This is a genomic window from Kribbella pratensis (genome assembly GCF_004366075.1).
Lineage (GTDB): Bacteria > Actinomycetota > Actinomycetes > Propionibacteriales > Kribbellaceae > Kribbella > Kribbella pratensis.
In genome coordinates, this window is the sequence record NZ_SODU01000001.1 from 1,695,134 (window position 1) to 1,751,932 (window position 56,799).

Below are 56,799 nucleotides of genomic sequence, written 5' to 3' on the forward strand. Positions count from 1 at the left end.
ACCCGCGCTCGCATCAGCGCCCGCGCCCGCACCAATATCCCGGCCAGCACCGGCACCCACGTCAACACCCGCGCTCGCATCAGCGCCCGCGCCCGCACCAATATCCCGGCCAGCACCGGCACCCACGTCAACACCCGCGCTCGCATCAGCGCCCGCGCCCGCGCCAATATCCCGGCCAGCACCGGCACCCGAATCAGCACGCGCATTCAAACCTGCACTGGCGGTGCCGGTGGTGCTGTCGTCGGGGGTGGCCGGATCGGGATCGGGTCTGGCGCCCGGGGGTCCTGGGCTCGCGGCCGCCGGCGTAGGCGGTCCGGGATCCACGAGCGCACCGGCGTCAGGGTCGGCGGTGGGGTTGGTGGTGGGGCCGGCTGCGGGCGCGGCTACGTCGGTGGTGGTGTCGGGGATGGGGCCGGCTGCGGGCGCGGCTTCGTCGGTGGTGGGGTTGGTGGTGGGGGTGCTGCGTTTGGCGAGGGTGGTCATGGCTTGGAGGGTGACCCACATCTGCTGGATCTTGTCGGCGGTGTGCACGATCCACAACCCGGCCATGCCGTCGGCCAGCGGGACGATCTTGCAGGTCCGCTCGGCCACCGCGGCGCGGTGATCGTCGGCCGCTTGCGCGGTGGTGTGTTTGGCGACCTGGCGGCGCAGCGACTCCAGCAGGTTGCGATGGGTCTGCTTCGCGGCACGCTTCAGCACATGCGCCTGCACCGCCCGGGCCGCGTCATCGGGCAGGTCGCTGGTGGCCTCGCAGATCGCAAGCGCCTTGCCCCAGGTCAGGGCGCCGCAGCGCAGGCCCGAATAGGTGGCCGACAGGGTCGAGGTGAGCCGCAGCGCGGTGTCGACCCGTCGCCCCACGGTGTTGGGGGACAGGCCGAGTGCCAGCGCGATCTCGCCGTGCCAGGACCGCTCCGGGTCGACCGGGCGGCCCTTGGAATCGAGCTGGGTCGGGCGGGGCGCTTCGCGGTGTTCGGCGCGGCGCTGCCGGACGAACGATGCCGTCGCACTGGTCTTGATCGCCTCGCCCCAGCTGATCAGCCGGTCCGCGGCCTTCATCAACTCGATCAGCGCCATCGGCGACATCGCCTCCGGCCGGGTCACCTCCAACGCGACTGCCAGCGCACCGCCGGGCGGCAGGAATACCCAGGCCGGCGCCTCCCGGCGCAGCATCTCCCGCTCCGCGGCGTCCCGCTCGACCCCGTCCCACTCCTGCCACTCGAACTCATCGACACGGGAGTACCGGTTCCGGCCCAGCAGCTCGTCGAGTTCGGCGTCCAACTGGTCCTGCTCAGCGATGACCGCCGGGCCGCCGGGGAGCTCGGGATCGGTTGGGTAGACAAGGTCGTCCGGCACGTAGTCATCGGCGAGCGGCTCGTCATCCCAACCGCTCCATGGAGACCGGCTGACGGACCCACCGGGCGTGGAGGCGATCGTGGCCGCCTGGCCAGGAGCCGGCCCGGACGGACTCGGCGTGGAGAGGATCCCTGCCGCAGAGGGCGCGGCCGGTTCGGCGGGGACCTGGTGGTCGCCGCCGAGTTGGGTCATCGGCATCCCTCTCATGCGCCTATATTAGAACACCTGTTCGATCAGACCAAATCGAATCTGGCTCCGCGGACGCCCTGGAACATTGCAGGTCAGGGCCGCCGATCGAATCGTTGCTGGTAGCAACGAATCTCGGGGCACTGGCTGCTTGGGCTGCGGCTTTGCGCGCCTACCCGGCGGTGGAGTTGCGGGCCCACAGGCCTCGGACGTGGCCGATGTGGCGGCGCATCAGTTGCTCGGCGCCCTCGCCGTCGCCGGCCTCTACGAGGTCCAGCAGTTCGTGGTGTTCGGCAGCCGACGGGACCAGGCGGCCGCTCTCGACCAGCGGGGTCAGGCCCAGCAGGCGCGTCTGCGAGCGCAGGTCCGACACGACGTCGACGAGCTTCTGATTGCCGGAGTACGCGAGCAGCGTCACGTGGAAGACCCGGTCGGCCTCGATGTACGCGATCAGGTCGCCCGCCTGAGCCGCCACCACGATGTCCTCGGCCAGCCGCCGCAGCCGCGGGTAGTCCTTCGCGGGGATCGTCGGTACGACGTCCCGGATCGTCGGCGGCTCGATCAGCTGGCGTAGCGCCGCCAGGTTGTCGAGGTCCTCGTCGGACACGTCGGTGACCCGGAAGCCCTTGTTGCGCAGCGAGATCACCAGACCCTCGCGGACCAGGTCCAGCATCGCCTCACGGACCGGTGTCGCGGAGACACCGAACCGCGCGCCGAGCGTCGGCGCCGAGTACACCTCCCCCGGCTTCAGCTCGCCGGAGATCACCGCCGCCCGCAGTGCGTTGGCGACGCTGTCGCGCAGGTTCTCGCGTTGCGCCAGCCGCCGTACGCTCGGCAGCGGCCCGATCGAATCGGCAGCCATGGTTCACCTCCTGGGTCGCCGCCTATTGTGAAGCACCGGTCAGGCGGGATTCGGGATGCCACCCCCGATGGAGGCGACCAGCTCGGTGAGCCGCTCGAAGACCCGCTTCGTGCTCAACCCGTCGTGCTCGTACTCGTTCGTCACCCACGCCTGCACGTTGCCGACCCGGCGCGCGGTGTCCAACTGCAGCCCCGAGTCGACGTACATGTCGTCGAAATAAACCGCGGCCGCCACCGGTACGTCGTTCGCGGCGAGCCGCTCCAGGTCATACAGCTCCGGCCACCGCGGCCGCTGTGCCAGCACCTCGACCGCGCCCTGGAACGGCCGCAACCCGCGGATCTCCTCGAACATCCAGGGGTACATCATCTCGCCGGTGAACAGCAGCGGCCGCGCCTCCTCGGCGAACTCCGGATGCCGCGCCCGCTCCGCCTCGGCCGCCCACCCGGTCGCCCCGTCACCGGATCCGTAGATGCTTTCCTGCAGCGCGGCGAACAGCGGTTCCGCGAGGTACGACGACAATCCCAGCACCTGGCCGAGGAAGCCGTCGGACAGCTCGTCGCCGTCGAAGGCCTCGTCGATCAGCCAGTGGATGCGCTCGTACCCGGGTTTCATCCCGAAGTCGATCCCGAGCGACTGCAACCGGCGTACCGTCAGCCGATCGCCGTCCGGGAGGCGTACGTCGGACTCCGCCAGCCGGTCCGCGATCCGGCCGACCCGCTCCACGTTGTGCGGGTACCGCCGGTAGAACTCCCGGTTCTTGGCCGCCACCCGCGGATAGGTCCGCCGGTACACCTCGGCCGCCGACGGGTCGATCGACGCGAGCCCACCGGTCACGTAGCACGCGGTCAAGGCATCCGGCGCCTTGGACAAGTAGGTGAGGGTGAGGAAACCGCCGTAGCTCTGGCCGAGCGTCGACCAGCGGCGGCCGCCGAAGACCTTGTTCCGCAGTTCCTCGGCGTCCGAGATGATCGAATCCGCCCGGAAACACGCCAGGTAGTCGGCGCCTTCCTCGGCCGACATCGACGCCATCCGCTGCCCGCTGACCGGCGTACTCCGGCCCGTGCCCCGCTGGTCCATCAGCACGATCCGGTAGTTCTTCAGCGCGTGCTCGATCCACCCCGACACCCCGGTCGGCCGCGGCCCCCTCCCGCCGGGCCCGCCCTGGAGGTGCAGCAGGCACGGCAGGTCCTCGTCCTTCCGCGTCGGGTCGACCAACTCCCGCGCGAACACGGTGATCGACTCCCCCGGGTCCGACCAGTCGAGCGGCACGGAAAGCTCGTGCTCACGAACGTGCATGCCAGGAATCGTGTAGCTGATCATGAAGCTCTCTTCCCCCTGCGTCTGGCGTCCCATTCCGGGTTGATCCGCGGTACGGCGGCCAGCAGCGTCTTCGTGTACTCGTCCTGAGGATCCCCGAACACCTGGTCCCGTGTCCCTACCTCGACGATTCTGCCCCGGTTCATCACGGCGACCCGCTGCGAGATCTGCCGTACGACGGCCAGGTCGTGCGCGATGAAGACGTAGCTGAACCCGCTCTCCCGCTGCAGCCGCATGAGCAGCTCCAGCACCTGCGCCTGGATCGACACGTCGAGCGCCGACACCGCCTCGTCGCAGATCACCAGCTTCGGGTTCACCGCGAGCGCCCGGGCGATCCCGATCCGCTGCGCCTGGCCGCCGGAGAACTGCGCCGGGTACCGCCGGCAGTGGTCCGGGTTCAGACCGACCCGCTCCATCAGCTCCTGCGTGAACGCCCGCCGCCCGCCCTTCGGCGTGATCCCCTGGTACGTCAGCGGCGCGGTGATGATCCGCTCGACCGTGTACCGCGGGTTCAGCGACGAGAACGGATCCTGGAACACCACCTGCACGTTGTTCCGGAACGAGGCCAGCTCCTTGCCCCTGGCCCTCGTCACGTCCTGCCCGTCGAACACGACCGTACCGGCGGTCGGCTCGAGCAACCGGGCCGCGATCCGCGCGGTCGTGGACTTGCCGCTGCCCGACTCCCCCACGATCGCGAGCGTCTCGCCGAGCTCGACCTCGAAGCTCACGTCGTCGACCGCCGTGAACACCGACTTGCGAGCCATCGTCCCTTCGCCCCGGGTGACGAACTCCTTCGTCACCCCGCGCACCTGCAACAGTGTCATGAGAGCACCTCGTCATCGATCCGCGGTACGGCGTCCAGGAGCATCCGCGTGTACTCGTGCCGGGGATCCGAGAACACCTGCTCCGCGGTCCCGTACTCGACCGGATCACCCGCCTGCATCACCAGCACCCGCTGGGCGATCGAACTGATCACCGCGAGGTCGTGGGTGATGAACATCATCCCGGTCCCGGTCGTCGACTGCAGTTCGCCGAGCAGCTCCAGGATCTGCGCCTGGACGGTCACGTCGAGCGCGGTCGTCGGCTCGTCCGCGATCAGCAACGACGGCGAACAGCACAGCGCCATCGCGATCATCACCCGTTGCCGCATGCCGCCTGAGAACTGATGCGGGTAGTGGTCGACCCGCCGCGCCGCATCCGGGATGTGCACCCGCTCCAGCGCCTCGATCGCGACCCGCCGGGCGGCCCGCCGCGTTCCACCGCGATGGGTCCGGTACATCTCCTCGATCTGCAGACCAACGGTGTAGTAGGGATTCAGCGACGACAGCGGGTCCTGGAACACCATCGAGATCGCATTGCCACGCACGGATCTGAGGTCGCGGTCAGAGCGCCCGAGCAACTCGGCGCCGTCCAGCCGGACGCTGCCCGACGTACGGGCGCCACGCGGCAACAGCCCGAGTACGGCGAGGGCGGTCATCGACTTGCCCGACCCGGACTCGCCGACGATCCCGACCGTCTCGTCCCGGCCGACCGTGAACGACACGTTCTTCACCACGTCCACCGGCCCACGGCTGGTCGGCAAAGTGACAGTCAGATTGTCGACAACGAACAATTCGCCACTCACGATGACACCACCCGTACCCGTGGATCCAGTGCCGTGTACAGCAGGTCGACCACAACGTTGCCGATGACAACGAAGAAGGCGGCGAGCAGGGTGACCGCCATGATCACCGGCTGGTCGTTCTTCGCGATCGAGTCGGCGGCCATCTTCCCGATCCCGTTCAGCCCGAACACGGTCTCGGTGATCAGCGCGCCGCCGAGCAGTCCGGCGAAGTCCATCCCGAAGATCGTGGTGATCGGCGTCAGCGCGGGTCGCAACGCATGCCGGCGCATGATGAGCGCGCCGCTCAATCCCTTGGCGCGCGCGGTCCGGTAGTAGTTCTCAGCCAGCGTGTCGATGACATTGCTTCGGGTCAGCCGTGCGTACAGACAGGCGTAGCCGACAGCGAGCACGACCCACGGCATCAGGTACGACTCGAGCCACAGCAGCGGGTCGTCCGCGAACGGCACCGCCGACGGGAACGGCAGCAACTGCAGCTTCACAACGAGCACGTACTGCAGCACCAGCGCGAGCACGTAGTTCGGCACGCTTACCCCGCCGAGTGCGAGGCCCATCGCGGAGCGGTCCCACCACGTGCCCTGCTTGACCGCGCTGACCAGACCACCGATCACGCCGACGAGCAGCCAGAGTACGGCGGCACCGACCGCGACCGTGATGCTCACCGGAAGGCGCGCGGTGATCATGCTCCACACCGACTCGTTGGTTTGGAAGCTGTACCCGAGACACGGCGCCGAGCAGTGCACCGAGCCGTAGTCGCGACCCACGAAGATCCCGCTCAGGAAGTCCCAGAACTGCGTCAGGAGTGGCTGGTTGAGCCCGAGCACGTCGCGGATCGAGTCGATGCGCTCCGGCGTACACGTCTTCCCGCAGATCATCACCGCGGGATCCGGCGAGAGCTTGAAGAAGATCAGGTACGTGAACAGGCAGACGGCCAGCAGGATCAGTATGACGCCCCCGAGCCGGCCCAGGACGTAGCGCATCATGCTGCTTCTCCTTGGTCGATCAGGGTGCGGATCTTGTCGCCGAGGACGGTCAGCGACAGCACCGTGAGGAACAGGAACAGGCCGGGGATCGCGAAGAACATCGGGTCCACCGAGTACCAGCTCACCGAGCTCGAGATCATCTGGCCCCAGGACGCCGTCGGCGGCGAGACACCGACGCCGAGGAAGGACAGGCCCGCCTCGGTGCCGATGTAGCCGGGGATCGCGAGCGTCGTCATCACGACGATCGAGCCGCGCAGGTTGGGCAGGATCTCCCGGAACACCACCTGGGAGTCCTTCGCCCCGGACGCTCGCGCCGCCTCGACGAACTCACGGTTCGCCAGCGTCATCGTCTGGCCGCGGATCACCCGCGCCAGGTACGGCCAGCCGAACGCGCTGATCACTACAACCAGCAGCACCGGCCGGTTCCCGGACGGCAGCGACGACAGGATCGCGATCATGAAGATCAGCGCCGGGAACGCCATCAGGAAGTCCATCAGCCGGGAGATCACCTGGTCGACCCAGCCGCGGTAGAACCCGGCGAGCATGCCGAGCACGACGCCGAGGATCCCGGTCAGCAGGGTCGCCGACAGCGAGATCGTGATCGACACGCGCGCGCCGTACACGATCCGCGCGAACAGGTCGCGGCCGTTCTGCGGCTCGACGCCGAACCAGTGCGAGCCGCTGATCCCGCCGAGCGAACCGTGCGGTACGCCGCCGAGGTCGGAGTTGATCGCCGCCGAGTCGAACTGGTACGGCCCCCAGCCGCTGAGGTTGGTGATCAGCGGCGCGGCCACTGCCATCAGAACCACGATCGCGAGGAACACCAGGCACGCCAGCGCGCCCTTGTCCCGCGTGACCGCGGTGAGGATCCGCCGGCCCGAGGTGGGCGGTGCCGACGACGGCACCGCCTCCTCGACCTCGACGAGAGCCGGACTGGTTGTCACTTCCCGGCGTCCTTCAATCCGACCGACACCAGGTCGATACCGCCCGAGAACCCGTCGTGCAGGTAGGCGCCGCCGATGTTGCTGCCGACAAGCATCAGGACCTTCTCGTACAGCAGCGGGACGACCGGCGCCAGCGCCATGATCTGCTTGTCCAGTTCGCCGTACGCCTTGTTCGCCGCCTGGACATCGGTCAGCTTGGCGATCTCGTCGATCTTCGCGTTCACGCCCGGGTCGTTCAGCTGCGCCAGGTTGCTGTTGCCCTTCGGGGTGATGTTGCGGCCGTCGAACAGCGGCGGCAGGAAGGTCGCGCCGGACGGCCAGTCCGGGCACCAGCCGGTGATGGCCGCGTCGTGCTGCTGCGACGTCGTACCGATGACCTCGTAGTACGTCGCGGTGTCGATGGTGTTGATCTTCACGGTGATCTTCAGCGGCTCGAGCGCCTGCTGGATCGCGACCGCCATCGCCTGCATCTTGGGTTGCGCGCGGGTGTCGAGCGTCATCGTGAAGCCATTGGCGAAACCGGCCTCGGTGAGCAGCTTGCGGGCGCCGTCGACGTCACCCTTGTGGTCCGGGCTCGGGTACGGGTCGTAGTCCACCCGGCCGGCGATGGTAGGCGGCTGGATGCTGGTGGCGATCTCGGCGAGGGTCGATCCGCCGACCGCGTCCCGGACGGTCTGCTTGTTCACCGCGAGGTTGATCGCCTGCCGCACCTTCACGTTGTCCAGCGGCTTCTTCGTGGTGTTCAGCCCCATGTACGTCGTGCAGCCGCCGAGACCGCTCATCGTGCGCTCCTTGAGCTGCGGCGTCTGGATGCGCGCGACCGAAGCGGCCTGGATGGTGCCGGCGATCGCGTCGGCGTCCGTGCCCTGGCCGGCGATCATCCGCTCGTCGATCGTCGCCGGGTCGAGGCCGAACGTCCACTGGAACGCATCCGGGTTCGCCGACCGTACGTCGTCGGTCTTCTTGTCCCACTTGTCGTTGCGGACCACCTTGAGCGACGCGCCCGGCTTGTACTCGGACACCTTGTACGGACCCGACGCGATCGGCTTGCTGTCCAGCGCGTTGCCCGCGCCCTGGCCCTTCGGGACCGGCGTGAACGTGTTCTGCGCGACCACGCTGCCGAAGTCGGCGTACGGCTTCTTCAGGTGGAACACGATCGTCTTCGCGTCCGGCGTCGCGATCGTCGCCAGGTCACCCGACTTGTAGGGGCCTTGGTACGACGCGGGCGCCTCGATCAGCTGCTTCGCGTACGGCGAGCCGATGCCGATCTCCGGGTCCCACGCACGCGAGACACCCCACTTCACGTCGGCACTCGTGATCGGCGCACCGGTCTCGAAGAACAGGCCGTCCTTCAGCGTGAACGTCCAGGTCTTGCCGCCGTCGGACGGCTTGCCCGTGTCGGTGGCGAGGTCCGGCACGATCTTGGTGCCGTCGGCGCCCGGTGCGGCGCCCTGGGTGGTGAGCGTGCGGTAGATCAGCCGGTAGAAGTTGTTGACGCCGCCGTCGAAACCGCGGGCCGGGTCGAGGTGCGAGAAGGCCGCGTTCGCCAGCACCTGGAGTGTGCCGCCCTGCGCGGCCTTGGCGCCGGGCCCGGCGGATTCACCTTTGGCGCCGGAGGCACCGCCGCCGCACGCGGTCAGTGCGAGCGCGGCGGATGCCACGAGCCCCACCAGCATGGAAGTTCTCTTCATCGGTCGTCTCTTTCGGTTCGCAGCCACACACGCATGGCCAGGGCCTGACGGTTTCCCCAGAGGAAGTACGGCACGAACGTCACCGGTACCTCGTCGATGGCGGATCCTGGGGTCTGTTCTGTAAGCACGGGAGGGAGCACGGGAGGGAGCACGGGAGGGAGCACGGGAGGGAGCACGGGATAGAGCTCGGGAGGCGGCGCCGGCGCGACACCGGCGGTCAGTTCGAGGACGACATGGTCGTCCTGCTGCCGCGCGATCGCCTTGGTAACGGCGGCCGGCGTGAGCAGCAGGTCGTCGACCGGTACGGCGGCATCTTGTTGCTCGACGCAATAGACCAGCGGTCCGCGGGCGACGGCGATCGCGCCTCGGGTCGCGTCGAGGTACGGGTGCGATCCGTGCGCTCTCGGTGCCATCGGCAACGTCAGCCGCAGGACGTCGCCGGCAGCGAACGTCCGCCGGACAACGGCCCAGCCTTCCACCGCCGCGATCCGCTCCTCGCCGACCTCGCCTGCTTCAGCGACGCCGGCCGCAGCGGGCGCGGTCAGGTCGGCGCCTGCCGCCCACCGCGGGATGCGTAGGGCGATCGCCCGCTCCTCCGCCGGTGCGTGCTCGACGGTCAGCGTGATCTCGCCGTCCCACGGATAGTTGGTGGCGACCTTGACCGTGAGTTCACCCGCGGTGATGCGGGCGTCGGCGTAGATGCCGACGTACAACGTGTTGTCGCGGTGCAGCGCGACGTGGTCCTGGAGTTCGGACATCCAGCGGATGATGTTCGGCGGGCAGCAGGGACAGCCGAACCACGCGCGCCGGAGCAGTTCCCCGCCATCCTCCATCCCGGAGCGCTGCTCGTGGTCCGGACGGCGCTGCAACGGGTTGTCGTAGAAGAACGCCGTACCGTCGGCCGAAAGCCCTACGGCATAAGCGTTGTAGAGCACGGTCTCGTACACGTCGAGGTACGACGCCTTGCCGGTGGCGCGGAACATCCGCCACGCCCACTGCATCGTCGCGATCGCCGCACACGTCTCGGCGTACGCACGCTCGGACGGCAGCTCGTACCGGTCGCCGATCGCCTCGTCGGAGTGCCGGCTGCCGAGCCCGCCGGTGAGGTACAGCTTGGTCGCGACCATGTCGTCCCACAGCCGCTCCAGCGCTGCCAGCAGCGTCGGGTCGCCGGTCTCCAGGTGGACGTCGGCCGCGCCCGCCGCGAGATACGCCATCCGTACGGCGTGACCGGTGACGGACGGAAGCTCGCGGAACGGGACGTGGTCCTGGAAGTACTCGCCCGGGAAGATCGTGTGCTTGAGCTTCCCCCGACCACGCCGGTCGACGAACAGCCGCGCCTGGGTGAGGTAGTCCTCGTCGCCGGTTTCACGATAAAGCTCGACGAGCGCCATCTCGACCTCGGGATGCCCGTCGACAACCTCCTCGCCGTGTTCGCCGTACTTGTCGACGACGAGATCAGCGAAGCGCCGGGCGATTGTCAGCAATCTTCCATCGGACAATCGACGCTGCGCCGCGACGGCCGCCTGGATGAGGTGGCCGAGGTTGTAGAGCTCGTGGCCCCAGCCGAGGTCCGACCAGGGCTGTTTGGGCTGTTCCGGGTCCTGGAAGTACGAGTTCAGGTACCCGTCGTCGGCCTGCGCCTGCTCGAGCAGTTCGACGACCTCGTCGAAGAACTCCCGCGCTCCGGCCGGCGCCCCGTCTACCGCACCGTCGCGATCGACCTCGTAGGCGAGACCCTCCAGCGTCTTGTAGAGATCGGTGTCCAGGAACGGGTACCGCCCGCGGTACGGCCCGACCGACGGATCGGCCAGTCGCCGGAGATTCTCCAGGTTCCCGGCCTTGCGCAGCTCCGTGATCGCGTGCGGGATCGTCGCCTGCCGGTTCCGCCGCTGCCAGTCGTGCAGCAACCCTCCGGTCAGCTCCACGCTCAGCCCAAGGTTCTCTGTACCGTGTGACATTGCACAGACCCTAAGTGCAATGTCACACCTTGCCAACCCCCAACCCAAGACGTTTACACCCCGGAAACGATCCGCCCCGTCACGATCCGGTGGCCCTCTGCAGCGGCATCGTGTCTCCGTGACCGCCACACTCACCGATCTCCGCCGTCGACCCGCCAAGCCCGCCGGCAGCCTGTTCCGCGTCACCGCCGCTGTGAGCTTCCTGACCCTGCTCGTGCTCTGGGCGGTCTACGAGTGGTGGCCCTCGCCCGAGTTCGAGTCCTGCCACCGAACAGCGGGCGGCGAGCCCTGTCCCCCGAGCGTCGACTCTGTCGGGAGCGCGCTCGATCCGCCGTACCTCATCCTCGTGACGGCACTCGTGGAGCTCGTGGCGATCGGCGGCTACCTCGCACTCGCAGCGGCCCGCCGGACGCTCGACCTGCGCACCGGCCTCCGCTGGTCACCGGCCGCGGTCGCGGTCGTCGCCCTCGCCGTCGGAGGCTTCGGCTGGATGATGGACGGCGGCGATCTGAACGGTCTCGACTCCGTCGCGCCCGGGTTCCTGCTGCTGTTCGCCGGGTGGCTGCTCACTCCGCTGGTCTTGTACGGCGTTCATCGCGGCGACCGGGGTGCGGTGATCCTGGTCGTGATCGGTCTGGCACCGACAGCGGTCTGCAATGCGATGTTGGTCCAGGACTACCCAGCAGGCGCGCTGCCGGGCGTAATGCTCGTCGTGTCCACGGTGGTCGTCGTCATCGTCCGCCGCCGCGATTGAGCTCAAGTCCTCGGCCGGCGGAACGAGTGACCTTCTCGACCGCGCCCGATGGCCCTCCGCGGCGAGATCGTGTTCCTTGTGTCCGCCCAGCAACTCGATCTCCGCCGCCCGCCGCCGAGGCGCCCCGGCAACTTGTTCCACGTGACGGCGGCGGTGAGCTTTCTCAGCATTCCGCTGCTCTACGTTGCCTACCTCGTGGTTCCGCCGGAGAGGATTCCGTGTCAGGACCACGCCTGCCCGCCGTCGGCGGACGAGGTCGGGGTCGGACGCGCACCAGAGCCGTGGGAGGTCGTCCTCGCGGCCGCGAGCGCCGAGCTTGTCGTGATCGCTTGTTACCTCGCTCTGGCCGTCGCGCGAGGGACACTCGACCTACGTACCGGTCTGCGATGGTCACCTGCGGCGGTCGCCGTCGTGGCGCTCGCCGTCGGCAGTTTCGGCTGGCTGATGGACAACGGTGCCGGGCTCAGCTTCGACGCCGCCGAACTCACCTTCTTGCTCCTGCTCGGCTCATGGTTGCTCACGCCGCTGGTCCTGCACGTCGTGCATCGTGGCGACCGGCGCGCGGTGATCCCTGTCGTGATCGGCCTCGCCCCGACTGCCTTCGGCAACGCGCTCCTGATCAACAACGACCCGCTCGTCGTGCCCATGGCGCTGCCCGCGACGATGCTCGTGGTCGGTGTGATCACCGTCCTGGTCGTGCGTCGACGCCGATGAATCCAGCCTGGTGATTCAGAGGCGGGGGTCGATCGGTTCGGATTCGAGGGCCAGTACGGCGAAGACGCATTCATGGATGCGCCACAGGGGTTCTCCGCGGGCGGCGCGGTCCAGGGACTCCAGGCCGAGGGCGTACTCGCGGAGCGCCAGGGAGCGTTTGTGGCCGAGGTTGCGGTCGCGGAGGCGGGTGAAGTTCTCGGGCTCGGTGTAGTCGGGGCCGTAGATGAGCCGCAGGTACTCCTGCCCGCGCACCTTCAGCCCCGGCTGGGCCAGGCCCTTCGCCGTGCGGGTCAGGTTCGCGGCCGGCTTCACCACCATGCCCTCTCCGCCTGCCCCGGTCAGCTCCTCCCACCACGCGATCCCGGCGTCCCAGTTGTCCGCGTCCACGAACAGCCGCCGGGTCTGCGTGATCAACTCCGGGCCCGCGGCAACCATCCGGTCCGCAACGCCCAGGTGCCATGCGTGCGGCCGTTCCTGGTACGTCGCCCCTTCGGACGCAAGCACCTGGAACGGCGCGATACGCACCCCGTCGAGCCCATCGGTCGGCCAGCAGTACCGTCGGTACGCCGCGGTGAACCGCTCCGCATTCGCCGTACGGCGCTCGGCCGACGCCAGCAGATCGCCGACGTCGAGGCCGGTGGCCTGGGCGGCACGGAGCGCAGCGGTCGCTGCGGGCAACGACGTACGGGCGGCCGCTCCGACGGCGGCGTACTGATTCCGGAGGAGGTCCCCGGCCTTGGCGCTCCACGGCAGCAGCTCGGCGTCGAGCAGCAGCCAGGACGTGTCGAGTTCGTCGAAGACACCAGCAGCAGACGCGACAGCACGCAGCCGGAGCAGTAGCTCGTCGGTCAGCTCCGCGTCGAAGAACGACCGCCCGGTGCGAGTGTGGATCGCGCCGCGGCCGGCCAGACCGAACCGCTTCTCGGCCACGTCGTCGTCCCGCGTCAGCAGCACGACCGCCCGCGAACCCATGTGCTTCTCCTCGCACACCAGCTCGGTGACGCCCTGGCCCCGGAACGTCTCGAACGCCTGCCGCGGGTGCTCCAACAGCCCCGGCTCCGGCGAGGTCGCGACCGGGCTCATCGTCGGCGGCAGGTACAGCAGGAACCGCGGATCGATCGCGAACCGGCTCATCACCTCCAGCGCCGCGCCGGCCTGCTCGGCCCGGATGCTCAGCCGTCCGTGGGAAGCGGTCTCGATCACGCGGCGACCGGTCACGTCGGTCAGCTCGAGTACGTCGGGCTCGCGCGCCGGTGCCGTTGCCACATGCAACGGTTTCGCCGGCGCGTAGTACTCCTCGGCCGCTTTCACCGCCACCAGCTCCCGCTCGGGATAGCGCAGGGCGGTCAGCGATCCGCCGAAGACGCAGCCCGTGTCGAGGCAGATCGTGTTGTTGATCCACTCCGGCTCGGGCGTAGGCGTGTGGCCGTAGACGACCGTCGCGCGACCGCGGTAGTCCTTCGCCCACGGGTACCGCACCGGCAGCCCGAACTCGTCGGTCTCCCCCGTCGTCTCGCCGTACAGGCAGAACGAGCGGACGCGGCCCGACGTACGACCGTGCATCCGTTCGACGAGGCCGGCGTGCGACACGACGAGCTTGCCGCCGTCGAACACGTAGTGCGAGATCAGTCCGTCGATGAACGCCATGACCTCGTCGCGGAACTCCGGAGGCTCAGCGGCCAGCTGCTCCAGCGTGGTCTCGAGGCCGTGGCTGATCTTCACGTTCTTGCCCCGCAGCGCACGCAGCAACTTGTCCTCGTGATTGCCGGGGACGCAATAAGCGTTGCCGGCCGCAACCATTCCCATCACGAGCCGGAGTACACCGGGAGAGTCGGGACCGCGGTCGACGAGGTCACCGACGAAGATCGCCCGCCGGTCCGGGTGGACGGCGTCGACCGGCCGTCCGGCGTCGTCGCGGGTCAGCGTGTACCCGAGATCGGTGAGCAGCCGCTCCAGTTCGGGACGGCACCCGTGCACGTCGCCGATGATGTCGAACGGGCCGTTCTGGTCGGTGAGGTCGTTGTACAGCCGCGTCCGTTCGATGCTGACGGCATCGATCTCCTCGACGCTGTCCAGCACGTGAACCGTCCGGAAGCCTTCACGCTTGAGGCTGCGCAGGCCACGCTTCAGCTGCGAGCGCTGCCGGGCGATGACCTTCGACCCGAACTGCCGGTCGGACCGCTGCTCGTTCCGCTCGACACACACGCGCTCCGGCGGGTCGAGCACGATCGCGACCGGAAGTACGTCGTACTCGCGGGCCAGGTTCACGAGCTCCTTGCGGGCCTCCGGCTGCACGTTGGTGGCGTCGATGACCGTCAACCGCCCGGCGGCCAGTCGCTTCCCGGCGATGAAGTTGAGCACCTCGAAGGCGTCCTTCGTCGCGGCCTGGTCGTTCTCGTCGTCCGAGACGAGCCCGCGGCAGAAGTCGCTCGAGATCACCTCGGTGGCCAGGAAGTGCTTGCGCGCGAACGTCGACTTGCCGGAGCCGCTGGCACCGACCAGCACGATCAGACACAGAGCTGGTACGTCGATCGTCATCGAGCCTCCTCCCGGCGGAACAGTGCGAGCTGGGTCGGCGGTCCCACCTCAGGGTCCTCGGCGCCGACAGGCCGGAACTGCACGGTGTAGCCGAAGCGGTCCGCGACCTGCTGCGACCAGGTCCGGAACTCCGCGCGGGTCCACTCGAAGCGGTGGTCGGGATGGCGGAAATTGCCGGCCGGGAGGGACGGGAAGCGCACGTTGTACTCGCTGTTCGGGGTGGTGACGACCACCGCGGCAGGGCGTGCCGCGCGGAAGACCGAGTCCGCCAAGGCCGGCAGTCGTGGCGGGTCGACGTGCTCGACGACCTCCATCAGTACGACGGCATCGAGCCCGGCAAGCCGTTCGTCGGCGTACGTGACCGACGACTGCAGGAACGTCAGCCGGTCCCGCTGGCGATCCGGCAGGTCGTCGTAGTGCAACCGCCGCTTGGCCGCGATCAGCGCCCGCGCCGACACGTCGGTCGCGATCAGCTCGCCGATCATCGGGTCCTTCAGCAGCTCGCCGACGAGCGCACCCTCACCACAGCCGATGTCCGCGATCCGGCGAGCACCGAGCTCCCGCAGTACGCCGGCCACCGTCGTACGCCGCTCAACGGCCAACGACACCGAGCCCTCGCCTGGACCGTCCTCTGCGCCCTCCTCCGGCAGTTCGACCCCGTCCACCTCAGCCAGCCGTTCGAGGACAGCGTCCGCCAGGTAGCGCCGGTGCGCGAGGTAGCGGCGCGAGATCAGATCCTTCTCGGGATGCGCGGCCAGCCAGCCCTCGCCGGCGCGGACGAGTTTGTCCACCTCGTCCGACCCGACCCAGTAGTGCTTGGCGTCATCGAGGACCGGGAGCATCACGTACAAGTGCTTGAGTGCGTCGGCCAGCCGCAGTACGCCGGTCAGCCGCAGGTCGACGTACCGCGAATCACCCCACGCCGGGATCTGCGGATCGAGCGGCACCGGACGGGCGTCGACGGTCCAGCCGAGGGGCGCGAAGAACCGCTCGGCGAGGTCGGCGCCGCCGTTGCACGGGAGCGCCGGGACGTGGATCTCGAGCGGGATCGGGCGCGCGGCGAGATCCGGGCGGGCGTCGCAGCGGCCGTTCATCGCCGTACGGAAGAGTTTTCCGAGCGCGACGGCGAGCAGGCTGGAGGCGGCGTACGGGCGGTCGTTGACGTACTGCCCGAGGGTGAAGCCTTCGGCCGCCTTGCCGCGGCCGGCCTTCACCAGGCCGATCGGGTCGATGTCGAGCAGCACCGCCGCCGTACAGCGCTCGCCGGTCGCCTCCGGGTAGAAGACATGGGCCGATCCCCCGGTGACGTCGATCGCCTGCGGACGGGCCGGGTTCTTGTGCAACAGGAACCCGAAATCGCTTGCGGGCGCGTCCACTCCGGCCAGATCGGTGCCAATCGTCAGGAACACCGTGGTATTCGATCACGGGTCGAGGATTGAGACACGCGGATTCAGGTCTGGCGTGTTCGGGGGTTTGGTTCTAGCTTGTTTTGAGAAGATGAGTCGCTACAGACCGTCCTTCCCCGCTGACAGTCGGTAAATGTCCCCGGTTTGTGGCGAGAGCCCAACCACGCCGCTACGGGGAAAGGATCATGGCAGCTCTCTCACTCCACACGGGGTGTCACCGGTGAAACCCCAGACGTTCGAACTCGTTCGCTACACCGACATCAGTGGGGTTTCCGGAACCGGCGTCGTCGCCGAAGGCTGTGTGTTCACCGACGGCTCGGTCGCCCTGCGCTGGCACGGCGCGAACCCGTCGACGGCCGTCTGGCCGGACCTGGACTCCATCCTCGCCGTTCACGGCCACTGCGGCGCCACCGTCGTGCGCTGGCTGGACGTCTCCGAGATGGAACCGGTCCCGGGCACCGACCTCCTGCCCGGCGAGCTCACGCACATCCTGGCCACCGGTCGCCGCACCCACCACCACCCGTCGGCCGCCGCGTCGGCCTGACCAAGTCGACCTACTCAAAGCTTCGCCTGGCTGCCCTTACGGGGTGAGGCCGGTCAGCGCGAAGAACTCCTGCCGCGAACTGGGGCTGTCGCGAAGGACCCCGTGCAGCGAGGACGTGACCGTCCGCGAGCCTGCCGCGCGTACGCCGCGCAACGACATGCACTGGTGCTCGGCCTCGATCACCACGCCGACGCCCTTCGGGTCGAGGTGGTCCTTGAGCCAGTCGGCGACCTGCTTGGTGAGCCGCTCCTGCACCTGGAAGTCGCGCGCGAACAGCTCCACCACCCGGGCCAGCTTCGAGAGCCCGAGGATCCGGTCGCCAGGCAGGTACCCGACGTGGGCGACACCCTGGAACGGCAGCAGGTGGTGCTCGCACAGCGACTGCACCGGGATGTCCTTGGCCAGGACGAGCTCGTCGTACCCCTCGTCGTTCGGGAAGGTGGTCAGCTCGAACTCCCGCGGCGTCAGCATCTCGGCGTACGCGTTCGCGACCCGGCGCGGGGTGTCCGCCAGGTGCGCGCTCTGCGGGTCCCGCCCGAGCGCGGTCAGCAGGTCCGCGACCGCCCGCTGCGCGGCGGGCAGGTCGATCTCCTCCCGGCGCGCGACGATATGGAGGGGGACGGACTCGAGGTCGGCCGAGATCGCCATCTACACACTCCCTGAGGTATCAACGAACTGACATCATACTGTTTTACCAACCGATGTTGTCGATAGAATCATTCCGTGGACACGTCCTGGGACGCCGCCGTTCAGGCGGTCGCCGTACTCGAGGAGCCGACCCGGCGTCGGCTGTACGAGTACGTCGTCGGCCGGCCCGAGCCTGTGAGCCGGGACGACGCCGCCAGTGCGCTCGGGCTCCCGCGGACCACGGTCGCGTTCCATCTCGACAAGCTGACCGAAGAGGGTCTGCTCGCCACGTGCTACGAGCGCCGCACCGGCCGCACCGGCCCGGGCGCGGGACGGCCCGCGAAGCTGTACCACCGCTCCGACCGTGAGATCGAGATCAGCCTCCCCGAACGCCAGTACGCCGTCGCCGGCCACCTCCTCGCCACCGCCATCCAGGACGCCGAAATCACCGACCTCACCCCCCGCGAGGCAGTCAACCGAAGAGCGCACGAGTACGGCGAGGCCCTGGGCCAAGCTGCTCGGGAGCGCGGCGAGGGGGACGTGTTGGTGCAGGTGCTCGAGGCGCACGGGTTCGAGCCGCGGCCGGAGGACGACGGGATCGCGCTGGCCAACTGCCCGTTCCGGCGACTCGCCAAGGACCACCCGCAACTGGTCTGCAGCATGAACCTGCACCTGGTCGCCGGCCTCCTCACCAGCCTCGAATCAGCGTTCAACGCTGAGCTCGCCCCTGCCCCAGGCCACTGCTGCGTCCGGCTCGTCAACCGTTCTCACTAAGCTCGCCCTGTGGCGAAGAAGCAGAGTCAAGGGACGCCGGCTACCGTTGCGTTGACGAAGGCGAAGGTCGAGTTCACGACGCATGCCTACGAGCACGACCCGGCGGCGAAGTCGTTCGGGCTGGAGGCCGCCGAGGCGCTCGGACTGGCGCCGGAGCAGGTGTTCAAGACGCTGCTCGTCGAGGTCGACGGGAAGCTCACGGTCGGCGTCGTACCGGTCGACAAGCAGCTCGACCTGAAGGCGATCGCGGCCGCGGCCGGCGGGAAGAAGGCGGTGATGGCCGACCCGGCCGCCGCCGAGCGCACCACCGGGTACGTCGTGGGCGGCATCAGCCCGATCGGCCAGAAACGCGCCCTGCCCACAGTCGTCGACAGCACCGCCACCGACCACCCGACCGTTTATGTATCGGGCGGCCGGCGCGGCCTCGACATCGGCCTGTCCCCCGCCGACCTGATCACCGTGACCAAGGCGACTACAGCGGCCATCGCTCGCTGATCACCAGGCGATCGCCTCGTCCGGGATCTCCTCGGCGCCGGTGATGAACGACACCACGTCGCTCATCGAGACCTTCTTCGGATCGACCACCCCGGTCCGCCGACCGAGCCGGTGGACGTGGATCCGGTCGGACACCTCGAAGACCGCCGGCATGTCGTGCGAGATCAGCACGACCGGCAGGCCACGATTGCTGATCCGCTTGATCAGCTCGAGGACGTGAGCGGTCTCGCGGACACCGAGGGCGGCGGTCGGCTCGTCCATGATCACGACCTTGCTGCCGAACATCGCCGCCCGGGCCACCGCGACCGCCTGCCGCTGACCGCCGGACAGGCTCTCCACCGGCTGGGTGATGTCCTGGATCGTCGCGATGCCCAGGGCATCCAGCTGGTTGCGGGCCTCGGTGCGCATCGCCTTGCGGTCGAGTATCCGGAGCTTGCCGAGCAGGCCGTCCCTGCGGATCTCCCGGCCGAGGAACAGATTGGTCGTGATGTCCAGAGCGGGCGCCACCGCCAGCGTCTGGTACACCGTTTCGATACCGCTTCGGCGCGCGTCCAGGGGCGAGTGGAAGTGCACCGGCCGGCCGTCGAGTTCGATGGTTCCGGCGTCCGGCTGCAGCGCACCGGTGAGTGCCTTGATCAGGCTGGACTTGCCGGCGCCGTTGTCACCGACGATCGCCAGCACTTCCCCCGGGTACAGATCGAAGTCGGCGCCATTGATCGCGGTGACGTGTCCGTACCGCTTGACCAGTCCACGACCGGTCAGCATCGCCGCACGCTCAACTGTTGTGGCGCTCATGCGCTCCTCCTCCGGGTCGCCTGGTCGAACGCGACCGCCCCGATCACCAGGACGCCGGTCGCGAGGTTCTGGTAGTTCGAGTCGATGCCCATCTGGGTCAGACCGCTGCGCAGTACCGCGACGATCAGCGCGCCGACGATCGTGCCGAGAACACCGCCGCGGCCGCCGAACAGGCTGGTGCCGCCGATGACGACAGCGGTGATGCTGTCCAGGTTGCCGGTCTGGTAGGCGTTCGGGTCGGCGGTCGGGGTGCGGCCGAGCGCCATCCAGGCCGCGAAACCGTAGATGACACCGGCGACCAAGTACACACTCACCAGGGTGCGGTCGATGTGGATGCCGGTCAGCCGGGCGGCTTCCGGTTCGTTGCCGACGGCATAGACATGCCGGCCCCAGCCGGTCTTGGCCAGCACGAACCAGGTCACCGCGAACAGCACGGCGGCGAGCACCATGCCCATGGTGAACTGGACCCGGCCGAACAAGTAGAGCGACGTACCGAGCCAGGTCAGCAGACCGTCCGGCACCGGCCACGTGGTGCCTTTGCTGTAGAGGTTCGTCACCGCGGTCATCACCGCGAGCATGCCGAGGGTGACGATGAACGGCGGCAGCTTGATCCGGCTCACCAGGAGACCGGACAGCGTCGCCACCGCGGCGCAGGCGACGATCGCCACGATCATCGCCACCGGGCCGGGCAGGTGCCCGGTGGCGAGCCGGGTCATCAGCAGCGTGCCGAAAACGGCGATCGACGCATTCGCCAGGTCGATGCCGCTGGTCAGGATCACCAGAGTCTGGCCGAGTGCCAAGGTGCCGACGACGATCGACTGCTGGACGATGAAGGAGAAGTTGTCGACGTTCGCGAAGGTGCTCGTGGCGAACGAGAAGAAGACGATCGCGACGAGCAGCGCGGCGGTCGGACCGAGCACCGGGTTGCGGGCGAACAGCGCGCGCACCGAGTCGCTCCGGCGGCCGGTATCGACGGTGGCAGTTGTCCCGGACTTCGTGGTGGACATCGACATCAGCCCCAGCAGTTCTGCGCGCCCCAGGCGGTGTCCTTGGACTCCAGCCCCGGGACGGGCTTGTCGGTGATCAGGGTCGCGCCGGTGTCGATGAAGCCGGACGGCTTCTTGCCGGACTGGGCGTAGTCGAAGACCGCGTTCACGCCGTCTTCGGCCATCTTCTTCGGGAACTGCATCACGGTGCCGACGAACAGGCCGTCCTTCACGTTCTGGACACCCTGGCAACCGCCGTCGATGGCGCCGACGAGCACCTTGTCGGTCAGGCCCTTCTCCTTCAGCGCCTGGTACGCACCGCGGGCGGCCGGCTCGTTGATGTTGTAGACCGCGTTCACCTGGCCGCCGACCCGCTGGAGCAGGTTCTCCATCGCCTGCTGTGCCTTGGTCTGGTCGCCCTGGGTGAGCGCGCTGCCGATGATGTCGGGGGTGTTCAGCGGCAGCCCCATACCTTCGAGGAAGCCGTTGTGCCGCTGCTTGCCGACGCTGGCGCTCGGGTCGAGGTCCATCATCACCAGCTGCGGTTTGGTGTCGCCGAGCCGCGCCTTGACGTACTGCCCGATCAGCTTGCCGGCGTTCTCGTTGTTGGTCGCGTACGTCGCCGCGACGGCATCTGCGGGCTCGGTCTGAGTGTCCAGCGCGATCACCACGACGCCCTTGTCCTGCGCCTGCTTGATCGCGCCCAGTACCCCGGCCGAGTTGCTCGGGGTGATCAGGATGCCTTTGACACCTTGCTGGACGAGGTTCTCGATCGCGGTGACCTGGCCCTCGTTGTCACCGTCGAACTTGCCGGCCAGTGCGATCAGGCTGCCCCCCTTCGCCTCGGCGGCGGCCTTGGCGGACTCCCGCAGTTTGACGAAGTACGGGTTGGTCTCGGTCTTGGTGACGAGTCCGACCTTGACCGGCCCCGAACTGTCGCCCGCATCGGATCCGGGCCCTGACTTCTTCGTCGTCGTACAGGCGCTGAGCACCAGTGCGCCGACGCACGCGAGTGCGGACAAGGCGGCGGTCGACCGCCGGATTCCGGTGGACTTCATCGGAGCCTCCTGCTGTGCTGATCGTCCCGCTCCCGCGGCCGGGTGGCCTGCGGTGCTGCACAACCTAGGACTGCTCAGATGAGCACGGAACGATTTGCGCAAAAGATTGCGCGGAAGTTTCCGCCCGGAGACGATGCCCGCATGGCCGGCCCGCGTCGAGGTGCACGGCTGGTCGACGTGGCCAAGCTGGCCGAGGTGTCGATCAGCACCGTCTCCCATGTCCTGAACGGCACGCGGTACGTCGCTCCGGACACCCGCGAGCGGGTCCGGCACGCCCTCGACGCCCTCGACTACGCCCCACCGGCGCCGATCGTGTCGAAGCGCTCCGGACGTGCGCTCGGGCTGGCGATCACCGGCGCCTCGAACCCGTACTTCGGCGATCTCATCGCCGGTGTGGAGTCGGAGGCGAGCCGGGCCGGTTTCGCGCTGCTGCTCTGCGACACCCACGACGACGCCCAGCTGGAGGCGAGCGCGGTCGCCACGCTGCTCGCCCACAACGTCGAGGCGGTGATCATCGCGCCGACGCCGGGCTGGAAGGAAACGACCCTGCCGGTCTTGCGCAAGCACGAGACGCCGTTCGTGCTGGTCGACCGGATGAGTGACGTCCGTACCGACCAGGTCGGCACCGAGAACGAGTCGGTGGCGGCGGCTCTGGTCGAGCATCTGATCGAGATCGGCCATCGCCGCATCGGGATGCTGGCCGGCCTCGCGGGTCTGTCCACCACGGACGAGCGACGGCAGGGCTACCGGCGCGCGCACGACGTCGCCGGGATCCCGGTCGACGACGACCTGATCGTCGACGCACATTCGACGGTGGCCGGCGGGCGCGCCGGGGTCATCTCGCTGCTGCACCTGCCGGACCCGCCAACGGCGATGTTCTGCGGGAACAATGCGATGACGATCGGTGCGTTGCTGGCGCTGAAGGAGACCCGGCACCGGATCCCGGAGGACATGGCACTGGTGACGTTCGACGATTTCGAGTGGGCGAGTGCGATGTCCCCGGCACTCACCGCCGCGGCGCAGCCGTTCCACGCGATGGGAGCCCGAGCGGTGCAGCTCCTGCTGCGCCGGCTGGCCGACCCGTTTGCACCGCGGCGGATCGAACGGCTGCCGGCCGAGATCGAGCACCGCGAGAGCTGCGGCTGCCGGACAGCCGACAGCCGCCCGGATCGGAGCACACCCGCGTGAGAACACCGTGCATCCCACAGCTGGATGAGTCGGCCGCCCACTCCCGGGCCGTCGAGCTGGTCCGGCGCGAACGACGGACGTTGCTCGGTCTCGCGGGACCCCCCGGCGCCGGCAAGTCGACGTACGCCGAACAGCTGGTCGGCGGCCTCCGGGCCGAAGGTCATCCGGTGGCACTCGTACCGATGGACGGATTCCACCTGGCCCACGCCGCAGTGGACGCGCTGGGCCTGGTCCCGGTCAAGGGAGCACCGCAGACCTTTGACGTCGACGGGTACGTCGCACTTCTCGACCGGCTGCGGGCACCCTCCGGGCGGACCGTTTGGGCGCCGCGGTTCGACCGGGACCTCGAGGAGCCGATCGCCGCCGCGCTTCCGATCGCGGACGACGTCCGGCTGGTCGTGACCGAAGGAAACTACCTGCTGCTCGATCAGGGGCCATGGGCAATGATTCGCCCGCTGCTGGACGAATGCTGGTTCGTCGAGCTGGATCCGGCCGTCCGCCGGGAACGACTCGCCGCCCGGCATGTCCGGCACGGCCGCGATCCGAAGGAGGCGCTGGCGCGGACCACCGGCAGCGACGAGGCGAACGCACGCCTCGTCGGTACCACCCGGCACCACGCCGACGCCGTCCTCCGGCTGTCACCGACCGGATCGCCTTAGCCGGTGATGCTCGGTTTGCCGGTTTCCAGGTGGCCGGACAGGCGACGGCGGTACGTCGGGTCGTCGGGGGTCGTGACCTCGACGTCGTACCAGCCGCCGTCGGTCGGCCAGAACATCGGGCGGGACTGCTTGCCGCGGAGCTCGACCGTCGTGGTCTTGCTGCCGTAACCACGAGCCTTCAGCTTCACGGTCAGCGGTTTCCTCGAGGCGTTGACCAGGTGCAACTGCAGGGCACCGGCGCGGTTCTCGATGCGTACGTCGAGGCCCGCCGCAGGACCGGCAGACGAACCGGCGATCTCCGCCCAGAACCGGTTCGGGCCCTGGACCGCGAGTTCGAACGGACCGTCGACAGGGATCGCGACCACGGTCGGAGTGTCCCCCGGAGTCTTGTCCGCGTGCGTGTGGTGGACGTCGAAGTGCGCCGGCGCCGGGAGTTCACCGCCGTACGGATAGACCGCGAAATGCGCCGACTGCGGGCCGTGGTTGCTGAGGGCAAGCATTATCTTGCCGTCGGCCACTGACCCCGAAACCGCAGGCCCGTAAGGGAGTGCGCGCGCGGGACGTCGACCGGGCTCCTGCGGCGGGACAGCCTGGTCGGTGGGCGGGGCCGGGTGCCAGCGATTGATGGGCGCCGGGACCGGGCCGGGCTTGTCGACGGACGGCTGCCGGTAGCTGCGGTCGAAGTCGAACGTCGAGGTCAGGTCACCACAGACCGTCCGTCGCCAGGAGCTGATGTTCGGCTCGCGGACACCGGTCCAGAGTTCGAGGAACCGCAGTACCGAGGTGTGGTCGAAGACCTGCGAGTTCACGTGACCGCCGACCGTCCACGGTGACACCACGGTCATCGGGACGCGGGGGCCGAGACCGATCGGCTTCCCGGCATACCAGTCGTCGCCCTCGCCCGACGGAGGCTGCGGCGCGACCGGCGGCGGGACGTGGTCGAAGTACCCGTCGTTCTCGTCGAAGTTGATCAGCAGCACGGTCTTCGACCAGGTCTCCGGGTCGGAAGCGATCGCGTCGAGCACGTCGTAGATCAGGTTCGCGCTGCCGACCGGCGTCGACGAACCGGGGTGCTCGGAGTCGACCGCGGACGGGACGAGCCAGCTCACCTTCGGCAGCGTGCCGGCCTTGATGTCTGCGCGCAGCCGCGGCACCAGCGACTCCGGCTCGGACCGATACATCGCCTTGCGGAACAGGTCCTGCTCGGCGGCCGAGAGCTTTCCTACCGCCGCGTCCAACTGCTGCAGCGCGACGGTCCGCTCGGCCTCCGTCTTCGCGAACAGCTTGTCGTAGAACTCCTCGGTCGTCCGGTAGCCGCCCGGCACGTTCTCGAGGATCCGGTGCCCGATCTCCTTGAACGTCTTGAAGTACTCGACCGCGTTGTCCGTGAAGTTGTCCCACTCCTGGTAGATCTGCCAGGAGACACCGGCCTGCTCCAGCCGTTCCGGGTACGTCGTCCAGTCGTAGCCCTTGTGGTCGTAGTCGTACGCCGCGTTCGTCACCGCGCGCTGCGTCGTACCGGGCTCGTAGCCGACGGTGCCGGACCACAAGTAGTTGCGGTTCGGGTTGGTCGAACCGTTGACCGAGCAGTGGTACGCGTCGCAGATCGTGAACGTCTCGGCGAGCTCGTACTGCAGCGGGATGTCGCGGCGGTCGTAATGGGTCATGGTGGCGGCCGTCTTGGCCTGCACCCAGTCGTCGTTCCAGCCTCCCGCCCAGGCCTGCGTGGCGTCGCCGAACCCGTGGGCCAGGGCGCCGAGGTACTGGATGTCGTCAGGGTTGCGGCCCGCGTCGGCGGCGGCCTTCCGGAGCGAGAACGGGAGCACCTCGCCGCCACCCGTCTTCGGCTGGTGGAAGATGCTCTTACCGTTGCGCAGCCGCAGCGGCTGCCGGTCGCCGTACCCGCGGATTCCGCGCAGCGCTCCGTAGTAGTGGTCGAACGAGCGGTTCTCCTGCATCAGCACGATCACGTGCTCGATCGCGCGCAGACCGCCACGCCTCACAGGTTGCGCCATCGCGGTGTGCAGTGACGGTGGGAGCAGCGACACCGCTGCCCCACCCGCCACCGAACCGAGCACCAGACGCCGGGAGATCCCGGTCATGGGGCCTCCCGGTCTGGACTGAGGAGTGGAGGGAGCGAAGCGACCGGAGCGACGAGGGAAGACCGGGAGCAACAGCCCCAGGACCCGCCGCGCCGGAGGCGTGGCATGAACACAGTCATGGTCGGGACCCTAGGGGCGGTCCGTAGCCGAAGCGAGACCTCGAGGTGAACAGCTATCCGCGTCGGGCGATTGCTGCGTCGCGCAGCTTCTGGAGGGTCTGCTCCGTTGTGTCCCAGCTCATGCAGGCGTCGGTGATCGACTGGCCGTAGACCAGCTCCCGGGTCGGGTCGAGGTCCTGGCGACCCTCCTGCAGGAACGACTCCAGCATCACGCCCACGATCGCCTGGTTGCCGGCCGCGACCTGCGCACCGATCTCCTCGGCCACCACCGGCTGCCGGCGGTGGTCCTTGCGGCTGTTGCCGTGGCTGGCGTCGATGACGACCCGCTCGGCCAGACCCGCCTTGCGCAGCAGCTCCTGCGCGCCCGCGACGGACTCCGCGTCGTAGTTCGGGCCGCTGTCCGAGCCACGAAGTACCAGGTGGCAGTCCGGGTTTCCGCGGGTGTGCAGGATCGCTGGCGCACCGTCGTGGTCGATACCGGTGAAGACATGCGGTACGGCGGCTGCCTTGATCGCGTCGACCGCGGTGGCGATCGATCCGTCCGGACGGTTCTTCATCCCGATCGGCATCGACAGACCGGACGACAACTGCCGGTGGACCTGGCTCTCCACGGTCCGGGCACCGATCGCACCCCAGCCGACGGTGTCCGCGATGTACTGCGGGGTGATCGGGTCGAGGAACTCGCAGCCGACCGGGAGCCCGAGCTCGCTGACCTGCACGAGCAGTCGCCGGGCGATCCGCAAGCCGCGATTCACGTCACCGGAGCCGTCCAGGCCCGGGTCGTTGATCAGCCCCTTCCAGCCGAGGGTCGAGCGCGGCTTCTCGAAGTACACCCGCATCACGACGAGGAGACCGTCGGACAGCCGCTCGGCGACCGGGCGGAGGCGTTCGGCGTACTCGAGCGCAGCGTCGGCGTCGTGGACCGAGCACGGGCCGACGACGACCAGCAGGCGGTCGTCGACGCCGTTCAGTACGTCGGTCGCTGCCTGCCGTCCGTCGGCGACGGTCCGGGCGACGTCGTCGCTGAGCGGGAACTCGTCGTGCAGGGCTAGCGGGGTGAGCAGCGGGACGGTCTTCTCGATACGTCGGTCGACGACTCGAGACTGCTGTTCGCTCGGTTTCGGGAGGGTGTTCATTCTGGGGACCTTTCCGCCGGTCCGCATGCGTGCGACGCAGTCAGCCGGCTGGGAACGAGAAAAGGCAAGGACGGTTGTCCTTGCCTTCGTGCCGGCTCTGGTGTCTGCGGGTGGGCGTCAGCAATCGGCTGAGTCGCCCGGCACCAGGGCCGGCCACTCAAAAAATCGCCAATAGCTACGCTTCACGAGAACGACAATAGCACCCATGAACATCCGTACCGCTCATCGAGACGAGCTCCTTGCACTCCAGGAGCTCGAGGTTGCTGCCGGCGTGCTCTTTCGCAATATCGGCATGACAGACGTCGCGGAGCATCCGCCGCCCGCCTTGGAGATCTTCGAGCAGTCCTGGGAGGCCGGGCAGCTGTGGGTGTCGGTCGACGACGCGGACAAGCCGACGGGCTTCGTGTTCGTGAAGCTCGTCGACGGCGGCGTACACATCGAGCAGGTGAGCGTGCACCCGGATCAGCAGGGACACGGGATCGGCCGGCAGCTGATCGAGTACGTCGCTTTGTGGGCCGCCGAGCAAGGGTTTTCGGTGCTCACGCTGAGCACGTTCCGGAGCGTGCCGTGGAATGCGCCGTACTACGCGCGGCTCGGGTTCACGGAGCTGCCGGCCGCGGAACTCACACCCGGGCTGACGGAGATCCTGGCCGTCGAGACGGCGTTCGGACTCGACCCCTCGAAGCGCGTTTTCATGCGGCGGACGGTTGCTCGCCAGTAACCACCTGACCGGTGGCCTCGTTGATCGCTGCAAGACCGGATCGAGACATCGGGGAGTGCAGCAGGTGGTGAGGCCGCGAACCTTCGAGTTGGTTCGGTACCGAGATCCCAGTGGCGTGTCCGGGACCGGCGTGGTGGCGGAAGGGTGTGAGTTCACCGACGGCTCGGTGGCCCTGCGCTGGCGCGGTGACAACCCCGCGACCGCCGTCTGGCCGAACGTCGACGCGATCCTGGCCGTGCACGGCCACCAGGGCGCGACCGAGATCCGCTGGATCGAGGCGCAGACCTCGCCGATGGCGCCCCGGGCCGGCCTCGACAACCTGTTCGACGAGCTGCACCAGGTGCGGCCGCCGGCGTCCCTGACCGACTCGCCGCCGCCCGGCCACCCCCGTGGATGGGCCGGGGCCAGACATCTCAGGTAGAACATGCCCGTGACGCAGATCCACTTCAGGCAACGCCCATGCCCGTGACGCAGATCTACCTCGTCCGGCACGGTGAGCCGGACTACGAGCCGATCGATTCCCGCGGCTGGCCGGGAATGGCCGCCGACTCCGCCCCACTCACCGCGCTCGGGATGAAACAGGCCGAGGAGCTCGCCGATCTGCTCGGCGGCATCCGCGCGACGTACCTGGTCAGCTCCCCGTTCACCCGGGCCCTGCACAGCGCCGCGATCATCGGTCACCGGCTCGCGCTCGGCGTCAAGGTCGACTACGACCTCCGCGACTGGTTGCCGGACCACACCGGCCTGTGGCGCAGCGCCGCCGACGTCCGCGCGGCACAGGCCGAGTTCGAGGCGTACGACGGGGAATGGCCGGACGGCATCCAGCGACCCTGGGAGCCACTCTCCCGGGTCCGCGAACGCGCCCGCGCCGCCCTCGCCCGGCACACCGCCAGCACCGACGGACCGGTGCTGGCGATCACGCACGCGACGGTGATCCGGGCACTGACCGGCGAACGGCACACACCCCACGGAGCCCACGAGTACTACCGATTCGAGCCCGAGATCGGTGCCTGAGGCATCTGCACGTGCAGACGAACTTGCACCGTTGAAGTGACTCATGTCACATCAGGTGGTGACGTGAACACGCCCGCCGCCTGAAAAGCGCCGATCACGGGCCGCTACGGCACGCGGCGATAACGAATGGCTCGAACTTCGAGACAACAAGGGTTGAACTCGCTCTGAGATGAGCATAGTTTTCACCGAGCGCCCGTCCGCGCTCACGGTGAGTCATAGGAGGTTGCCATGTCGAGAGGGATGCCTCGTCTGCCCCGCCCGCTCATGGATCTGTGGGACTGGCAGTCGCAAGCCGCATGCCGGGACGTCAACCCGGAACTCTTCTTCTCACCCGAATCGGAGCGTGGCGTTCGCAAACGCGCCCGCGAGATGGTGGCCAAGTCGCTCTGCGGCACCTGCCCGGTCCAGCCCGAGTGCCGCCAGCACGCCCTCGCCGTCGGCGAGCCGTACGGCGTCTGGGGCGGCACCACGGAGTCCGAGCGCGACAACACCCTCCTGCCCGAACACCGGAAGTCCGCCTAGGACCTAGCTGCTCGCAGCCGGCGAAGCGCGTCGTAAGGCCTGTGTGAAAACTCAGGCCTTACCGTCGTCGGTCTCGGACGGCGTGTCCCCGGTCCCCTTCGTGTCCTTCGGTTCCTTCGGCGGCTTCGGCTCGTCGGCCGGACCTTCGGGCTCAGGCGGTTTCACGGTCGTGCGCGGGTCCCGGTAGCGGTCCAGTGACTTGAGGAAGTCCGGATCGTCGTCAGGCGCCATCGGCCGCGCAGGCGGCTTCGACGGTTCCCGCCGTACGACGCTCTCCTGGCGGTTGGCGTGCGCCCGCGACATCAGCAACCAGACGATCGGCCCCGCGAACGGGACGAAGACGATCAGGACGATCCACAGCAGCTTCGGCAGCTGCGGCACGTCTTCGTCGGGTGTCTGGATGCAGGAGAACAGCGCGTAGACAGTGAGCGCCAGGCTGATCAGGAACGGCAGAAATCGGACCACGCTCCAACAGTACGGCGCGAACCGTTTCAGCGGGCGGAGGTGGTGAGTCCACGGGCGCGGAGCACCGAGTTCTCGAGCGGCCGGAACACCAGCAGCTCGATGCCGACACCGACCGCGAAGATCAGCACGATGCCGGCGAACACCATCGAGATGTCCGACAACGACATGCCGTTGTGCAGGAACTGCCCGAGACCCTCGCCGAGCTCCGGTGAGGTCGCGATCAGCTCGGCCGCCATCAGAGACCGCCACGAGAACGCCCAGCCCTGCTTGAGCCCGCCGAGGAACCCGGGCAGCGCGGCCGGCAGCAGGATGTACCGGATCCCGCCGAAGCGGCCCGCTCCGAGCGCCTTGCCGACCCGCGGCAGGATCGGCGGCACCTGGTCGAGGCCGGACACCAGCCCGTTCGCGATCGACGGCACCGCGCCGAGCAGCACCACCCAGTAGATCGCGCGGTCGTTCAGCCCGAACCACAGGATCGCCGCCGGCACCCACGCCACCGAGGGCAGGCTCTGCAGCCCCGACACGAGCGGCCCGATCCCCCGCCGTACGACCCGGAGGTTCGCGATCGCGAGTCCCAGCGGTACGGCGATCAGCAGCGAGATCGCGAACCCGATGACGGCGCGGTGCACGGACACCCAGAACAGCTCGACGATGTCGCCGCTCGTCACCAGCTGCCAGATCTGACCCCAGACCGCCGCGGGCGCGGGCAGTTTGAACTCGGGCCAGAACGCCGCGGCCCACAACGCCTGCCAGATCGCCACCAGGACGACGATCGCCCCGACCGGCGGCAGAACGCGCGCGGCGATCCGCCGTACCCGCGAACCCTCGGGCGCGTTGACGGGTGTGTCGAGGGCGTCCAGGCCGGCCTCGACGGATCCTTCCTGGACGTCAAGCGGCATGACTGCTGATCACCTTGCGCAGCGCGGTGTTGATCTCGTCGGCCGTGCTGTTGACGTTGGGCGCGTCCTCCACATCCCACTCCTGTACGACGCGCCCGGGACGCGACGACAGCAGTACGACGCGTTGCCCGAGCCGCACCGCTTCGCGGACGTCGTGCGTGACGAACAGGATCGCCGTACCGGTCGCACGCCAGATCCGCAGCAACTCACCCTGCAGAACGTCGCGAGTGATCGCGTCGAGCGCGGAGAACGGCTCGTCCATCAGCAGCAACGACGGCTTCCCTGCATCAGCGCTGTCGGTCGTCGAGGCCAATGCGCGGGCGAGCGCGACCCGTTGCCGCATGCCACCGGACAACTCGTGCGGCCGCTTGTCGCCGAGCCCGGCGAGCCGCACCAGCTCCAGCAGCTCCGCAGCCCTGGCCCGCCGCTGCGCCTTCGGTACGCCGGCCATCCGCAGTGGAAGCTCGACGTTCCCGGCCGCCGTCAGCCACGGCATCAGCGCGGCCTCCTGGAAGACGACCGCCGGCCGGGACGAGTTCAGCTCGATCCGCCCGCTCGTCGGCCGGTCCAGACCGGCGACCAGGTTGAGCAGCGTGGTCTTGCCGCACCCGGAGGCGCCGAGCAGGCAGACGAACTCGCCGGCACCGACCTCGAGGTCCACGCCGTCCAACGCGACCACCGACCGCCGGCCGCTGCCGAACACCTTCCCTACTTGATGAAACCGCACCGGAGTGAGCTGATCGGGCGGCGCGTCGACTGTGGCGGTCATCGGGCTCTCCTTACTGCTACTTGGCGTCCAGGCCGGCGGCGTCTACTGCCGGCTTGCCTGCCTGGGTGAGGACCTCGTTCAGCGGGCCCAGGTCCGCGAAGCCGGCCACGTTCGGCGCCTGCTTGGCGATCCCCGCCGTGACCTGGTCCTTGGCCAGCTGCGGGAAGGTGGCGGCGACCGGGTCCGCTGTGATCTTGATGTGCTGCCACGCCCGGTCGATGACCGCCGGCTTCAGCGCCTTGCCGGTCGCTGCCTTGAGCTGGTCGTTCACCACGGTCTTCGCCTGCGCGGCGTCCGACGTGCTGAAGTCGATGGCCGCGTTCAGCCCCTTCAGCAGTGCCGTCACCGTCGCCGGGTGCTCCTTCAGGAACTGCGTCCGGACGATCAGCACAGTCGTCGGGAACTGCCCGTCGGGCCACAACGACGCCTCGTCGAGCAGTACCTTCGCGCCCGCGTCCAGGACCAGCCGGGACGACCAGGGCTCGGGCAGCCAGGCCGCGTCCACGTCGCCCTTCTTGAACGCGTCCAGCGTCTGGGCGTTCTCCAGGTTGGTCACCTTGACCTTGCCGGTCAGCTGGTTCTCGGCGAGCCACTTCTTCAGCGACACGTCCTGCGTGTTGCCGAGCTGCGGCGTGACGACGGTCTTGCCGACCAGGTCGGCTGCCTTGGTGATCGTCGGCTTGACCACGAGCTGCGCGCCGCCGGACGTGGCGCCGGCGATCAGCCGGACCGCCTCTCCGTTCGACTTCGCGTAGGCGTTGATCGCCGGACCGGAGCCGATGAAGGACGCGTCCAGCGAGCCGCCGAGCAGCGCGCCGACGGCCTCGGGGCCGGCGTTGAACTTGGTCGGCACCAGCTTCGTGCTGCCGAGCTCCTTGGTGAACAGGCCCTTGCCGAGACCGACCAGCGCGGCCGCGTGGGTGACGTTCGGGAAGTAGCCGAGCCGCAGCTCGGTGGCGGGACCTTTGTCACTCGACGCGGCGGCCGTCTCGTTGCTGTCGGCGCGCGAGCAGCCCGCGGCGGTGACAGCGACGGTGAGGGACAGGGCGGCAGCGAGCAGGCGGAACGGACGGGTGGCGGAGATGCTCACAGGAAGACCTTTGTCTTGGGGAAGGTGAAGCTCAGGAAGCGGGCTCGAGCTCGGTTTCGTCGAGCAGCCGTTCGGCCTCGCGGACGGTACGGCGGGCCGCGGCGCGGACGCCGTACGTGACGATCGCGGCCCAGCCGAGGACGAGGGCCGCGTAGACCGCGTACCGCGGGCCGGTGGTGACGTCGAGGCCGTTCAGCACGGTGCGGGCGTTGGTCAGGATCAGCACCAGGCCGACCCCGACGCCGAGCCAGCGGGTGGCCAGCCGGGACACCAGCCAGGCGGCGAGCGGCGCCGCGATCACGCCGCCGATCAGCAGCGCGGCGACGAGGTCGAACGGCAGATGCTTCCCACCCAGCCCGAACAGGAATCCGATGCTGGCGGCGATCGAGACCAGGAACTCGGCGGCATTCACCGAACCCACGGTCCGGCGCGGCGTCAGCTTGCCGCTGGACAGCAGCGCGGAGTTCGCGACCGGGCCCCAGCCGCCACCGCCGGTGGCGTCGATGAAACCGGCCACCAGACCGAGCGGGCCGAGGAACTTCCCGGCCGGACGGCCCTCGATCACCGCCCGGACCTTCCCGGTGCCGAACCGGACCAGGATGTACACGCCGAGCAGGAGCAGCAGGCCGGCGACCCACAGCGACGCCGACTCGGTCGAGAGGCTGGACAGGAACGTCGCACCGGCGAACGCCCCGACGGCGCCGGGTGCACCGATCAGCGCGACGACGCGCCAGTCGACGTTGCCGAACCGCCAGTGCGACAGGCCGGACGCAAGCGTGGTGCCGACCTCGGCCAGGTGCACCGAGGCGGAGGCGACCGCCGGGGTGATGCCGGTGATGAGCAGGGCGGTACTGGCGGTGACGCCGTACGCCATGCCGAGGGTGCCGTCGACGAGCTGGGCGATCGAGCCGAGCAGCGCGATCAGGACGAGGCGACGCATGGGGGTACTCCTACGGATCGGGAAGGAGACGGGCGGGAAGAAGTACGCCGTCGTTCAACAACCCGAGGAGTTCACGCGCAGCAGATCGACGTGCCGGCGCCGGGTGAGGGCGTCTCCGGGCGCGTTCGCGATGAGCTGCATAGGACTATGAAAGCGGACAAAGTCGAGCAAGATGCTCAGGTTTCAGCATTTGGACCGGTCAATCACTAACCGAGACGACCGATCAAAGGTGATCATCGACCGGATCTGGTCAGACGGTTGAAAGCCGGACGGGCGACTGCCTACGGTCCTGAGCGTGCTGATCCCCCGATCTCTCAAGACCGAGTACGCCGTCCAGCCGCTCGGCGTCGACGTCCCTCGGCCACGCTTCAGCTGGGTCGCCGTCGCACCCGGGTACGGCGCGACGCAGACGGCGTACGAGATCCTGGTCGCCTCCGCGCCGGAGCTGCTGACGCCGGAGCGCGCCGACGTGTGGGACTCGGGCAAGGTCGAGTCGGCACGGACCTTCGGGATCGAGTACGACGGCCCGACGGCGGCGCGGACGCGGTACCACTGGACCGTCAGGCTGTGGGACGGCTCCGATCAGGCCGGTGACTGGTCCGCGCCGGAATCGTTCGAGACCGGGCTGCTCGACGAGGGATTCGGAGCCGCACAGTGGATCGGTGGTGTGACCGACAGTGCACCGCTTCTCCGGCGCGCGTTCGCCGTGGACGGCATCGTGCGGCGCGCCCGGCTCTACGCGAGCGGTCTCGGGTACGCCGACCTGCGACTCAACGGGCATGCGGTGAGTGACGCCGTACTTGATCCTGGCTTCACCGCCTACGACCGCACGGTTCTCTACGTCACTCACGATGTGACCGAGCTCCTGCAGGCCGGCGACAACGTGGTCGGCGCCGAACTCGGGCGTGGCTTCTTCGGACTGACCTCGGTGAACGTCTGGCGCTGGCACGACGCCCCGTGGACTGGGGATCCGCGGCTGATCGCCCGGTTGGTCGTCGAGTACGACGACGGCCGGGTCGACGAGGTGGTCACGGACGAGACGTGGCGCATCACGGGCGGTCCGACGCTGTCGGACTCGCTCTACACCGGTGAGACGTACGACGCCCGCCGCGCGCTGCCCGGCTGGGACGTCGCCGGGTTCGACGACTGCTCCTGGTCCCCCGCATCGGTCGTCGAGGCGCCCAAGGGGAAGCTGACCGCGCAGGCCCACGAGCCGATCCGGGTGGTCGAAACCGTCGATCCGGTCGAGGTCACCGAGGTCCGGCCAGGGGTGTGGATCGTGGACTTCGGACGGACCGTGGCGGGCTGGACCAGGCTGTCGACCAGTGCGCCGGCCGGGACGACGATCAGCCTCACGCACGGCGAGACGGTTGCCGATGGCAACGTGGCGGCGTGGAACGTGCACGTCGACGGCGACCGGATCCAGCGCGACGAGTACATCGCGGCCGGCACCGGACTGGAGACCTGGGAGCCACGGTTCTCCTACAAGGGCTTCCGGTACGTGCAGGTCGAGGGCGCGGCCGCCGACCTGCAACTGCGGGTGGTGAACTCGGACGTTCCGTCGGTGACCCGGTTCGCGTCGACGCAAGCGCCGTACGAGCAGTTCGAACGGGCGATGCGGCGGACGATCCTGAGCAACCTGCACGGGATCCCGACGGACACGCCGTACTTCGAGAAGAACGGGTGGACCGGCGACGCGCAGGTCGGCGCGCCGACGATGCTCGCGACGCTCGACCTGGCGCGGTTCTTCACCAAGTGGCTCGGCGACATCCGGGACAGCCAGGCGGACTCCGGGCAGCTCCCGGTGATCGTGCCGACCAGCGGCTGGGGCTTCACGGACCTCTCCCCCGCGACCGAATGGCCGACCGTCTATCCGTTCCTGTTGCGCGAGATGTACCGCTGGTACGGCGACGAGCGGCTGCTCCGCGAGCACTGGGACTCGCTGACGCGCTACCTCGCGTGGGAGCTCGACCGGGTCGAGGACGGGTTGTCGGTGAGTGTGCTCGGCGACTGGCTGCCGCCCGGATTCGGGAGCGGTCCGGCGCCGGAGGACCGGCGGCTGACTGGTACGGCGTACCTCTACCGGGCGCTCGTGGTCGCTGCGGAGATCGGCGAGCTGATTGGGCAGACCAACGAGTACCGGAAGGCGGCAGCCGAACTCGCCGACGGGCTGAACCGGACGTTCCTGGATCGCACTGAAGGCCGGTACCGGTCGGCTGACGACCCGGACTATCGGCAGACCTCGAACGCCGTGCCGCTGGCGTTCGGGATCGTGCCGGACGAGTTCGTCGAGCGGGTCGCGGCCGGGTTGGCCGCCGACGTCGAGGCGCGTGGGTTCCATCTCAACACGGGCTGCCTGGGCGTCGGCGTACTGCTGCCGGTGCTGACCGCCCACGGGTACGGCGACGTGGCAACGAAGGTCGCTCTGCAGCGGAGCTATCCAAGCTGGGGCTACTGGTTCGACCTCGGCGCGGACACCATGTGGGAGAAGTGGGAGGACGACTCGCGGTCGCGCAACCACTACTTCCAGGGCACTGTCGTGCAGTGGATCTTCGAGAACGTCGCCGGGCTGCGCGTCGTCGACGCGGGCGCGGAGCGAATCGTCGTACGGCCGGATGCCCGTGACGAGGTGGACTCGGCGAGCATTCGCACCGAGACGATCCGCGGCCGGGTGGCGGTCTCGTGGAAGAAGACGGGACGCGTCCTGTCGCTCGACGTACAGGTTCCGGTCGGTACGACGGCCGAGGTGCACGTGCCGTCAGCGCGGGCCGCGGATGTCGACGCCGTACCGCAGGCCTTCGCCGGGTCAGCGACGTATACCGAGGGCTACACCGTCTACACCGTCGGCGCCGGGCTGTGGTCGTTCACGAGCCGGTCGGCTCAGAGCTTGGTGTAGATGAGGTCGCGGACCTCGCGGCCCTCGGCCCGAGCGCGGGACTCGAACTTCGTGACCGGGCGCCATTCGGGCCGCGGGGCCCAGCCGCCGTACTCGTTGCGCAGTGCGGGTTCGGCCGCGCAGACCTCGAGCATGCGGTCGGCGTAGTCGGCCCAATCCGTTGCCAGGTGCAACGTTCCGCCCGGCTGCAGGCGGTCGGCGATCAGCGCGACGAACGGCGACGTGACGAGCCGGCGTTTGTGGTGCCGCTTCTTCGGCCACGGGTCCGGGAAGTAGATCCGTACGCCGGCCAGCGCGCCGGGAGCGACGTGATCACGCAGGAAGTCCAGGGCGTCGCCCTGCAGCAGGCGGACGTTGCCGAGATCGTACTTCTCCACCCACAGCATCAGCTGACCGAGGCCGGCCGGGTAGACCTCCGCGGCCACATGGTTGACCTCGGGCGCGGCGACGGCGAGCTGTGCGGTCGCCTCCCCCATCCCGGAGCCGATCTCCAGCACAGTCGGCGCCGTACGGCCGAACCAATCGCCCAGGTCCAGCTCGCCGGGCGGCAGATCTTCTTGGGTCCGGCCGAGCTCGGGCCACCGTGTCTCCCAGACGCGCTTCTGCCCGACCGTCATCCGCACGCTGCGGCGGACGGTGCTGAAGACACCGACTTGCCGGACCTGATCTGTCGCTCCCACCAGGTGAATTCTAGGAGAAGGTGATCTCCAGGGTTCGGTTGGTCTCCAGGTAGGTCTTCAGGTTGGCGAGGATCGGGGCCCAGCCGTTCCGCCAGCCCTCGACGCTGTCCTCGGCGATCTGGTCGTGCACGACCTGCAGCTTCACCACGTTCTTCCCGGCCGGCTCGATCGTGAAGGTCACCCGGCCCGGCGCATCATCGGCGCGGTCCTCGAGGAACTCGTTCTTGAACGTGTAGGCCAACGTCTTCGGCTCGTCGTACAGCAGGACCTCGCCGCTGTCGGTCAGGCTGTCGTCCGCACTGTCGAAGAAGCGCACGGGCGAGCCGACCGTCCAGTCGGACTCGATGCGGCGGCCGAACCAGTACAGCTGGGTGAACGCGCCCGAGGTGAGCGCCTCCCACAGCTTCTCCGGGGTGGTCTCGATGTAGGTCACGTGGATCATTGCCGGCTTGCTCATCTGTCCTCCTCCAGAGCCGCCTTCAGTGCACTGAGCGCACGCAACTTGTCGCGTTCGTAGTTGCTCAGCCACCGTTCGGCGATCTCGTTGATCGGCACCGGGTTCAGGTAGTGGAGCTTGTGGCGTCCGCGTTTGACCGTGACCACGAGGTTCGCGTCCTCGAGGATCCGCAGGTGTTTGGTCACGCCCTGCCGGGTCAGGTCCGGCAGCAGCTCGCACAGCTCCTGCAGACTCTGCCCGTTGCGCTCCCGCAGGGCGTCCAGCAACCGCCGCCGGCCCTCGTCGGCCAACGCCTTGAACACCAACTCCACACCTCCGACAATAGGCAACCAAAAGGTTGCCTGTCAATATCAGTCGTCCCAGAAGAGGCGGGCGACGGTGTTGTGGGCTCGGCGGGTGGTGCGCAGGTAGTCGTCGGAGAAGCGGCCGGACTCGCCGGGTGGGTAACCGCAGATCTGCGCCACGGCCGCCAGGTCGCGCGGATCGCGTGGGAGCGAGTCGCCGGGGCGGGCGCGGACGAGCATGATCGCGTTCCGGATCCGGGTGGCCAGCACCCAGGCCGCTTGCAGCGTCTCGGCCTCGGAGGGGTCGACGAGGCCGGCCTCCACCCCTGCCCGGAGCGCGGTCAGCGTGCGCGTCGTACGGAGACTGGGAACGCGGTGCGCCTCGCGCAGTTGCAGGAGCTGAACGGTCCACTCGATGTCGGCGAGACCGCCGCGACCCAGCTTGGTGTGGGTGCTCCGGTCGGCGCCGCGCGGCAGCCGCTCGGCGTCGACGCGCGCCTTGATCCGGCGGATCTCCATCACGTCGCGTTCGCTCACACCGTTCACCGGGTAGCGCAGCGGGTCGATCAGTTCGCGGAACGACTGGCACAGGTCGGCGTCGCCGCACAACGGGTCGGCGCGGAGCAGCGCCTGCGCTTCCCACACGGCCGACCAGCGCGCGTAGTAGGAGGCGTACGACGCCAGCGTCCGTACCAACGGTCCTTGCCGGCCCTCGGGGCGCAGGTCCGCGTCGATCGCGACGGCCGGATCGGCTCCGGGCAACGACAGCATCCGGCGCAGCTCGGTCGCCGCCTGGGTCGCGAAGTCCGTCGCCTTCTTCTCGTCCGCGCCCGGAAGCGGGTCGTGCACGAACATCACGTCCGCGTCACTGCCGTACCCGAGCTCGTGACCGCCGAACCGGCCCATCGCGACGATCGACATCCGGGTCGGCTCCGGCTCCCCCTTGGCGACCGCCTTCCGCGCGACTTCCAGCGCGGCCGTCAGCGTTCCGACGGAGATGTCGGTCAGCCCGTCGCCGACCGTCTCGACGTCCAGCAGGCCGGACAGGTCTGCCGCGGCGGTCCGGAACAGTTCACGGCGCCGTACGGCGCGGATCGCCGCGACCGCGGCCTCCGGCGAATCCTGCCGCCGGGCGGCGGCGGACATCTCGGTGAGCAGGGACTCCTGGCTGCGCGGCGTCAGCTCTCGCTCGTCGGCGAACATCGCCGTCGCTTCCGGGGCGCGCTGCAACAGGTCGACGGCGTACCGGCCGCTGGCGAGCAGGTGCGCCAGCCGCTCGGCCGACGCGCCCTCGTCGCGCAGCTGGCGCAGGTACCAGGGCGTCGAGCCGAGGGCGTCGGAGATCGTGCGGAATGCGAGCAGACCGGCGTCCGGATCGGGTGACTCGGCGAACCAGCCGAGCATCGCGGGCAGCAACGCCTTCTGGATCGACGAACGCCGCGAGACCCCTTCGGACAGGGCTTCGATGTGGCGCAGCGCCGACCCCGGATCGGCGTACCCGAGGGCGGTCAGCCGCTGCTTGGCCGCCTCGGGTGTCAGGCGTACTTCCTCGCCCGGAATCCGCGCGACCGCCGCGAGCAGCGGGCGGTAGAACAGTTTCTCGTGCAGTCGCCGTACCTCGAGCGCGTGCTTCTTCCAGGCCGCGGTGAGATCGGCGACCGGGTTCTTCGTGAAGCCGAGCGAGCGGCCGAGCCGTCGCAGATCGGCCTCGTTGTCCGGGACCTGATGTGTACGGCGCAGGCGGAACAGCTGGATGCGGTGCTCCATCGACCGCAGGAAGCGGTACGCGTCCGCGAGTACGGCGCCGTCCGTACGGCCGACGTACCCGCTGCTCGTCAGGGCTTCCAGCGCGACCAGCGTCGTACCGCTGCGGACCGACTCGTCGCTGCGACCGTGCACGAGCTGCAGGAGCTGTACGGCGAACTCCACATCGCGCAATCCACCGGGACCGAGTTTCAGCTGGCGGTCCACGTCCGCCGCCGGGATGTGGTCGATGACGCGCCGGCGCATCGCCTGGACGTCGGAGACGAACCCTTCCCGGTCGGCGGCGGACCATGTGAGCTGACCGACCTTCTCGGAGTACGCACGACCGAGCTCGGCGTCGCCTGCGACCGGGCGAGCCTTGAGGAGGGCCTGGAACTCCCAGGTCTTCGCCCAGCGCTGGTAGTACGCGAAATGGCTGTCGAGCGTGCGGACGAGCGGACCCGACTTGCCTTCCGGCCGGAGCGCGGCGTCGACCGGCCATAGCGTGCCCTCACCGGTGTGCGCCGAGCAGATCCGCATCGCGGCCGCGGCGAGCTGGGTCGCGGTCTTGATGGCGGGCAGCTCTGGTTCGCCCTCGAGCGGCTCGGCGACGAACAGTACGTCGACATCGCTGACGTAGTTGAGTTCCCGGCCACCGCACTTGCCCATGGCAATGATCGCGAGCCGGCAGTCGGCGGCGCCGGGATGAGCGGCGAAGTAGTCGTTGCGGGCGATGTGCAGGGCCGTCTCGAGCGCGCCCGCGGCGAGATCCGCGAGTACGGCGGCGACCTCGTCGACGAGCAGCCCCTCGGCGAGATCCCGGGCCGCGAGCCGGAGCAGCAGGCGGCGGTACTCGACCCGCAACGCGTCGATCGGGTTCTCCGCGTCGACGGCGGTCGCGAGCTTGGCCGCGACGTCCTCCACCGACGGCCGCGCACCCGCGAGCGCGGGGTCGGCCAGGTCGTACCAGTGACGCGGATGTACGCCGAGATGCCGCCCGAGCGCCTCGCTCGCGCCGAGGACGTACACGAGCCGGCGGCGGAAACCGTCGTCCATCTCGAGGGTGCGGGCGAACGCGGCGAGGTCGTGCCGGTTGCGGTGCAGCGCCTCGGCCATCGCACAGAGACTCTGCAGCGCGAGATCGGGGTCAGCCGATTCCGACAGCGTCGTGATCAGCTGCTCGGTCGCCAGCGGACTGTGCGAGTCCAGCGCGTCCAGGTCCTCGAGCATGCCGGCCGCCCGCCGCGGGTCCTCGAACCCCAGCCGAACCAGCCGCCCCTCCCAAGACCCCCTACGCCCATCAGCCACTCCCGCAGGCTACCCAACCCACTCCGGCCGCACTTTGAGAACCCACCAACCACATTTCCAGGCTCGAAATGATCGGTGGCTTCTCAAAGTCTCGGCTGGATCGCGGAGGGATTGCGGGGAATACACGGTGTCGTGTAGCGAATTCGCTCAGTAGTCGGCATGATGGCTGTCCATGGTGATGATGACGGGGACGCTCGCCGTGCGCGGCACGGTGGTGTGGTTGACACCCCAGCAGGGCGGACGAGTCTCCGGCCCGCCGGAGCCGGACTACGACTACGACTACACGGCGACCGCGTACCTCCCGCCCCGCACGCCCGAGGACGGCCAGGCCGGCATCGCGCTGCGGCACTTCTCGCCGGGCGCCTGGCGGACGCCGGCCGACGGAATTCTCGTTCCTGCCAAGGGAAATCGGGCCCAGCAGGTGATCCCCGGCTGCATCGTGATCATCACCGAAGGCGTCCGCCCCGTGGGACTGCTGACCGTCGAAGAGGTCAACGCCCTGGCCCCCGACGGCACTCCGGTCCCCACGAGGGCCCCGTCACTCGAGGCTGCCGTCGAGGCCACCCCGGTCAGCACCGACCCGCCGTACCGGCACTCCACCGCGGCCGCCCGCTGGGCCTCCCAGCACGCGTCCGACGACTCCCCCACCCAGCCCGCGGGAGTCTGAGCACGCCCTCGGTTTGTGCTGACGGACCCCCAACGTCGCCGTCCGGTTGTTCGTCTATACCGGTAAGAGGACGGACGGTGGTGTGGTGGCTGACTGGGAACATGCGTTCCGGGCGTTACTGGCTACGCGCGGCAGTGCACTGCGTAGCTATGCCTATCTGCTGACCGGTGACCCGGCAGCAGCCGGCGACCTGGTGCAGGAAGCGCTTACGCGGGTGTTCGGCCGCCGCCGCATCGGCGAGGACATCGATCAACTCGAGGCGTACGTCCGGCGCGCGATGCTGAACCAGTACGTCGACGGCCGCCGGCGACTCGCGCGGTGGAACGCGACCCGCCATCTACTGGTCGACGTGCCACACCACGACGACGACCGCGTTGCCGTGGCAGACGAGGTCCGCAGGGCGCTGGGCACCCTGTCGCCGAGGCAGCGGGCGTGCGTTGTCCTGCGGTACTACGAAGACCTGACCGTTGCCGAGGTCGCGGCCGAGCTCGGCTGTGCCGAGGGCACCGTGAAACGTCACCTGGCCGACGCCCGGGCGAAGCTCGCCCCGCAGCTCGGCGTCACCGAGGGGAGTGCCCCATGACCGACCTTCGAGAACTGCTCCGGGCCAGCGCCGCCGAAGGAAGCGAGGCCGTTGACCTTGCCGAGGACCTGGTGGCCGAGCGCATCCGGCACCGCCGGATCCGCAACAGGCGACTCGCGGTCGCGGGTACGGCGCTCGGCGCCGCCGCGGTGATCGCCGGGACCGCGTGGATCGTCCGCCCCGGCGACGGACAACCGCCGGCAGCAAGTGGGCCGGCCCCTCGAATCGTCAGGTCCGACTTTGACAATCCCAGTGGAATGGAGGCACTCTTCCGCACCACCTTGACCGTCGACGCGAACGGGTGCGTCCAGGCCGGCCCGGACCGTCCCGCGGTGACCCTCGTGTGGCCCCGCGGGTACACCGTGCGCGGTGATGCGAAGTCCTTCGAAATCCTCGACCCAGCGAACAACGTCGTCGCGCGGTCGGGCGTACCCCTCGATATCGGCGGTGGCGGCGCCGACAGTTTCAAGGACACCTGGACGGGACGGGACTGTAGGAACGGCCGCGCGGTGTGGATGGTCGGTCACGTCGGACCCACGCGATAGGCCGTCGTACTAGAGGACCGGGAGCAGCTTGTTCAGCTCGAAGGGGGTGACCTGGCGGCGGTAGTCCTGCCATTCGGCGCGCTTGTTGCGGAGGAAGAAGTCGAAGACGTGCTCGCCGAGGGTCTCGGCGACCAGTTCGCTGTCCTCCATCGCGCTGATGGCTTCGGCGAGGCTGCCCGGCAGCGGCTTGATGCCGAGCGCTTTGCGTTCGCGCGGCGTCAGGGACCAGATGTCTTCCTCGACCTCTACCGGCAGCTCGTAGCCTTCCTCGATGCCCTTGAGGCCGGCGGCGAGCATCAGCGCGAAGGCGAGGTACGGGTTCGCGGCCGAGTCGAGCGACCGGAACTCGACCCGGCTCGACTGGCCCTTGTGCGGCTTGTACATCGGCACCCGCACGAGCGCGGACCGGTTGTTGTGACCCCACGAGACGAACGACGGCGCCTCGTCCCCGACCGCGAGCCGCTTGTACGAGTTCACCCACTGGTTCGTCACCGCGGTGATCTCGGCTGCGTGCTGCAACAGTCCGGCGATGAACGCCCGCCCGGTCTTCGACAGCTGGTACTGCGCGCCGCCCTCGAAGAAGGCGTTGCGGTCACCCTCGAACAGCGACATGTGGGTGTGCATGCCTGACCCGGGCTGGTCCGACAACGGCTTCGGCATGAACGACGCGTAGATCCCCTGCGAGAGCGCCACCTCCTTCACCACGACGCGGAACGTCATGATGTTGTCGGCGGTCGAGAGCGCGTCGGCGTACCGCAGGTCGATCTCCTGCTGCCCCGGGCCGCCCTCGTGGTGGCTGAACTCGACCGAGATCCCCATCGACTCCAGCATCGTGATCGCCTCGCGGCGGAAGTCGTTGCCGATGCCCTGCGGCGTGTGGTCGAAGTACCCGGACGAGTCGACCGGCTCCGGCGTCGTACCGGGTGCGCCGGTGAGCGACTTGAACAGGTAGAACTCGATCTCCGGGTGCGTGTAGAACGTGAACCCGAGATCGGCGGCCTTCGACAGGGTGCGCTTCAGCACGTGCCGCGGGTCGGCGAACGACGCCGAGCCGTCGGGCATGTTGATGTCACAGAACATCCGTGCGGTGCCCATCGTCTCGCCCCGCCAGGGCAGGATCTGGAACGTCGACGGGTCCGGCTTGGCCAGCATGTCGGCCTCGGTCACCCGGGCGAAGCCCTCGATCGCCGACCCGTCGAACCCGAGTCCCTCCGCGAAGGCGCTCTCCAGCTCCGCCGGCGCGACCGCGACCGACTTCAGGAACCCGAGCACGTCGGTGAACCAGAGCCGCACGAAACGTACGTCACGCTCCTCCAGCGCGCGCAGTACGAACTCCTGCTGCTTGTCCATCAGTCCACCTCTCACCGGAACATCTGTCAGGCACATCTCTCGGGCACATCTGTCAGGCACATCTCTGGGTCTCTCACAGTGTGCCCCGCCCTTGTTAAGCAGACGTTACGTGGCTGGGCGGACATGACCGCATTCAGGGCCTAGCGTGTCTGTTTGTGCAGACGATCTTCCACGCCGCCCTGATCGTGGCCGCGATCCTCTGCCTCAGCGACCTGATCGTCAGTACCGCTCGCTTCGCGCAGTCGCTGCGGCGTAAGCGACATGCCGAGCGGGACGTGCTCGGGCGCCGCTGGCTGCCGATCCCGGAGCTCGGGTTCGGGATGTGCGCGTTCTGCTGCCCGGGCCTGGTCACGCTCGGGCTGACGCATCACAACGCCGACAACCTGCCGACCCTCCAGATCCTGCTCGCCGCCCTGGTCTTCGGGTACGCCGGCGCCGTGCTGTCCAGGGTCGTCCGTACCCCGGGCCCCGGCGGCCGCCGGTTCAAGCTACGCGCCGGCCTGCTGCTCGGCCTGCCGGCCGTGTTCGGCCTGGTCTTCGGCCTCTCCGGTATCGCGGTCTGAACGGCGCGCCTGGAACCACGGCGCGATGCGCTCGAGTGGCGCGAACGCGAGCCAGCAGACGACGGTCGGCAGGAAGTGGATCAGCAGGATCGCGGTGTTCGCCGCATGGAACCCGAGGAAGAACAGCGCCCCGAACAGCTGCCAGCGCCCCTTGAGCCACAGGATCACCGGCGAACAGAACTCCCCGATGATGCCGACCCACTGCATCACGTGCAGCACCCACGGGTAGTGCAGCAGCCACTCCCCGACCGGGTGCGGCCGCCGCACGATCGCCCAGGTCAGTACGGCGCTGCCGGGCCAGCTCAGCGCCCATCCGGCACTGCGCAGTTTCGCGACCGCGGACAGGAAGTACGTCGCGATCACGCAGATCTGGATGCACCGGATCGCCCAGCCGGCCGCTTCCGACCGAGTTTGATCGCTGTACGACGTGATGCCCCGGCTGTCCGCCTTCACGGTCGGCAGCACCCAGAGCGCGATCACCAGCGCGAGGTGATCGTGGTCGACCTTGCCGTCGCTCATGCCGATCAGCACCCACCAGGTGAACGCCGGCGCGACGATCCAGCCGGCCACCCGGGGGAAGTAGTTCGTCGCCCCGATCAGGCACGCGACGATCAGGACGACGTACAGGACTGTGGTGTTCGCGACCGACGGTTTGGGCAGGTCGAAGAGGCGGGCGAGGAGCAACGGCTGGTACAGCCCGGGGTGCTCGCCCTTGTCGCGGGTGTCGCGGACGAACGCGTGCATGTCGAGGATGACGAACAGGTACAGGATCGTCCGCAACCAGGCGATCCGCGCCAGCGCGATCGTCGGCGTGAACCAGTTCGCGATGCTCATCCACGTCCTCGCTTCGCTCCGGGCGCGGCTGAGACACGAGGCCCGCTGTGCTTGATGATGAACTCGCTTCGCTCGTTCATCGGCGTACCTCCCAGGTCGCGAGCACCTGGGACGTCGGCGGTCCTTCGACCCGGCCCTTCACCAACTGGGTCGTGTCGCGGATCAGTTCGAGCTTCACGTACTTCGGCTGGTCAGGATGCTTCCGCGCCCACCCGTCCGCGACCTGCTGCAATAACGACGGGTCCTTCACGATCTCCCCGGACCGCGCCTCGATCTCGGCGCGGGCCACCCCGGCGCCTTCGATGTTCAGCGGTACGTCGACCGTCGTGCCGGCGTCCGTCACCGCGCTGACCCGGGTGTAGTCGATCTTGGCGTCGTCCGGGACCGACATCGCGTACTGCGACATCGGACCGAACGGCCAGGCGTCGTCACTGGCGCGCACCGACCCGTTGATCAGCAGGCCGATCCCGGCGACCGCGACGAGCACCCGCACCGCCTTACCGACCCGCCCGACCCGCACCACTTCCGGCGCCTGACTCTGTGTCACCACGTCATTAGATCATTCCGGTTTGGCGGTCTCGTTCGTAGGGGATTTTCTATAACATGACCGCCCCAGAAAATTTCCAACGTGCCCGGGTGTCCCGGCGTACCGTCCTCGGCGCTACCGCCGGCGGCGTACTGCTCGGCGGCATCACCCTCCCGACAGCAGCGCACGCCGCCCCCGCGCCGCGCTGCTACACGCGCACCGAATGGTCGGCGCGCCCGCCCAGGTCCGCGACGCAGGTGATCGGCAAGCCCGATCACATCGTCATCCACCACACCGCGAGCCCGAACGTCACCGACTACTCGCTCGCCGCGGCGTACAAGGTCCAGCACTGGATCCAGGACCTGCACATGGACACCAACGGCTGGATCGACATCGGCAACCAGCTCACGATCAGCCGCGGTGGGTTCCTGATGGAGGGCCGCAGCAAGTCGCTGTCGTCGATCAACAACGGGCAGAACGTGCTCGGCGCGCAGACCGCGAACAACAACAGCCACACGATCGGCATCGAGCACGAAGGCATCTACGTGAGCGAGAACGTTCCGGTCGCGCTGTTCGACATGTCGGCGCTGACGTGCGCGTGGTTGTGTACGAAGTACGGCCTGGACCCGCAGGTCGCGATCGTCGGGCACCGCGACTACAACACGACACAGTGCCCGGGCGACGTGTTCTACGCGCGCCTCCCGGAGCTACGCGATCGCGTCTCCGAGATCGTCCTGGGCTGATATGTGATCCGTCGGATCAGGAGCTCGAACGGCCCGCGGTAGCCGGCGCTTCGCATCCGGTCGGCGAGCAGTACGGTCGCCAGCCAGGTCGCGACCGCGAGCAGAGCTGTCGTGGTCGTGGTGAGTGTGTCCGACAGGTCGAGCAGGTACGGCGTGAAGACGACGGCCCAGACGACGGACTGGGCCAGGTAGCACGTCAACGATCGTTGTCCGACAGCGGCGATCGCCACGGTCACAGGACCCTGGCGATCGCCCATCCGGTGTGCGATCAGGACGATGAGAGCGGCGTACCCGAATCCGCCGAAGACGCCGGTTGCGTCGTGCAACGGTCCGAGGACCGTCACCGCCTGGTCGCTCGGCCGGGTGAGTACGCCGCCGACGACGAGCGAGACCGGGAGCGCGCCGAGGATCGCGATCGTGAGACCGAGCAGGGCCGTCGTACGGAGCAGGGTGAGGTGCTCGGCCGAGCGTTCGAGGATCCGGCGGCGCCCCGCCCACAGGCCGATCAGGAACGGCGTGACGAAGCCGATCCAGCCGAGGCCGGCGATGAACGGCTGCACGACCAACCGGTCGGGGAACTGGCCGAGAAAGGATGCCGGGAGCATCGAAGGATCCGGGCCTTCGGTGGGGCCTGCGAGGGAATCGCCGCTGGGCAGTGCGGTGAGGACGAGGACAGCAGTGGCGACGAGGAACAGCCAACGGTCCTTCCAGCGCAGGGCCCAGACGCCGAGGAACAGGAGTACGCCGTACGCCGCGAGGATGTCGCCGATGTAGAGCAGCATCGCGTGCAGGAATCCGAGCACGATCAGGACGAGGCTGCGCCGCCACAGCAACTTGCGGATCGGCCACCACTCGTTGCCGGATTCGCGTTGCCGGCGGACGATCTGCGCGACGCCGTACCCGAAGAGCACGCCGAACATCGGGAAGGCGCGACCGTCGACGAAGGTCGCGATCAGTAGGCCGAGCCCGTGGTCGACGGGCGATCCGGCGGTCGGGAATCCGCCGAAGTACTCGCGGCCGCCGATGAAGTAGTGCGAGTTCGCCAACGCGATGAAGAGCAGCATGAAGCCGCGGGCGAGGTCCGGGCCCAAGGCGCGTTCGCTGAGTCCGGTCGGTCCGCCTTGGGTCATGGTTCCCAGTCAATCCATGCGGCGCCGGCGGTACATCCGACGAAAGTCCCTGCCGAGTGAACCTTCGTCGCTGTTCGATGGTTGCACGGCTACCGTCATCACGGTGAAGCAGATCATCGCGTTCACCGGCCTGCCGGGAACCGGGAAGTCGACGCTGGCCGAACAGCTGGCCACCGAAACCGGAGTCCCGGCTTTCGCCGGCGACTGGTTGCTCGGAGCTCTCAGACCGCACGGCGTCCTCGCCGGCCTCGACCGTGCGGCCTTCCTGGCGATGTACTACGACCTCCTGGGGACCCTCGTCGAACGGCAGTTGATGCTCGGGCAGTCCGCGATCGTGGACTGCTTGGTCAACTCCGAAATCGCGGAGCGGTGGGGCGAACTGGCCGCGAGGTACGACGGGCGGTTGCGGATCGTGGAGTGTGTCTGCAGCGATGAAGGTGAGCACCGCCGGCGCCTGGAGGGACGACGGCGGGGCATCCCCGGATGGCACGAGGTGGGGTGGGATCACGTGCTGCGGATGCGGAGTGAGTACCCCCAGTTGGATGGTGAGCGGCTGACCGTGGACGCCATGGAGACGGTGGACGGGAACCTCGATCGGGTGCGGAGTTTCCTTCGGCATTGGTAAGAGGTTGGCGATGGGCGTGGGGTCGGCCCGGGGGAACCAGTAATGTGCTCTCGTGCCTCAGCTTCGGGTAGCGCTTGCTCAACTCAATGTGACCGTGGGTGACATCGACGGGAATACCGACAAGATCGTCGCGTGGACCCGGAACGCGGTCGAGCGAGGTGCGCACGTGGTCGCGTTCCCGGAGCTCGGGCTGACCGGTTACCCGGTGGAGGACCTCGCGCTGCGCGCGTCGTTCGTGGACGCCTCGCAGCACCGGATCCACTCCCTCGCGAAGCGGCTCGCCGACGAAGGACTCGGCGACATCGTGGTGATCTGCGGCTACCTCGACCGGGCCGGCGGTACGGCGATGGGTATCGACCGCCTCGGCCGCCCGAAGGGCTCCCCCACCAACGCCGCCGCCGTCATCCACCAGGGCCGCGTCGTCACGAGCGCCGTGAAGCACCACCTGCCGAACTACGGCGTCTTCGACGAGTTCCGGCACTTCGTCCCCGGCAACACGTTGCAGGTCGTCCGCATCCACGGCGTCGACGTCGCCCTCGTGATCTGCGAGGACCTCTGGCAGGACGGCGGACCCGTCGCGGTCACCCGCGAGGCCGGTGCCGGTCTCCTGCTCGTCGTCAACAGTTCGCCGTACGAGGCCAACAAGGACGACGTCCGCGGTGATCTCGTACGGCGCCGTGCCCGCGAAGCCGGCTGCGCACTCGCGTACGTGAACCTCGTCGGCGGACAGGACGAACTCGTGTTCGACGGCGACTCGCTGATCGCCGACGCGGACGGCGAGATCTTCGCCCGCGCACCGCAGTTCGAGCAGGGCAGCATGGTCGTCGACCTCGACCTCCCGGCCGCCTCGGGTACGCCGTCCGGCACCCACGAAGGCATCGAGATCGTGCACACCGTCCTCCACGAGGACGAGCTCGCGCCGTACGAGGCGATCCCGGCGAACATCGCGCCGCGGCTGTCCGACGAGGCCGAGATGTACGGCGCGATCGTCACCGGCCTGCGCGACTACGTGCAGAAGAACGGCTTCAAGTCCGTGCTGCTCGGGCTGTCCGGCGGTATCGACTCCTCGCTGGTCGCCGCGATCGCCTGCGACGCGATCGGCGCCGAGCACGTGTTCGGGATCTCGAACCCGAGCGTGTACTCCAGTGACCATTCCAAGGACGACGCCGCCGACCTCGCCGCGCGCACCGGCCTGAACTACCGCGTCGTACCGATCCAGCCGATGGTGCAGCCGTTCCTGGACACGCTCGGCCTGACCGGGCTCGCCGAGGAGAATTTGCAGGCACGGGTCCGCGCGGTGATCTGGATGGGGCTGTCGAACGCCGACGGCCACCTGGTGCTTGCCTGCGGCAACAAGTCGGAACTGTCCGTCGGCTACTCGACGATCTACGGCGACGCGGTCGGCGGGTACGCGCCGCTGAAGGACGTCCCGAAGACGGTCGTCTGGCGGCTGGCGAAATGGCGGAACGCGGACGCGAAGGCTCGCGGCCAGCAGCCGCCCATCCCGGCGAACTCGATCGCCAAGCCGCCGTCGGCCGAACTCAGTCCCGGCCAGATGGACAGCGACTCCCTGCCGGCCTACGACCTGCTCGACGACATGCTGGACGATTACGTCGAGCAGGACGGTGGCAGTGCGGAACTGGTCGCCGCCGGGTTCGACACCGGACTGGTCACCAAGGTGATCCAGCTCGTCGACCGAGCCGAGTACAAGCGCCGGCAGTACCCGCCGGGCCCGAAGATCACGCACAAGGCCTTCGGGCGGGACCGCCGGCTGCCGATCACCAATGCATGGCGTGAGGACGCACGAAAGGCGGCCGAGCACTGAGCGACTCCTGGCGGTACCGCCCATCCCAGCCCGACCCCTGGACCCAGGAGAGGTCGTGGGACTCCACCGAGGAGACCCACGACCGCTCCGGTCTGCCCAAGGACGATGTGAGCGATCGCTCACCCACAGGCGGTGGCGCTCACCCTCCGTATCGATGGGACGATGACGGCATGGTTGACAATTTCCTGTCGGCCGGTACCCAGGGTGACGACGAGGAGTCGCCCTCGCCGTACGGGACCGGACCGGCGAACCGGGCAACCGAGGAACACCGCCGCTCGGACTACGACAACGACACCTGGCGGGACCGCGGTCTCGACCCGTCACCGTCACTGCCGAACGCGCCGCGGACGTACGAGCGCGGGCCGGTCCCGCAGCAGCCGTATGTCCCGAAACCGCCGTACCTGCCCAGTGCGCCACCTCCGTCGCAGCAGCCACCGCGGGTGGAGCAGTCGGAGCGCGTGGACCGGCGGGAGTACTACGGGGAGTCGCGGGAGGACTCGTACGGGCGGGAGCACCAGGAGCAGAACCCGTTCCGGCCGCAGCAGCCTCCGCAGGCATCGCCGCAGGGGCGGCCTAGTCCGTTCGGGCCCGGGTCTGGGAGTAGCGGTGGGTCAGGTGCGGCACAGCCGCGGCCGGCTCAGCCGCCGGTGCCTCCGTCTCCGACGCCTCAGGCTCAGGGTGGAAGCGGTACGCCGCAACGTCCGCCGCAGGCGTCCAACGGCAGCACGAACTGGAGCAGTCCCGCACCACAACCCAGCCCGTTCGTCCCACAGCCACCGGCCGCGAACAACGGCACCAGCAACGGGCTGAGCAACGGACTCAGTAGCCATGGGTCGAGCAACGGTTTGAGCAATGGGTTGGGTTCGCAGCAGCCGCCGCGACCTCCGCAGCGCCTCCAGCCACCGGACGCGCCCCGGGCCCAGGAGCCCGGCCGCGGCCAGGAACCACCCCGCCGTTACGAGCCAGGCCCCGGCCCCGAACCGGTATGGGGCCACGACCGCATCCCCGAGCCCACCCGAGCACCTGAGCCGACCCGCCCAGCCGAGCCGCTCCGCTCACCCGAGCCCGACGACGCTCGCCGCCAAGAAGAAGCAGTCCGGCAAGAGCCGGCCCGTCAGCTGGAAGACACCCAGCGACGCGAGGACGCTGAACGCCGCCTGGAAGCTTTGCGGCGTCAGGACGCTGAGCAACGCGAAGCAGCTCGGCGACGCGAAGAGGCCCGACAGCGCGCGGAGGCTGAGCGGCGACAGGGTGGTGAAGAGACGCGGCCTCAGGAGATTCGGCTTCGGTCGGGTGGGCAGTCGCAGGAAGCGGCTCCTGGTGTACGCAGCGGGTATCTCTCGGACCCGAGTGCCGAGTACGAGAGCACCGACGAGCCTGCTGGTACGCCGGCCGGCGAGCAACCGCGCGTACCTGGCGCAGCACGCCCGCTAGGCGCCCGCCGGCGTGCGGACGTCCAGCAGGATGCCCCCAGCCAGGTCTCCCCGGAACAAGCCACCTCACACCGAGCCGGCCGCCGCGCCCAACCGATCCAGGACAGTGCGGTCTCGGCTGGTGCAGCCGTCGGCAAAGTGTCCGCGGGCAACGGAGCAGGTGCTTCAGCGAGTGGTGCGTCAGCAGCCGGTTCGCCTGTGGTGGCGAGTGTTGCGCCGGGTGGTGAGGCGGAGGTTTCGCCGTACGGCGGAGGTGCAGGCAAGCCGTCCGGTGAAGGCGCGGCGGCCGGCAACGGGGTGAAGCGACCGCGGCGGTACCGGATTCATCATCTGCGGGACTTCAAGAGCCGTGGTGAGAAGTGGGCGATGCTGACGGCGTACGACCAGTACACCGCCGAGATCTTCGACCAGGCCGGCATCCCGGTCCTGCTCGTCGGTGACTCCGCCGCGAACAACGTGTTCGGCTACGACACGACGCTGCGGGTGACGGTCGACGAGCTCATCCCGTTGGCGCGTGCGGTCGCCGGTGCGGTCGAGCATTCGCTGGTCGTCGCGGACCTGCCGTTCGGGTCCTACCAGGCGTCGCCGGAGCAGGCGTTCCACACGGCAGTGCGGTTCATGAAGGAAGCCGGCGTCCACGCGGTGAAGCTCGAGGGCGGGCGGACCGTGGTACCGATGGTCGAGAAGCTCACGCAGTCCGGCATCCCGGTGATGGCGCATATCGGTTTCACCCCGCAGAGCGAGCACAGTATCGGCGGGTACCGCGTCCAGGGCCGGGGCGATCAGGCAGCCGGTCTGATCGACGACGCCGTGGCGCTCGCCGAGGCCGGTGCGTTCTCGGTGGTGCTGGAGATGGTGCCGGGCGACGTCGCCGCGGAGATCACCAAGCGCATCCCGATCCCGACGATCGGCATCGGCGCCGGCCGCGACACCGACGCCCAGGTGCTGGTGTGGCAGGACATGGCCGGCCTCCGCTCCGGCACCATGCCCCGCTTCGTCAAGCAGTACGCCGACCTGCGCGGCATCCTCACCAACGCCGCCACGACGTACGCCTCCGAGGTCGCCTCCGGCGCATTCCCGGGAGACGAACACACCTTCTGACGCAACTCTCCGTACCTTCCTGGTAGCTGTCCGGAAACGGACGGCGAACCCTTGTCGGGCCGATTCCGTCGGTTCACGATGTTTGCGGCAAAGGGGAGGCTGTTGATGATCCGTCGATTCGTTGTTGCCGTAGGGATTTCGTTCGCGCTGGTCGCCGGCGCGCTGGCATCGATTCCGGCTGCGAGCGCCGTACAAGCTCGCCCGAAACCGGCGAGCTACACACCGCCGCCGGTGCAGTGGGGTACGTGTACCGATCCGCGACTGGCCGCGCGCAAAGCGGAGTGCGGGTACGTCGTCGTACCGCTCGACTACACCCGTCCGAACGGGACGAAGATCCAGCTGGCCGTGTCGCGCATCAAGCACAAGACACCGGACGCGCAGGCGCAGGGCCCGATGCTGGTGAACCCGGGCGGACCGGGCGGCTCGGGTCTGATCTACGCGGTGTTCGGTGAGTTCGTCCCGAACGGCGCCGGCGACGCGTACGACTGGATCGGGTTCGACCCGCGCGGTGTCGGCTCGAGCAAGCCGGCGCTGAGCTGCATCCCGGACTACGCCGGCTACAACCGCCCGCTCTACGTCCCGGTGACGCGACAGATCGAGCAGGTGTGGCTGCAGCGCTCCAAGGCATACGCCGCCGCATGTGACAACGCGCAGCACGCGCTGCTCAGGCACCTCACCACGCTCGACTCGGTCCGCGACATGGAGAGCATCCGGATGGCGCTCGGAGCTCCGCAGATCAACTACTACGGGTTCTCCTACGGCACGTACCTCGGCCAGGTGTACGGAACGCTGTACCCGAACCGCTTCCGCCGCGTCATCTTCGACGGCGTCGTGAACGCGACCCGCGTCTGGTACGACGCCAACCTCGACCAGGACTTCGCGTTCAACAAGAGCGTCAAGGTGTTCTTCGCGTACGTCGCAGCGCACAACTCCGTCTGGCATCTCGGCACCACGGAGCGCGCAGTCGAACTGCGGTACTACGCCGAACTGCGCAAACTCATCGGCCATCCCGCCGACGGCAAGATCGGGCCGGACGAGTGGAACGACATCTTCACCCAGGCCGCGTACTACGTGTACGGCTGGGTGGACGTAGCGAGTGCCTTCGCCGCATGGGTCCACGACCACAACGCCGCGCCGCTGGTCGACCTGTACGGCGGTCCGCCGTTCGACGACAACGGGTACGCCGTCTACCTCGGGGTGTCCTGCACCGACGCCAAGTGGCCGACCAACTGGCAGACGTGGCGGCGTGACAACTGGAGCATCTACGCGAAGGCGCCGTTCCTCACGTGGAACAACGCCTGGTTCAACGCACCATGCGCGTTCTGGCCCGCGAAGGCCGGTCACCCGGTGAAGGTCGACGGCAGCCGGGTCCAGAGTGTCTTGATGATCAACGAGACGCTCGACGCGGCAACGCCGTACTCGGGCGCGCTGCAGACCCGCAAGACGTTCCCGAACTCGGTCCTGATCGAAGGTGTCGGCGGAACCACGCACGCGGGCTCGTTGTCCGGCGTGACGTGCACCGACGACCGCATCGTCGCGTACCTGCAGACGGGCGCGTTACCGCCGAGGGTGTCGGGCAATCGTTCCGATGTGCGGTGCCCGCCGGTTCCGGCGCCACAGCCCGAGGCAGCGATGGCAGCTGCGACGGCGAAATCTGGCGCGATGCGTCAGGCCCTCAGGCCGTCAAATCCATGGGAGCGCTGACCGTTCGGTCCAGTACTCCTCGGGTTGTTGCGCGAACTCGGTGAGCGGGCCGTCGGTGCGGTAAGCGAGGTTGCTGGCCAGTTGGGCCGTCGTGGTTGCTCCGCTGAGGACCACGTCGGCCCACGGCTGAGCGACGGCCGCGCCGATAGCCAACGCGTCAGGTGCGACGCCGTGCTGGTGGGCGAACTCGTTGAACGGCGTCTCGCCGGCGCGGGACGTGAGGCGGCCGTTGGCGACGGCCTCCTTGACGACGACGAACCAGCCGGCGTCGTGCGCCTCCGCGAGTGCGGGGCCGACTGACGTCTCCAGGACGTTCCAGGTGGCTTGTACGGCGGAGAACGGCGTACCGGAGCACAACGCCTTGCGCAGTGTCTCGGCCTGTCGTGGACCGCTGGTGGAGAGCCCGACGCGGACGCCGGAGTCCGCGAGTTCGCGCAGCCGATCCAGCAAGCGCTTGTCCTCGAGCGCGGGGCTGTCGGACGTCAGGCTGTGCACGAGGTAGAAGTCCGGCAGTCCGCCAAGCGCTTGCAGGGTCTCCGGCCATTGGCGCTCGAAGGTCGCGAGGCTGTGGTCCTTCACCTCGTGCGTTTCCACGTCATGCCGCCAGTCGGCGACGTACGTGTATCCCCATTTCGATCCGACGGTCATCGCGGTACGGCGTTCTGGTGTGATCCACTCCCCGAGGAACTGCTCGGCAAGACCGTACGAACGCGCGGCGTCGAAGTACCGAACTCCTGCCTGCCAGGCCTGCTCCAGGAGTTCGTGCGTCCGCACCCGCAGATCCTCGACCGCACGTCGCGGCGGCAGGTCCTCGTCGTGCCCGAGATTGATGTACCCGGGACGCCCGAGCGCTGCCAGTCCGAGACCGATGCTTGCCATGCCTCCGATCGTAGGTGTCCACAGCAACCATGTGAGACGCGCCGCAGCACCCGACACGGAACATGCACTGTCCTCTAGCGTTTTGTGGTGTGAGCGAATCCCAGTTGCCACCACCAGGAACGGTCCGGCCCTCTGTACGACACCGTACGACGGCCCGCGTGCTGCCGGTGCGTCCGGACGGCAAGGTGCTGCTGCTGCACGGCTGGGATCCGCTGAAGCCGCAGACGCCGTACTGGTTCACGATCGGCGGCGGCGTCGAATCCGGTGAGACGGTCGCGGAAGCGGCCGGCCGCGAACTGCGCGAGGAGGTCGGCATCGTGCTGCCGATCGACGCACTCGGCACACCGGTCGCGACGAACACGATCGAGTTCGAGTGGGGCGGGTGCCGGATCGTCCAGCACCAGACGTTCTTCGCGGTCGCGGTGGACCGCGTCGACGTGACGTTCGCGAACCAGGAGGAGCTGGAGCTGCAGACCATCAGCGCCCACGGCTGGTGGTACGGCGACGACCTCGAGGCGACCGGTCAGGCCGCGCACGCCACGATCCCCGGAATGCTCCGGCGAGCGGCCGACGTGATCACACTGCGCCGCGCCTCCTGAATCAGCGCTTGCGGGCCTGTTTGAGGACCTTCTTCGGGATCTTCTTGTCCACCTCGTAGTGCACGCGATCGAGCCGCTCGGCGCAGCCTGCCTTGGACAGGCGCAGCAGGACAACCGGGCACTTCTTGCACCTCGGCTTGTCCTTGCAGCACTTCTTCTTCGCGGTCATCGACGGCACGCAGGGAGCGTAGGTGAGGCATGCCTAACCCGTCCAGAGCTCGTGCGGTGATCGTGGCGGACGTCACGCCAGCTGTTCGCTGAGCAGATCGCGCGCTTCGACGAGTGACGGTCCGTACCAGGTCAGGTGCCGCCCGGATACGCAGTGCGCGGGTTTCGTGAACGCTTCCGGGCCGTCGCCGGGTGAAAACGGATAAGGCTCGTCCGGCAGTACGACGACGTCGTGGTCCGGCAACGCATCCGGGTCGATCCGCGGATAACGTTCACTCGATTCTCCGAGCACGTTGTCGATGCCGATCCTCGACAACAGATCGCCCGCGAAGGTGTCCCGGCCGAGCGCCATCCAGGGCCGACGCCAGATCGGTATCACGGCCCGCCGGCGCATTCCGGCGTACGGCGTACTCCACACCTCGCGCGCATCGTGCAACCACTGCGGTTCGCTGCCGATGATCGCGGACAGCAGGCGGCGCAGCGAGTCGAGTGATTCGGGCACCGTCGTCGGTGCGGTCACCCAGACCGCGATTCCACTCGTTCGCAACGCGTCGAGATCGGCTGCGCGATTCTCCTCGGCGTTCGCGACGACCACGTCCGGTGCGAGTTCACGGATGCGATCGAGGTCGGGATTCTTGGTCCCGCGAAGACGTACGACGTCGAGGTCCGCGGGATGCGTGCACCAGTCGGTCGCACCAACGATTTCGGCCGGATGCGTGACCGCGATCGACTCCGTCAACGACGGCACGATGCTCACCACACGACCCACCTCGCCGGGTAGTTCGACGACGTTGCGCAGGTCGTCGTACGCACTCTTCATCTGCTCGTTGCACCTCACGTTCGCAGGACGTTGCCGAGGACAACACTCGTCGATCGGGGCGTTTGAGGCCCAGATTGTGCGCGTGTCGCCAAGAATTTATTCA

56 protein-coding genes are annotated in these 56,799 nt (G+C 68.6%); 22 read left to right on the forward strand and 34 right to left on the reverse strand.

Going from position 1 to position 56,799, the window contains the following annotated elements:
- From EV137_RS08080 to EV137_RS08120, 9 genes are all read right to left on the reverse strand, one after another.
- Window positions 1-1,560: DUF222 domain-containing protein (locus EV137_RS08080; protein ID WP_134127529.1), on the reverse strand; the 1,560-nt coding region annotated here is incomplete at its 3' end.
- Window positions 1,561-1,711: 151 nt separating this feature from the next.
- Entirely contained in the window at window positions 1,712-2,401 is a 690-nt protein-coding gene (locus tag EV137_RS08085; protein WP_134127531.1) for a GntR family transcriptional regulator, read from the reverse strand.
- 39 nt (window positions 2,402-2,440) lie between these two features.
- Window positions 2,441-3,697 (reverse strand): alpha/beta fold hydrolase, encoded by a 1,257-nt coding sequence (locus EV137_RS08090; RefSeq protein ID WP_238175163.1) that lies wholly within the window; start codon window positions 3,695-3,697, stop codon window positions 2,441-2,443.
- A gap of 20 nt (window positions 3,698-3,717) precedes the next feature.
- Window positions 3,718-4,542, reverse strand: coding sequence for an ATP-binding cassette domain-containing protein (locus tag EV137_RS08095; protein WP_134127535.1), 825 nt, complete (start codon window positions 4,540-4,542; stop codon window positions 3,718-3,720).
- Window positions 4,539-5,342 carry an ABC transporter ATP-binding protein gene (locus EV137_RS08100; protein WP_134127536.1) on the reverse strand — a complete coding sequence of 268 codons (804 nt, stop codon included), beginning with the start codon at window positions 5,340-5,342 and terminating at the stop codon, window positions 4,539-4,541. The genes EV137_RS08095 and EV137_RS08100 overlap by 4 nt, the downstream gene beginning before the upstream one ends.
- A complete protein-coding gene (locus tag EV137_RS08105; RefSeq protein ID WP_134127538.1) occupies window positions 5,339-6,322 on the reverse strand; it encodes an ABC transporter permease in 984 nt (327 codons plus the stop codon). Before EV137_RS08105 ends, EV137_RS08100 begins: the two co-directional genes overlap by 4 nt.
- Window positions 6,319-7,266 carry an ABC transporter permease gene (locus EV137_RS08110; RefSeq protein WP_134127540.1) on the reverse strand — a complete coding sequence of 316 codons (948 nt, stop codon included), beginning with the start codon at window positions 7,264-7,266 and terminating at the stop codon, window positions 6,319-6,321. Before EV137_RS08110 ends, EV137_RS08105 begins: the two co-directional genes overlap by 4 nt.
- Entirely contained in the window at window positions 7,263-8,957 is a 1,695-nt protein-coding gene (locus tag EV137_RS08115) for an ABC transporter substrate-binding protein (protein ID WP_238175164.1), read from the reverse strand. Before EV137_RS08115 ends, EV137_RS08110 begins: the two co-directional genes overlap by 4 nt.
- On the reverse strand, window positions 8,954-10,918 hold the full coding sequence (locus tag EV137_RS08120) for a glycoside hydrolase family 127 protein (RefSeq protein WP_134127542.1): 1,965 nt from the start codon (window positions 10,916-10,918) through the stop codon (window positions 8,954-8,956). The genes EV137_RS08115 and EV137_RS08120 overlap by 4 nt, the downstream gene beginning before the upstream one ends.
- A gap of 118 nt (window positions 10,919-11,036) precedes the next feature.
- Here EV137_RS08120 and EV137_RS08125 point away from each other — a divergent pair, with 118 nt between their 5' ends.
- Both EV137_RS08125 and EV137_RS08130 read left to right on the forward strand, forming a co-directional pair.
- Window positions 11,037-11,672: a hypothetical protein gene (locus EV137_RS08125; RefSeq protein ID WP_134127543.1), complete on the forward strand. Its 636-nt coding sequence runs from the start codon at window positions 11,037-11,039 to the stop codon at window positions 11,670-11,672.
- Between the two features lie 48 nt (window positions 11,673-11,720).
- Window positions 11,721-12,386 carry a hypothetical protein gene (locus tag EV137_RS08130; protein WP_133999432.1) on the forward strand — a complete coding sequence of 222 codons (666 nt, stop codon included), beginning with the start codon at window positions 11,721-11,723 and terminating at the stop codon, window positions 12,384-12,386.
- A gap of 15 nt (window positions 12,387-12,401) precedes the next feature.
- On the opposite strand, the gene EV137_RS08135 is transcribed toward EV137_RS08130, so the two are convergent.
- Window positions 12,402-14,924, reverse strand: coding sequence for a polynucleotide kinase-phosphatase (locus EV137_RS08135; RefSeq protein ID WP_134127547.1), 2,523 nt, complete (start codon window positions 14,922-14,924; stop codon window positions 12,402-12,404).
- Window positions 14,921-16,333: a 3' terminal RNA ribose 2'-O-methyltransferase Hen1 gene (locus tag EV137_RS08140; protein WP_134127549.1), complete on the reverse strand. Its 1,413-nt coding sequence runs from the start codon at window positions 16,331-16,333 to the stop codon at window positions 14,921-14,923. The genes EV137_RS08135 and EV137_RS08140 overlap by 4 nt, the downstream gene beginning before the upstream one ends.
- Window positions 16,334-16,550: 217 nt before the next feature.
- Here EV137_RS08140 and EV137_RS08145 point away from each other — a divergent pair, with 217 nt between their 5' ends.
- The gene (locus EV137_RS08145; protein ID WP_130380407.1) at window positions 16,551-16,874 is read left to right on the forward strand and encodes a hypothetical protein; all 324 of its coding nucleotides are present in this window, start codon (window positions 16,551-16,553) and stop codon (window positions 16,872-16,874) included.
- Window positions 16,875-16,910: 36 nt separating this feature from the next.
- Here EV137_RS08145 and folE read toward each other — a convergent pair whose 3' ends face one another.
- Window positions 16,911-17,522: a GTP cyclohydrolase I FolE gene (gene folE / locus EV137_RS08150; protein WP_133999441.1), complete on the reverse strand. Its 612-nt coding sequence runs from the start codon at window positions 17,520-17,522 to the stop codon at window positions 16,911-16,913.
- 75 nt (window positions 17,523-17,597) lie between these two features.
- On the opposite strand from folE, the gene EV137_RS08155 reads away from it, so the two are divergent.
- Both EV137_RS08155 and ybaK read left to right on the forward strand, forming a co-directional pair.
- Window positions 17,598-18,275, forward strand: a complete 678-nt coding sequence (locus tag EV137_RS08155; RefSeq protein ID WP_134127551.1) for a helix-turn-helix transcriptional regulator — start codon at window positions 17,598-17,600, stop codon at window positions 18,273-18,275.
- Window positions 18,276-18,284: 9 nt separating this feature from the next.
- Entirely contained in the window at window positions 18,285-18,770 is a 486-nt protein-coding gene (gene ybaK / locus EV137_RS08160) for a Cys-tRNA(Pro) deacylase (RefSeq protein WP_134127553.1), read from the forward strand.
- Here ybaK and EV137_RS08165 read toward each other — a convergent pair whose 3' ends face one another.
- From EV137_RS08165 to EV137_RS08175, 3 genes are read right to left on the reverse strand one after another with little or no spacing between them, the layout of a single operon-like run.
- Entirely contained in the window at window positions 18,771-19,565 is a 795-nt protein-coding gene (locus EV137_RS08165) for an ATP-binding cassette domain-containing protein (RefSeq protein ID WP_134127555.1), read from the reverse strand.
- Window positions 19,562-20,572, reverse strand: coding sequence for an ABC transporter permease (locus EV137_RS08170; RefSeq protein ID WP_133999453.1), 1,011 nt, complete (start codon window positions 20,570-20,572; stop codon window positions 19,562-19,564). The genes EV137_RS08165 and EV137_RS08170 overlap by 4 nt, the downstream gene beginning before the upstream one ends.
- A gap of 5 nt (window positions 20,573-20,577) precedes the next feature.
- The gene (locus EV137_RS08175; protein ID WP_134127557.1) at window positions 20,578-21,609 is read right to left on the reverse strand and encodes a substrate-binding domain-containing protein; all 1,032 of its coding nucleotides are present in this window, start codon (window positions 21,607-21,609) and stop codon (window positions 20,578-20,580) included.
- A gap of 141 nt (window positions 21,610-21,750) precedes the next feature.
- On the opposite strand from EV137_RS08175, the gene EV137_RS08180 reads away from it, so the two are divergent.
- Together EV137_RS08180 and EV137_RS08185 are read left to right on the forward strand one after the other, a co-directional pair.
- On the forward strand, window positions 21,751-22,797 hold the full coding sequence (locus EV137_RS08180) for a LacI family DNA-binding transcriptional regulator (RefSeq protein ID WP_133999459.1): 1,047 nt from the start codon (window positions 21,751-21,753) through the stop codon (window positions 22,795-22,797).
- Window positions 22,794-23,456 (forward strand): nucleoside/nucleotide kinase family protein, encoded by a 663-nt coding sequence (locus EV137_RS08185; RefSeq protein WP_238175165.1) that lies wholly within the window; start codon window positions 22,794-22,796, stop codon window positions 23,454-23,456. Before EV137_RS08180 ends, EV137_RS08185 begins: the two co-directional genes overlap by 4 nt.
- On the opposite strand, the gene EV137_RS08190 is transcribed toward EV137_RS08185, so the two are convergent.
- Both EV137_RS08190 and EV137_RS08195 read right to left on the reverse strand, forming a co-directional pair.
- Window positions 23,453-25,558, reverse strand: coding sequence for a phosphocholine-specific phospholipase C (locus EV137_RS08190; protein WP_134127559.1), 2,106 nt, complete (start codon window positions 25,556-25,558; stop codon window positions 23,453-23,455). The two genes, EV137_RS08185 and EV137_RS08190, sit on opposite strands and share 4 nt — an antisense overlap.
- Before the next feature lie 172 nt (window positions 25,559-25,730).
- A complete protein-coding gene (locus EV137_RS08195; RefSeq protein WP_134127561.1) occupies window positions 25,731-26,813 on the reverse strand; it encodes a 3-deoxy-7-phosphoheptulonate synthase in 1,083 nt (360 codons plus the stop codon).
- Window positions 26,814-27,018: 205 nt separating this feature from the next.
- Here EV137_RS08195 and EV137_RS08200 point away from each other — a divergent pair, with 205 nt between their 5' ends.
- From EV137_RS08200 to EV137_RS08215, 4 genes are all read left to right on the forward strand, one after another.
- Window positions 27,019-27,534, forward strand: a complete 516-nt coding sequence (locus EV137_RS08200; RefSeq protein ID WP_134127563.1) for a GNAT family N-acetyltransferase — start codon at window positions 27,019-27,021, stop codon at window positions 27,532-27,534.
- A gap of 64 nt (window positions 27,535-27,598) precedes the next feature.
- Entirely contained in the window at window positions 27,599-27,955 is a 357-nt protein-coding gene (locus tag EV137_RS08205) for a hypothetical protein (RefSeq protein ID WP_311136371.1), read from the forward strand.
- A 38-nt stretch (window positions 27,956-27,993) separates the two neighbouring features.
- Window positions 27,994-28,548, forward strand: coding sequence for a histidine phosphatase family protein (locus tag EV137_RS08210; RefSeq protein ID WP_238175166.1), 555 nt, complete (start codon window positions 27,994-27,996; stop codon window positions 28,546-28,548).
- Window positions 28,549-28,776: 228 nt separating this feature from the next.
- Window positions 28,777-29,070 (forward strand): WhiB family transcriptional regulator, encoded by a 294-nt coding sequence (locus tag EV137_RS08215; protein ID WP_130380423.1) that lies wholly within the window; start codon window positions 28,777-28,779, stop codon window positions 29,068-29,070.
- A 51-nt stretch (window positions 29,071-29,121) separates the two neighbouring features.
- Here EV137_RS08215 and EV137_RS08220 read toward each other — a convergent pair whose 3' ends face one another.
- The 6 genes from EV137_RS08220 to EV137_RS41960 are packed head-to-tail and all read right to left on the reverse strand — an operon-like array spanning window position 29,122 to window position 33,374.
- Complete coding sequence (locus tag EV137_RS08220) at window positions 29,122-29,535, reverse strand: PLD nuclease N-terminal domain-containing protein (protein WP_133999472.1); 414 nt, start codon at window positions 29,533-29,535, stop codon at window positions 29,122-29,124.
- Between the two features lie 26 nt (window positions 29,536-29,561).
- Window positions 29,562-30,434 (reverse strand): ABC transporter permease, encoded by an 873-nt coding sequence (locus tag EV137_RS08225; RefSeq protein WP_134127565.1) that lies wholly within the window; start codon window positions 30,432-30,434, stop codon window positions 29,562-29,564.
- Window positions 30,424-31,203: an ABC transporter ATP-binding protein gene (locus tag EV137_RS08230; RefSeq protein WP_133999478.1), complete on the reverse strand. Its 780-nt coding sequence runs from the start codon at window positions 31,201-31,203 to the stop codon at window positions 30,424-30,426. The genes EV137_RS08225 and EV137_RS08230 overlap by 11 nt, the downstream gene beginning before the upstream one ends.
- A 16-nt stretch (window positions 31,204-31,219) precedes the next feature.
- Window positions 31,220-32,293 (reverse strand): ABC transporter substrate-binding protein, encoded by a 1,074-nt coding sequence (locus EV137_RS08235; protein ID WP_134127567.1) that lies wholly within the window; start codon window positions 32,291-32,293, stop codon window positions 31,220-31,222.
- Between the two features lie 31 nt (window positions 32,294-32,324).
- On the reverse strand, window positions 32,325-33,233 hold the full coding sequence (locus tag EV137_RS08240) for a sulfite exporter TauE/SafE family protein (RefSeq protein WP_134127569.1): 909 nt from the start codon (window positions 33,231-33,233) through the stop codon (window positions 32,325-32,327).
- A 54-nt stretch (window positions 33,234-33,287) separates the two neighbouring features.
- Complete coding sequence (locus EV137_RS41960; RefSeq protein WP_370342797.1) at window positions 33,288-33,374, reverse strand: putative leader peptide; 87 nt, start codon at window positions 33,372-33,374, stop codon at window positions 33,288-33,290.
- A 154-nt stretch (window positions 33,375-33,528) separates the two neighbouring features.
- Between EV137_RS41960 and EV137_RS08245 the strand changes: the two genes are divergently transcribed.
- Window positions 33,529-36,129 carry a family 78 glycoside hydrolase catalytic domain gene (locus EV137_RS08245; RefSeq protein ID WP_238175167.1) on the forward strand — a complete coding sequence of 867 codons (2,601 nt, stop codon included), beginning with the start codon at window positions 33,529-33,531 and terminating at the stop codon, window positions 36,127-36,129.
- On the opposite strand, the gene trmB is transcribed toward EV137_RS08245, so the two are convergent.
- Genes trmB through EV137_RS08265 form a run of 4 tightly spaced genes read right to left on the reverse strand, consistent with a single transcriptional unit; the run spans window position 36,114 to window position 40,601 of the window.
- Window positions 36,114-36,809 carry a tRNA (guanosine(46)-N7)-methyltransferase TrmB gene (gene trmB / locus EV137_RS08250; RefSeq protein ID WP_202870839.1) on the reverse strand — a complete coding sequence of 232 codons (696 nt, stop codon included), beginning with the start codon at window positions 36,807-36,809 and terminating at the stop codon, window positions 36,114-36,116. The genes EV137_RS08245 and trmB overlap by 16 nt on opposite strands.
- 10 nt (window positions 36,810-36,819) lie before the next feature.
- Window positions 36,820-37,266: an SRPBCC family protein gene (locus EV137_RS41335; RefSeq protein ID WP_134127575.1), complete on the reverse strand. Its 447-nt coding sequence runs from the start codon at window positions 37,264-37,266 to the stop codon at window positions 36,820-36,822.
- Window positions 37,263-37,577, reverse strand: a complete 315-nt coding sequence (locus EV137_RS41340) for an ArsR/SmtB family transcription factor (protein ID WP_133781651.1) — start codon at window positions 37,575-37,577, stop codon at window positions 37,263-37,265. Before EV137_RS41340 ends, EV137_RS41335 begins: the two co-directional genes overlap by 4 nt.
- Window positions 37,578-37,616: 39 nt before the next feature.
- Window positions 37,617-40,601 (reverse strand): bifunctional [glutamine synthetase] adenylyltransferase/[glutamine synthetase]-adenylyl-L-tyrosine phosphorylase, encoded by a 2,985-nt coding sequence (locus EV137_RS08265; RefSeq protein WP_133999497.1) that lies wholly within the window; start codon window positions 40,599-40,601, stop codon window positions 37,617-37,619.
- A gap of 172 nt (window positions 40,602-40,773) precedes the next feature.
- Here EV137_RS08265 and EV137_RS08270 point away from each other — a divergent pair, with 172 nt between their 5' ends.
- The 3 genes from EV137_RS08270 to EV137_RS08280 all read left to right on the forward strand — a co-directional run bounded on the left by EV137_RS08270 (window position 40,774) and on the right by EV137_RS08280 (window position 42,396).
- Window positions 40,774-41,268, forward strand: a complete 495-nt coding sequence (locus tag EV137_RS08270) for a hypothetical protein (RefSeq protein WP_133999500.1) — start codon at window positions 40,774-40,776, stop codon at window positions 41,266-41,268.
- An 85-nt stretch (window positions 41,269-41,353) separates the two neighbouring features.
- Complete coding sequence (locus EV137_RS08275) at window positions 41,354-41,851, forward strand: SigE family RNA polymerase sigma factor (RefSeq protein WP_134127577.1); 498 nt, start codon at window positions 41,354-41,356, stop codon at window positions 41,849-41,851.
- Entirely contained in the window at window positions 41,848-42,396 is a 549-nt protein-coding gene (locus EV137_RS08280) for a hypothetical protein (RefSeq protein ID WP_134127579.1), read from the forward strand. Before EV137_RS08275 ends, EV137_RS08280 begins: the two co-directional genes overlap by 4 nt.
- Window positions 42,397-42,405: 9 nt before the next feature.
- Here EV137_RS08280 and glnA read toward each other — a convergent pair whose 3' ends face one another.
- On the reverse strand, window positions 42,406-43,746 hold the full coding sequence (gene glnA / locus EV137_RS08285; RefSeq protein ID WP_131342556.1) for a type I glutamate--ammonia ligase: 1,341 nt from the start codon (window positions 43,744-43,746) through the stop codon (window positions 42,406-42,408).
- Between the two features lie 155 nt (window positions 43,747-43,901).
- Here glnA and EV137_RS08290 point away from each other — a divergent pair, with 155 nt between their 5' ends.
- The gene (locus EV137_RS08290; protein WP_133999509.1) at window positions 43,902-44,309 is read left to right on the forward strand and encodes a hypothetical protein; all 408 of its coding nucleotides are present in this window, start codon (window positions 43,902-43,904) and stop codon (window positions 44,307-44,309) included.
- On the opposite strand, the gene EV137_RS08295 is transcribed toward EV137_RS08290, so the two are convergent.
- Both EV137_RS08295 and EV137_RS08300 read right to left on the reverse strand, forming a co-directional pair.
- Entirely contained in the window at window positions 44,235-45,143 is a 909-nt protein-coding gene (locus EV137_RS08295) for an HTTM domain-containing protein (RefSeq protein ID WP_134127581.1), read from the reverse strand. The genes EV137_RS08290 and EV137_RS08295 overlap by 75 nt on opposite strands.
- A gap of 76 nt (window positions 45,144-45,219) precedes the next feature.
- The gene (locus EV137_RS08300) at window positions 45,220-45,690 is read right to left on the reverse strand and encodes a hypothetical protein (RefSeq protein WP_238175168.1); all 471 of its coding nucleotides are present in this window, start codon (window positions 45,688-45,690) and stop codon (window positions 45,220-45,222) included.
- Window positions 45,691-45,779: 89 nt separating this feature from the next.
- Here EV137_RS08300 and EV137_RS08305 point away from each other — a divergent pair, with 89 nt between their 5' ends.
- Window positions 45,780-46,412: a peptidoglycan recognition protein family protein gene (locus EV137_RS08305; RefSeq protein WP_202870840.1), complete on the forward strand. Its 633-nt coding sequence runs from the start codon at window positions 45,780-45,782 to the stop codon at window positions 46,410-46,412.
- Here EV137_RS08305 and EV137_RS08310 read toward each other — a convergent pair.
- Window positions 46,358-47,542, reverse strand: a complete 1,185-nt coding sequence (locus tag EV137_RS08310; RefSeq protein ID WP_134127585.1) for a DUF418 domain-containing protein — start codon at window positions 47,540-47,542, stop codon at window positions 46,358-46,360. The two genes, EV137_RS08305 and EV137_RS08310, sit on opposite strands and share 55 nt — an antisense overlap.
- A 103-nt stretch (window positions 47,543-47,645) precedes the next feature.
- Here EV137_RS08310 and EV137_RS08315 point away from each other — a divergent pair, with 103 nt between their 5' ends.
- The 4 genes from EV137_RS08315 (at window position 47,646) to EV137_RS08330 (ending at window position 54,230) form a co-directional block, all read left to right on the forward strand.
- Window positions 47,646-48,167, forward strand: coding sequence for a P-loop nucleotide/nucleoside kinase family protein (locus EV137_RS08315; RefSeq protein WP_166679797.1), 522 nt, complete (start codon window positions 47,646-47,648; stop codon window positions 48,165-48,167).
- 94 nt (window positions 48,168-48,261) lie between these two features.
- Complete coding sequence (locus EV137_RS08320; RefSeq protein ID WP_238175169.1) at window positions 48,262-49,992, forward strand: NAD+ synthase; 1,731 nt, start codon at window positions 48,262-48,264, stop codon at window positions 49,990-49,992.
- A 170-nt stretch (window positions 49,993-50,162) separates the two neighbouring features.
- The gene (gene panB, locus EV137_RS41905; RefSeq protein ID WP_311136372.1) at window positions 50,163-52,526 is read left to right on the forward strand and encodes a 3-methyl-2-oxobutanoate hydroxymethyltransferase; all 2,364 of its coding nucleotides are present in this window, start codon (window positions 50,163-50,165) and stop codon (window positions 52,524-52,526) included.
- 105 nt (window positions 52,527-52,631) lie between these two features.
- Complete coding sequence (locus tag EV137_RS08330; RefSeq protein ID WP_202870841.1) at window positions 52,632-54,230, forward strand: alpha/beta hydrolase; 1,599 nt, start codon at window positions 52,632-52,634, stop codon at window positions 54,228-54,230.
- Here the strand turns inward: EV137_RS08330 and EV137_RS08335 are convergent.
- Window positions 54,210-55,109: an aldo/keto reductase gene (locus tag EV137_RS08335; protein ID WP_134127591.1), complete on the reverse strand. Its 900-nt coding sequence runs from the start codon at window positions 55,107-55,109 to the stop codon at window positions 54,210-54,212. The genes EV137_RS08330 and EV137_RS08335 overlap by 21 nt on opposite strands.
- A gap of 89 nt (window positions 55,110-55,198) precedes the next feature.
- Between EV137_RS08335 and EV137_RS08340 the strand changes: the two genes are divergently transcribed.
- Window positions 55,199-55,708 carry an NUDIX hydrolase gene (locus EV137_RS08340; RefSeq protein ID WP_133999534.1) on the forward strand — a complete coding sequence of 170 codons (510 nt, stop codon included), beginning with the start codon at window positions 55,199-55,201 and terminating at the stop codon, window positions 55,706-55,708.
- 1 nt (window position 55,709) lies between these two features.
- On the opposite strand, the gene EV137_RS40445 is transcribed toward EV137_RS08340, so the two are convergent.
- Both EV137_RS40445 and EV137_RS08345 read right to left on the reverse strand, forming a co-directional pair.
- Window positions 55,710-55,886, reverse strand: a complete 177-nt coding sequence (locus EV137_RS40445) for a hypothetical protein (RefSeq protein ID WP_166658443.1) — start codon at window positions 55,884-55,886, stop codon at window positions 55,710-55,712.
- 63 nt (window positions 55,887-55,949) lie between these two features.
- Entirely contained in the window at window positions 55,950-56,696 is a 747-nt protein-coding gene (locus EV137_RS08345; protein WP_134127593.1) for a helical backbone metal receptor, read from the reverse strand.
- Between the last annotated feature and the right edge of the window lie 103 nt (window positions 56,697-56,799).

Coding starts and splice junctions, on each gene's coding strand:
- EV137_RS08085 (WP_134127531.1), bottom strand. CDS start 2,401: ATGGCTGCCGATTCGATCGGGCCGCTGCCGAGCGTACGGCGGCTGGCG.
- EV137_RS08090 (WP_238175163.1), bottom strand. CDS start 3,697: ATGCACGTTCGTGAGCACGAGCTTTCCGTGCCGCTCGACTGGTCGGAC.
- EV137_RS08095 (WP_134127535.1), bottom strand. CDS start 4,542: ATGACACTGTTGCAGGTGCGCGGGGTGACGAAGGAGTTCGTCACCCGG.
- EV137_RS08105 (WP_134127538.1), bottom strand. CDS start 6,322: ATGATGCGCTACGTCCTGGGCCGGCTCGGGGGCGTCATACTGATCCTG.
- EV137_RS08115 (WP_238175164.1), bottom strand. CDS start 8,957: ATGAAGAGAACTTCCATGCTGGTGGGGCTCGTGGCATCCGCCGCGCTC.
- EV137_RS08120 (WP_134127542.1), bottom strand. CDS start 10,918: ATGTCACACGGTACAGAGAACCTTGGGCTGAGCGTGGAGCTGACCGGA.
- EV137_RS08130 (WP_133999432.1), top strand. CDS start 11,721: ATGGCCCTCCGCGGCGAGATCGTGTTCCTTGTGTCCGCCCAGCAACTC.
- EV137_RS08135 (WP_134127547.1), bottom strand. CDS start 14,924: ATGACGATCGACGTACCAGCTCTGTGTCTGATCGTGCTGGTCGGTGCC.
- folE (WP_133999441.1), bottom strand. CDS start 17,522: ATGGCGATCTCGGCCGACCTCGAGTCCGTCCCCCTCCATATCGTCGCG.
- EV137_RS08165 (WP_134127555.1), bottom strand. CDS start 19,565: ATGAGCGCCACAACAGTTGAGCGTGCGGCGATGCTGACCGGTCGTGGA.
- EV137_RS08170 (WP_133999453.1), bottom strand. CDS start 20,572: ATGTCCACCACGAAGTCCGGGACAACTGCCACCGTCGATACCGGCCGC.
- EV137_RS08175 (WP_134127557.1), bottom strand. CDS start 21,609: ATGAAGTCCACCGGAATCCGGCGGTCGACCGCCGCCTTGTCCGCACTC.
- EV137_RS08180 (WP_133999459.1), top strand. CDS start 21,751: ATGGCCGGCCCGCGTCGAGGTGCACGGCTGGTCGACGTGGCCAAGCTG.
- EV137_RS08190 (WP_134127559.1), bottom strand. CDS start 25,558: ATGACCGGGATCTCCCGGCGTCTGGTGCTCGGTTCGGTGGCGGGTGGG.
- EV137_RS08195 (WP_134127561.1), bottom strand. CDS start 26,813: ATGAACACCCTCCCGAAACCGAGCGAACAGCAGTCTCGAGTCGTCGAC.
- EV137_RS08200 (WP_134127563.1), top strand. CDS start 27,019: ATGAACATCCGTACCGCTCATCGAGACGAGCTCCTTGCACTCCAGGAG.
- EV137_RS08210 (WP_238175166.1), top strand. CDS start 27,994: ATGCCCGTGACGCAGATCTACCTCGTCCGGCACGGTGAGCCGGACTAC.
- EV137_RS08215 (WP_130380423.1), top strand. CDS start 28,777: ATGTCGAGAGGGATGCCTCGTCTGCCCCGCCCGCTCATGGATCTGTGG.
- EV137_RS08225 (WP_134127565.1), bottom strand. CDS start 30,434: ATGCCGCTTGACGTCCAGGAAGGATCCGTCGAGGCCGGCCTGGACGCC.
- EV137_RS08230 (WP_133999478.1), bottom strand. CDS start 31,203: ATGACCGCCACAGTCGACGCGCCGCCCGATCAGCTCACTCCGGTGCGG.
- EV137_RS08240 (WP_134127569.1), bottom strand. CDS start 33,233: ATGCGTCGCCTCGTCCTGATCGCGCTGCTCGGCTCGATCGCCCAGCTC.
- EV137_RS41960 (WP_370342797.1), bottom strand. CDS start 33,374: ATGCAGCTCATCGCGAACGCGCCCGGAGACGCCCTCACCCGGCGCCGG.
- EV137_RS41335 (WP_134127575.1), bottom strand. CDS start 37,266: ATGAGCAAGCCGGCAATGATCCACGTGACCTACATCGAGACCACCCCG.
- EV137_RS08270 (WP_133999500.1), top strand. CDS start 40,774: ATGGTGATGATGACGGGGACGCTCGCCGTGCGCGGCACGGTGGTGTGG.
- EV137_RS08280 (WP_134127579.1), top strand. CDS start 41,848: ATGACCGACCTTCGAGAACTGCTCCGGGCCAGCGCCGCCGAAGGAAGC.
- glnA (WP_131342556.1), bottom strand. CDS start 43,746: ATGGACAAGCAGCAGGAGTTCGTACTGCGCGCGCTGGAGGAGCGTGAC.
- EV137_RS08295 (WP_134127581.1), bottom strand. CDS start 45,143: ATGAGCATCGCGAACTGGTTCACGCCGACGATCGCGCTGGCGCGGATC.
- EV137_RS08310 (WP_134127585.1), bottom strand. CDS start 47,542: ATGACCCAAGGCGGACCGACCGGACTCAGCGAACGCGCCTTGGGCCCG.
- panB (WP_311136372.1), top strand. CDS start 50,163: ATGGTTGACAATTTCCTGTCGGCCGGTACCCAGGGTGACGACGAGGAG.
- EV137_RS08330 (WP_202870841.1), top strand. CDS start 52,632: ATGATCCGTCGATTCGTTGTTGCCGTAGGGATTTCGTTCGCGCTGGTC.
- EV137_RS08335 (WP_134127591.1), bottom strand. CDS start 55,109: ATGGCAAGCATCGGTCTCGGACTGGCAGCGCTCGGGCGTCCCGGGTAC.
- EV137_RS08345 (WP_134127593.1), bottom strand. CDS start 56,696: ATGAAGAGTGCGTACGACGACCTGCGCAACGTCGTCGAACTACCCGGC.